Origin of the sequence: Enterovibrio calviensis DSM 14347, from assembly GCF_000621165.1 — a bacterium.
Taxonomy (GTDB): domain Bacteria; phylum Pseudomonadota; class Gammaproteobacteria; order Enterobacterales; family Vibrionaceae; genus Enterovibrio; species Enterovibrio calviensis.
This window is the reverse complement of record NZ_JHZA01000010.1, coordinates 57,672-115,342: the sequence shown is the minus strand read 5'-3', so window position 1 is coordinate 115,342 and position 57,671 is coordinate 57,672. Positions and strand designations below refer to the sequence as shown.

Annotated in this window: 45 protein-coding genes and 1 tRNA gene (2 of these 46 cut by a window edge); 22 read left to right on the top strand and 24 right to left on the bottom strand. The window is 48.0% G+C overall.

From position 1 onward, the window contains the following. From Q365_RS0110335 to Q365_RS0110315, 5 genes are all read right to left on the bottom strand, one after another. On the bottom strand, positions 1 to 1,419 hold the 5' portion of the coding sequence (locus tag Q365_RS0110335; RefSeq protein WP_281173699.1) for a propionyl-CoA synthetase. 513 nt of this gene lie to the left of the window's left edge; 1,419 of the gene's 1,932 nt are visible here — the first part of the coding sequence; the start codon lies at positions 1,417 to 1,419; the stop codon falls past the left edge of the window. Positions 1,420 to 1,542: 123 nt separating this feature from the next. Beyond that, entirely contained in the window at positions 1,543 to 2,994 is a 1,452-nt protein-coding gene (locus Q365_RS0110330) for a bifunctional 2-methylcitrate dehydratase/aconitate hydratase (protein WP_028023274.1), read from the bottom strand. Positions 2,995 to 3,018: 24 nt separating this feature from the next. Next, positions 3,019 to 4,155 carry a bifunctional 2-methylcitrate synthase/citrate synthase gene (gene prpC, locus Q365_RS0110325; protein ID WP_028023273.1) on the bottom strand — a complete coding sequence of 379 codons (1,137 nt, stop codon included), beginning with the start codon at positions 4,153 to 4,155 and terminating at the stop codon, positions 3,019 to 3,021. Between the two features lie 88 nt (positions 4,156 to 4,243). Next, positions 4,244 to 5,116, bottom strand: coding sequence for a methylisocitrate lyase (gene prpB, locus Q365_RS0110320; RefSeq protein ID WP_028023272.1), 873 nt, complete (start codon positions 5,114 to 5,116; stop codon positions 4,244 to 4,246). Beyond that, positions 5,113 to 5,781, bottom strand: coding sequence for a GntR family transcriptional regulator (locus Q365_RS0110315; protein WP_028023271.1), 669 nt, complete (start codon positions 5,779 to 5,781; stop codon positions 5,113 to 5,115). The genes prpB and Q365_RS0110315 overlap by 4 nt, the downstream gene beginning before the upstream one ends. Before the next feature lie 402 nt (positions 5,782 to 6,183). Here Q365_RS0110315 and Q365_RS0110310 point away from each other — a divergent pair, with 402 nt between their 5' ends. The 4 genes from Q365_RS0110310 (at position 6,184) to Q365_RS0110295 (ending at position 12,168) form a co-directional block, all read left to right on the top strand. After that, positions 6,184 to 9,354 carry a chitinase C-terminal domain-containing protein gene (locus Q365_RS0110310; RefSeq protein ID WP_035024786.1) on the top strand — a complete coding sequence of 1,057 codons (3,171 nt, stop codon included), beginning with the start codon at positions 6,184 to 6,186 and terminating at the stop codon, positions 9,352 to 9,354. 297 nt (positions 9,355 to 9,651) lie between these two features. Beyond that, positions 9,652 to 11,481, top strand: a complete 1,830-nt coding sequence (locus Q365_RS0110305; RefSeq protein WP_035024783.1) for an ABC transporter ATP-binding protein — start codon at positions 9,652 to 9,654, stop codon at positions 11,479 to 11,481. A gap of 128 nt (positions 11,482 to 11,609) precedes the next feature. Further along, a complete protein-coding gene (locus tag Q365_RS0110300) occupies positions 11,610 to 11,861 on the top strand; it encodes a hypothetical protein (protein ID WP_028023268.1) in 252 nt (83 codons plus the stop codon). A gap of 49 nt (positions 11,862 to 11,910) precedes the next feature. Beyond that, a complete protein-coding gene (locus tag Q365_RS0110295) occupies positions 11,911 to 12,168 on the top strand; it encodes a hypothetical protein (protein WP_028023267.1) in 258 nt (85 codons plus the stop codon). 157 nt (positions 12,169 to 12,325) lie between these two features. Here Q365_RS0110295 and Q365_RS0110290 read toward each other — a convergent pair whose 3' ends face one another. After that, a complete protein-coding gene (locus Q365_RS0110290; RefSeq protein WP_028023266.1) occupies positions 12,326 to 12,754 on the bottom strand; it encodes a MarR family winged helix-turn-helix transcriptional regulator in 429 nt (142 codons plus the stop codon). Positions 12,755 to 12,767: 13 nt separating this feature from the next. Further along, on the bottom strand, positions 12,768 to 13,391 hold the full coding sequence (locus Q365_RS0110285) for a cytochrome b/b6 domain-containing protein (RefSeq protein ID WP_028023265.1): 624 nt from the start codon (positions 13,389 to 13,391) through the stop codon (positions 12,768 to 12,770). Positions 13,392 to 13,525: 134 nt separating this feature from the next. Between Q365_RS0110285 and Q365_RS0110280 the strand changes: the two genes are divergently transcribed. Next, positions 13,526 to 13,957, top strand: coding sequence for a c-type cytochrome (locus Q365_RS0110280; protein WP_028023264.1), 432 nt, complete (start codon positions 13,526 to 13,528; stop codon positions 13,955 to 13,957). Positions 13,958 to 14,110: 153 nt separating this feature from the next. Here the strand turns inward: Q365_RS0110280 and Q365_RS0110270 are convergent, their stop codons facing one another. The 6 genes from Q365_RS0110270 to Q365_RS0110245 all read right to left on the bottom strand — a co-directional run bounded on the left by Q365_RS0110270 (position 14,111) and on the right by Q365_RS0110245 (position 20,857). Then, positions 14,111 to 15,085, bottom strand: coding sequence for an ABC transporter permease (locus Q365_RS0110270; RefSeq protein ID WP_028023263.1), 975 nt, complete (start codon positions 15,083 to 15,085; stop codon positions 14,111 to 14,113). Then, positions 15,072 to 16,205 (bottom strand): ABC transporter permease, encoded by a 1,134-nt coding sequence (locus tag Q365_RS0110265; protein WP_028023262.1) that lies wholly within the window; start codon positions 16,203 to 16,205, stop codon positions 15,072 to 15,074. Before Q365_RS0110265 ends, Q365_RS0110270 begins: the two co-directional genes overlap by 14 nt. Next, positions 16,202 to 17,746, bottom strand: coding sequence for an ABC transporter ATP-binding protein (locus Q365_RS0110260; RefSeq protein WP_028023261.1), 1,545 nt, complete (start codon positions 17,744 to 17,746; stop codon positions 16,202 to 16,204). The genes Q365_RS0110265 and Q365_RS0110260 overlap by 4 nt, the downstream gene beginning before the upstream one ends. A 202-nt stretch (positions 17,747 to 17,948) precedes the next feature. After that, positions 17,949 to 18,947 (bottom strand): BMP family lipoprotein, encoded by a 999-nt coding sequence (locus tag Q365_RS0110255; protein WP_028023260.1) that lies wholly within the window; start codon positions 18,945 to 18,947, stop codon positions 17,949 to 17,951. Positions 18,948 to 19,114: 167 nt separating this feature from the next. Continuing rightward, entirely contained in the window at positions 19,115 to 20,200 is a 1,086-nt protein-coding gene (locus Q365_RS0110250) for an endonuclease/exonuclease/phosphatase family protein (RefSeq protein ID WP_028023259.1), read from the bottom strand. A 144-nt stretch (positions 20,201 to 20,344) separates the two neighbouring features. Continuing rightward, complete coding sequence (locus Q365_RS0110245; protein WP_028023258.1) at positions 20,345 to 20,857, bottom strand: hypothetical protein; 513 nt, start codon at positions 20,855 to 20,857, stop codon at positions 20,345 to 20,347. A gap of 258 nt (positions 20,858 to 21,115) precedes the next feature. Here Q365_RS0110245 and mobB point away from each other — a divergent pair, with 258 nt between their 5' ends. The 3 genes from mobB to fabV all read left to right on the top strand — a co-directional run bounded on the left by mobB (position 21,116) and on the right by fabV (position 23,524). After that, positions 21,116 to 21,706 (top strand): molybdopterin-guanine dinucleotide biosynthesis protein B, encoded by a 591-nt coding sequence (gene mobB / locus Q365_RS0110240; RefSeq protein WP_028023257.1) that lies wholly within the window; start codon positions 21,116 to 21,118, stop codon positions 21,704 to 21,706. Between the two features lie 166 nt (positions 21,707 to 21,872). After that, positions 21,873 to 22,328, top strand: a complete 456-nt coding sequence (locus Q365_RS0110235; protein ID WP_028023256.1) for a methylglyoxal synthase — start codon at positions 21,873 to 21,875, stop codon at positions 22,326 to 22,328. Positions 22,329 to 22,330: 2 nt separating this feature from the next. Continuing rightward, a complete protein-coding gene (gene fabV / locus Q365_RS0110230) occupies positions 22,331 to 23,524 on the top strand; it encodes an enoyl-ACP reductase FabV (protein WP_028023255.1) in 1,194 nt (397 codons plus the stop codon). Positions 23,525 to 23,614: 90 nt separating this feature from the next. Here fabV and Q365_RS0110225 read toward each other — a convergent pair whose 3' ends face one another. Continuing rightward, on the bottom strand, positions 23,615 to 23,911 hold the full coding sequence (locus Q365_RS0110225) for a helix-turn-helix domain-containing protein (RefSeq protein ID WP_028023254.1): 297 nt from the start codon (positions 23,909 to 23,911) through the stop codon (positions 23,615 to 23,617). A gap of 284 nt (positions 23,912 to 24,195) precedes the next feature. On the opposite strand from Q365_RS0110225, the gene Q365_RS0110220 reads away from it, so the two are divergent. Next, positions 24,196 to 25,491, top strand: coding sequence for a permease (locus tag Q365_RS0110220; protein ID WP_028023253.1), 1,296 nt, complete (start codon positions 24,196 to 24,198; stop codon positions 25,489 to 25,491). A 100-nt stretch (positions 25,492 to 25,591) separates the two neighbouring features. Here the strand turns inward: Q365_RS0110220 and Q365_RS0110215 are convergent, their stop codons facing one another. Further along, positions 25,592 to 31,687 carry a cadherin domain-containing protein gene (locus Q365_RS0110215; protein ID WP_028023252.1) on the bottom strand — a complete coding sequence of 2,032 codons (6,096 nt, stop codon included), beginning with the start codon at positions 31,685 to 31,687 and terminating at the stop codon, positions 25,592 to 25,594. A gap of 286 nt (positions 31,688 to 31,973) precedes the next feature. Between Q365_RS0110215 and Q365_RS0110210 the strand changes: the two genes are divergently transcribed. From Q365_RS0110210 to Q365_RS0110190, 4 genes are all read left to right on the top strand, one after another. Beyond that, complete coding sequence (locus tag Q365_RS0110210; RefSeq protein WP_028023251.1) at positions 31,974 to 33,458, top strand: carbon starvation CstA family protein; 1,485 nt, start codon at positions 31,974 to 31,976, stop codon at positions 33,456 to 33,458. A 228-nt stretch (positions 33,459 to 33,686) separates the two neighbouring features. Continuing rightward, positions 33,687 to 35,372 (top strand): sensor histidine kinase, encoded by a 1,686-nt coding sequence (locus Q365_RS0110200; protein ID WP_028023250.1) that lies wholly within the window; start codon positions 33,687 to 33,689, stop codon positions 35,370 to 35,372. 5 nt (positions 35,373 to 35,377) lie between these two features. Beyond that, positions 35,378 to 36,106 (top strand): two-component system response regulator BtsR, encoded by a 729-nt coding sequence (btsR, locus tag Q365_RS0110195; protein WP_028023249.1) that lies wholly within the window; start codon positions 35,378 to 35,380, stop codon positions 36,104 to 36,106. 257 nt (positions 36,107 to 36,363) lie between these two features. Beyond that, the gene (locus Q365_RS0110190; RefSeq protein WP_245621538.1) at positions 36,364 to 37,299 is read left to right on the top strand and encodes a DMT family transporter; all 936 of its coding nucleotides are present in this window, start codon (positions 36,364 to 36,366) and stop codon (positions 37,297 to 37,299) included. 59 nt (positions 37,300 to 37,358) lie between these two features. Here the strand turns inward: Q365_RS0110190 and kch are convergent, their stop codons facing one another. From kch to uxuA, 7 genes are all read right to left on the bottom strand, one after another. Then, positions 37,359 to 38,597 (bottom strand): voltage-gated potassium channel protein, encoded by a 1,239-nt coding sequence (kch, locus tag Q365_RS0110185; protein ID WP_028023247.1) that lies wholly within the window; start codon positions 38,595 to 38,597, stop codon positions 37,359 to 37,361. Positions 38,598 to 38,889: 292 nt separating this feature from the next. Continuing rightward, positions 38,890 to 39,654, bottom strand: coding sequence for an FCD domain-containing protein (locus tag Q365_RS0110180; protein WP_028023246.1), 765 nt, complete (start codon positions 39,652 to 39,654; stop codon positions 38,890 to 38,892). Positions 39,655 to 39,880: 226 nt separating this feature from the next. Continuing rightward, positions 39,881 to 40,396, bottom strand: a complete 516-nt coding sequence (locus tag Q365_RS0110175; RefSeq protein ID WP_028023245.1) for a YgjV family protein — start codon at positions 40,394 to 40,396, stop codon at positions 39,881 to 39,883. 169 nt (positions 40,397 to 40,565) lie between these two features. Beyond that, on the bottom strand, positions 40,566 to 42,392 hold the full coding sequence (gene uidA, locus Q365_RS0110170) for a beta-glucuronidase (protein ID WP_028023244.1): 1,827 nt from the start codon (positions 42,390 to 42,392) through the stop codon (positions 40,566 to 40,568). Between the two features lie 142 nt (positions 42,393 to 42,534). Then, positions 42,535 to 43,836 (bottom strand): OprD family outer membrane porin, encoded by a 1,302-nt coding sequence (locus tag Q365_RS0110165; protein ID WP_028023243.1) that lies wholly within the window; start codon positions 43,834 to 43,836, stop codon positions 42,535 to 42,537. 73 nt (positions 43,837 to 43,909) lie between these two features. Further along, complete coding sequence (locus Q365_RS25615; RefSeq protein WP_051563781.1) at positions 43,910 to 45,283, bottom strand: glycoside-pentoside-hexuronide (GPH):cation symporter; 1,374 nt, start codon at positions 45,281 to 45,283, stop codon at positions 43,910 to 43,912. A gap of 78 nt (positions 45,284 to 45,361) precedes the next feature. Continuing rightward, the gene (uxuA, locus tag Q365_RS0110155; protein WP_028023242.1) at positions 45,362 to 46,546 is read right to left on the bottom strand and encodes a mannonate dehydratase; all 1,185 of its coding nucleotides are present in this window, start codon (positions 46,544 to 46,546) and stop codon (positions 45,362 to 45,364) included. A gap of 686 nt (positions 46,547 to 47,232) precedes the next feature. On the opposite strand from uxuA, the gene Q365_RS0110150 reads away from it, so the two are divergent. From Q365_RS0110150 to Q365_RS0110125, 6 genes are all read left to right on the top strand, one after another. Beyond that, on the top strand, positions 47,233 to 48,696 hold the full coding sequence (locus Q365_RS0110150; protein WP_028023241.1) for a fructuronate reductase: 1,464 nt from the start codon (positions 47,233 to 47,235) through the stop codon (positions 48,694 to 48,696). Positions 48,697 to 48,708: 12 nt separating this feature from the next. Then, complete coding sequence (gene uxaC, locus Q365_RS0110145; RefSeq protein ID WP_028023240.1) at positions 48,709 to 50,121, top strand: glucuronate isomerase; 1,413 nt, start codon at positions 48,709 to 48,711, stop codon at positions 50,119 to 50,121. Positions 50,122 to 50,124: 3 nt separating this feature from the next. Next, positions 50,125 to 51,087 (top strand): sugar kinase, encoded by a 963-nt coding sequence (locus tag Q365_RS0110140; protein ID WP_028023239.1) that lies wholly within the window; start codon positions 50,125 to 50,127, stop codon positions 51,085 to 51,087. A 9-nt stretch (positions 51,088 to 51,096) separates the two neighbouring features. Beyond that, a complete protein-coding gene (locus Q365_RS0110135; RefSeq protein WP_028023238.1) occupies positions 51,097 to 51,723 on the top strand; it encodes a bifunctional 4-hydroxy-2-oxoglutarate aldolase/2-dehydro-3-deoxy-phosphogluconate aldolase in 627 nt (208 codons plus the stop codon). 68 nt (positions 51,724 to 51,791) lie between these two features. Beyond that, a complete protein-coding gene (locus Q365_RS0110130) occupies positions 51,792 to 52,310 on the top strand; it encodes a YgjV family protein (protein ID WP_028023237.1) in 519 nt (172 codons plus the stop codon). Between the two features lie 66 nt (positions 52,311 to 52,376). Then, the gene (locus Q365_RS0110125) at positions 52,377 to 52,736 is read left to right on the top strand and encodes a hypothetical protein (RefSeq protein WP_028023236.1); all 360 of its coding nucleotides are present in this window, start codon (positions 52,377 to 52,379) and stop codon (positions 52,734 to 52,736) included. Positions 52,737 to 52,815: 79 nt separating this feature from the next. Here Q365_RS0110125 and Q365_RS0110120 read toward each other — a convergent pair. After that, positions 52,816 to 52,906, bottom strand: a tRNA-Ser gene (locus Q365_RS0110120). Between the two features lie 367 nt (positions 52,907 to 53,273). Between Q365_RS0110120 and Q365_RS0110110 the strand changes: the two genes are divergently transcribed. From Q365_RS0110110 to Q365_RS0110100, 3 genes are all read left to right on the top strand, one after another. After that, positions 53,274 to 54,911, top strand: coding sequence for an acetolactate synthase large subunit (locus Q365_RS0110110; RefSeq protein WP_028023235.1), 1,638 nt, complete (start codon positions 53,274 to 53,276; stop codon positions 54,909 to 54,911). An 18-nt stretch (positions 54,912 to 54,929) separates the two neighbouring features. Further along, complete coding sequence (locus tag Q365_RS0110105; RefSeq protein ID WP_028023234.1) at positions 54,930 to 56,321, top strand: aldehyde dehydrogenase family protein; 1,392 nt, start codon at positions 54,930 to 54,932, stop codon at positions 56,319 to 56,321. A gap of 407 nt (positions 56,322 to 56,728) precedes the next feature. After that, on the top strand, positions 56,729 to 57,088 hold the full coding sequence (locus Q365_RS0110100; protein WP_028023233.1) for a hypothetical protein: 360 nt from the start codon (positions 56,729 to 56,731) through the stop codon (positions 57,086 to 57,088). Between the two features lie 151 nt (positions 57,089 to 57,239). Here Q365_RS0110100 and Q365_RS0110095 read toward each other — a convergent pair whose 3' ends face one another. Then, positions 57,240 to 57,671, bottom strand: partial view of a hypothetical protein gene (locus tag Q365_RS0110095; RefSeq protein WP_028023232.1) — the 3' portion only. 33 nt of this gene lie beyond the right edge of the window; the window shows 432 of its 465 coding nt (coding positions 34–465); the start codon falls outside the window, past its right edge; it ends in the stop codon at positions 57,240 to 57,242.

Genomic DNA, 57,671 nt, shown 5'->3' with positions numbered 1-57,671 from the left:
CGTGGACAAGCAACTCGGCGGTAAGGGCCGTTGAATGGCAATATAGCCTTGTTGGTTCGCGACAACAGATTCGCCAAGTTCATTGAGGATCTTCACGTTGAACCCCGGCGTTGGCATGGTCGAGGAACCGGGCTTGGTGATAAACTCCTCAAGCCCCAACGGATTGCACGATATCGCCCACCCCGTTTCTGTTTGCCACCAGTGATCAATCACGGGTCGGCCTGTGTGCAATTCAACCCATTCCAATGTTGGCGGGTCTAAACGCTCACCTGCCATAAAAATACTGCGCAGTGATGCCATCGGATAATCGGCAATCAGTTTGCCTTCAGGGTCTTCTTTTTTGATGGCCCGAAACGCTGTAGGTGCTGAAAACAAGACCGAAACATTGTACTCATCACATACCCGCCAAAAAGCGCCCGGATCTGGCGTTCTAACTGGCTTTCCCTCGAACATGATCGTGGTACAGCCGTGAATCAGCGGGGCATAAACAATGTAGGAATGCCCGACCACCCAACCCACATCAGACGCCGCCCAATACACTTCCCCCGGCTCAACGTTGTACACGGTCGACATGCTGTATTTCATCGCTACAGCGTGCCCTCCATTGTCACGCACCACACCTTTTGGTTTTCCCGTCGTGCCTGACGTATAGAGAATGTACAAAGGATCGGTCGATTGAACGGGAACACAATCATGAGGCGCTGCACGCTCAAACAGTGTCGCCCAATCTGCATCGCGTTCATGATCAAGCGCGGCGGGTTGCTCAGGCCTTTGGTAAACAACAACCGTGTCTGGCTTCCAACGGCTGTCCATCACCGCTTGGTCAACCATAGGCTTGTAAGGGATCACCTTGCACACTTCAATGCCGCATGATGCAGTTAGTAGAACTTTGGGTTCAGCATCTTCAAGCCTGACGGCCAACTCATTGGGGGCAAATCCGCCAAAAACCACGGAATGAATCGCGCCCAACCTCGCGCAAGCCAGCATCGAAATCGCGGCTTGTGGGATCATGGGCATGTAAATCACGACACGATCGCCTTTAGTGACCCCAAGCTCCGCGAGCATGCCTGCGCATTTCGCCACTTGATCACGAAGCACGGAATAACTGTATTGCACTTTCTTGCCCGTTACAGGGGAGTCATAAATCAGCGCGGTTTGATCACCTCGCCCATTTTCCACGTGATAATCCAGTGCGAGATAAGACGTATTGAGTTCACCATCAGGAAACCAGCGTTCTATCCCATTCGCATCATTTTCGAGTGCTTTAGTTGGCGGTGTAAGCCACTGAATGTTCGTTGATTGTTGAAGCCAGAAAGCTTCAGGGTCGTTAACGGATTCTTGATAGGCGTTTTGATAGGCTGACATAGTCATGCTCCTTGCCTCTTGCTGAGGTTTGCTCTTGCTGAGGTTTGCCTTTATGCCCGCGCCATGAAATGCAAAGTGCATTCGGTGAGGGAAAAAGCTTGGCAGCAAGCGGACGTCATTGCTCGCTGCCAAGTAACTGCCGTTTCTCAAGCCTTATACTGACTTGTCGTTGAAACACTAATTAATGGTAAACATCTCCATGAAGCTGTTCACCGGCGTCTTCATTAACGTGTCTTGGTCTAAACACAGTGCGTAAATTCTTTCGGCCTGTGCTGCAGGGAAGCGTGTTAGCAGGTTGCGTTTGAACTTCTGTTCAAGCACTGGAATGCCTTCTTCGCGGCGGCGGCGATGCCCAATCGGATACTCCACTTCCACCTTTTCTGTCGATGTTCCATCATTGAAGAATATCTGAATAGCATTGGCAATTGAGCGCTTGTCGGCATCCAAATAGTCCTCGCTGTAGCGCTTATCTTCAACAATCGTCATCTTGTCGCGCAGCACATCAATGCGACTGTCACCGCGATGAAAGCTATCTTCATAGTGCTCTGCCACCAAGTCACCGTAGATAAGAGGCACGGCAATCATGTATTGCAGGCAATGATCGCGATCAGCGGGGTTCGCCAAATCACCGACTTTCGAAATGATACGAATGGCTGATTCATGAGTAGTCACTTCGATACGCTCAATCTCATCGAGACGGTTTGCCACTTCTGGATGCAGCGTCACGGCGCATTCAACCGCCGTTTGCGAATGAAACTCAGCAGGGAATGAAATCTTGAACAACACATTTTCCATCACGTATGTATCGAACGCTTGGTTCACGCGAAATGACTCACCTTTAAACAGAACGTCATAGAAGCCCCATTTTTCTGCGGTCAGCACCGATGGTTGCCCCATCTCACCCTTCATGGTGATCATCGCCAATCTCACGGCGCGAGAGGTTGCGTCACCCGCTGCCCAAGATTTGCGAGAGCCCGCATTAGGTGCATGACGGTAGGTACGCAGCGCGCAGCCATCGACCCATGCTTGTGAGAGCGCATCAATCACTTGGTCGCGACTACCACCTAACATGCGCGTAACCACGCCTGTTGATGCAACGCGAACCAGTAGAACGTGGTCCAAGCCGACTCGGTTATAGCTGTTCTCCAACGCCAATACGCCTTGGATTTCGTGCGCTTTGATCATCGCCGTCAGAACATCTTCCATGGTCAACGCCGATTTCCCTTCTGACACGGCAACACGGCTTAAGTAATCGGCGGTCGCCAGAATACCGCCGAGGTTATCAGACGGATGCCCCCACTCTGCGGCCAGCCAAGTGTCGTTAAAATCGAGCCAGCGAATCATACAGCCAATGTTGAAGGCGGCAGTGATCGGGTCAAGTTCGTGAGAAGTGCCCGGCACACGTGCACCGTTTCTGACCGTCGTTCCCGGTACAAGCGGCCCCATATGTTTGGTGCACTCAGGGAAACGCAGCGCCAATAACCCACAGCCTAAGGTGTCCATCAAGCAGTTACGTGCCGTGTTGTAGGCTTCTGCCGAGGTGATCTCTTTATCACACACATAGTCAGCAATGTTTTGAAGTAGCGCATCAGGCTCTGGACGTTGGTTTACATCGACATTCATTGACATGTTTCGGTTCCTTCCCTTAATCAGTTATTGGCGTTTTTCGATGGGTAGCCAGTCTTGATGCTCTGGCCCAACGTAATCAGCACTCGGTCTTATAATTCGGTTATTTTCGCGTTGTTCGAATACATGTGCACACCAACCAGTGACGCGACTCATTACGAAAATAGGGGTAAACAATTTGGTAGGAATTCCCATGAAGTGGTACGCCGATGCATGGAAGAAATCGGCATTAGGGAACAAGTCTTTCTCGCGTTTCATGACCTGCTCGACGCGCTCAGATACGTCATACAGCATGGCATCTGGCGCTGAAGCAGATAGCTGTTTTGACCACGCTTTGATCAGCGCATTACGCGGATCAGATTCGCGATAAATGGCATGTCCAAAGCCCATGACTTTTTCTTTGTTTGCCAGCATCCCCATGAGCTTGGTTTCGGCTTCATCCGGAGATGCCCAATGTTCGATCATGTCCATTGCCGCTTCGTTCGCACCACCGTGCAAAGGGCCGCGCAAGGTGCCAATGGCCGCCGTTACACAAGAATGGATGTCAGATAAGGTTGATGCACAAACGCGTGCGGCAAATGTTGAGGCATTAAATTCGTGTTCTGCATAAAGCACGAGCGAACAATGCATAACACGAGTATGTAACTCGGTCGGCGTGTCGTCAGATAGCATATCGAGGAAGTAGCCAGCGATAGTGTCTTGGTCACTGATTGCGGTATCAATGCGAACACCATGATGGGAGAAGCGATACCAGTAACAGATGATGGCGGGTAGATGCGCCAGAATCGTATCGGATTTATCGGATTGCTCTGAGAAGTCGAGTTCCGTATCCAGATTACCCAGCATCGAGCAGCCTGTTCGCATCACATCCATGGGGTGCGCATCAGCTGGTATATTCTCAAGCACAGTTCGCAGCGCTTCCGGCAACCCTCTTTTTGCAACCAACGTTCTTTTGTAGTCACTCAAGGCTTTGGCATTCGGTAAGTGCCCTTTTAACAGGAGATACGCGACTTCTTCAAACTCCGCATGATGGGCAAGATCGGTAATGTCATAACCTCGGTAGGTTAAACCCGTACCTGTCTTTCCGACCGTACACAGCGCCGTGCTGCCCGCACTTTGACCACGTAAACCTTCTCCGCCCAACGGCTTGTTCTTGTCCGGCATGTCCTGCTCCTTGTCATTGACTAGTTCATTGTTTTTATTGCTTTCCTTTCGTTTTCAGATCTTTCACATTGCCTGACGATGGTCAGGACTATTCTTTATCGGCAAACAGCTTATCGAGTTGCTGTTCGTAGTTGTGATAGCCGAGGTAGCGATATAGCTCCTCTCGGGTTTGCATGGTGTCGACCACGTTGCGTTGATGGCCGTCTTTTTTCACTTGTTGGTAAACGTTCAATGCCGCCTGATTCATGGCACGGAATGCCGAAAGAGGATAAAGCACAAGATCGACCCCGACTTCATCCAACTCACTCACAGAAAACAGCGGGGTTTGACCAAACTCCGTAATGTTTGCCAACACAGGAACATTCAGGGATTGGGTGAAAATTCGGTACTGATCGAGGGTATTAATGGCTTCTGGGAAAATCATGTCAGCCCCCGCTTCGACACAAGCGTGCGCTCGCTCTAACGCGGAATCGATGCCTTCAACCGCCAACGCATCGGTTCGCGCCATGATCACGAAATTGGGATCCGTTCTAGCATCGACCGCGGCTTTCACTCGGTCGACCATTTCAGATTGGCTAACAATGGCTTTGTTTGGACGGTGACCACAGCGTTTTTGTGACACTTGGTCTTCGATATGCACTGCCGCCACACCCGCTCGCTCCATTTCTCGAACCGTTCGCGCAATGCTGAATGCCCCACCGAAACCGGTATCAATATCCACCAGTAGCGGAAGGCTCGAAGCATCTGTGATACGACGAGCATCTTCTACAACATCATTGAGTGTGGTGATCCCCAAATCGGGTAAACCAAACGAGGCATTCGCCACACCGCCACCAGAAAGGTAAATGGCCTGATGTCCCGTTTGCTCCGCTAGCATGGCGGTGTACGCATTGATCGTACCCATGACTTGTAATGGTCTGCTATTTGCAACGGCTTCGCGGAACATTTTCCCTGCGCTCATGAGGCTTTCTCCCTGTCTGAATTAAGTTGCTTCGCGGCCAATTCCCCACTGCGGCGAATGTGTCTTCGCATCAACATTTCCGCCAGCTCTGCATCTCGCTCTTCTAATGCGTTGAGTATCTGAATATGTTCGTCTAGTGCACGCTCTGGGCGAGATTGAGTCCGTGTTGATTGAGTGCGATACATACGAACCAAGTGGTAAAGTTCGTCGCATAACAAACTGATTAATTTGTCGTTTCTACTGGCTTGAATGATCCGATAGTGAAAATCGAAATCACCTTGCTGATGAAAGTAAGTTGCGCCATCAACATCATCGATATGCTGCTGATGACGGTGTAATAAGGATTTAAGCGCTTCAATCTCTGAAGCGGTGATATTCATGCAGGCCTGTCGTATTGCCATGCCTTCCAATGCTTCTCGCACGGCGTAAATCTCGGAAAGCTGAGCGGCGCTGATTGCCACCACCCTTGCACCAACATGCGGTACGCGCTCGACCAACCCCATGGATTCCAATCGCATCATGGCTTCCCGTAACGGGCCGCGGCTTACACCTAGCTCTCGCGATAACTCAGGCTCAGAGATCTTGCTACCCGAAGCAAATTTGCCACTGACGATGGCCTCTATTAGCCATTCGGTCATCCCTTCTGATTTGGTGACATCTTTCATTGTGCAATTCCTTGCCTGTCGACAATGTGTTTAAGCACCCACTCGCATAAAACACCACATTGTCGACAACATTTATTGTTTGGTTAATTATTAGCCGCAAATGATGAGTTTATCAAGCAAGATTGTCGACAATCGTTATTAGACATTGGTCTACCCAAAAACATTATTGAGCAAATATTCAACGCACAAAATTCATGCATTTGATGAATGTGTGTCAGTTGAAATTGTGAATCAGTACTAGAAGCGAACAGCTTTTTTTTCCAGTTACGGACTAGAGATCTAAAACTCACAAAAACCACCGTGTCTCATAAATGCAACTGTCCTACTTTATTTATTACGCGATTTAAGTTGCGTTAATTACAAATAAATCAATAAGTAGTTTCAATTTTCGAGGTAATTCCAATGGATGTGTCACGCAAGAGCAAAGGCTTCACGATGTCGGCAGTCGCCGTCGCGTGTATGTTTGCTTTCAACGCGCAAGCAGCAACCGATTGTTCAAATATTGAAGAATGGAAAGATAGTGCGGCCTACGGTGGCGGTTCTACTGTCCAGCAAGATAACACTGTATATAAGGCTAACTGGTGGACAATGGGTAACAACCCAAAAACGTCTTCCGGTCAGTACCAAGAGTGGAAAGTCATTGATCAGTGCGATACGGGCGGACCTGTCGATCCACCGAAAAATCAACTTCCTACCGCGTCAATCGACGCTCCAAGTGCTAGTGACAAAATCACGACCGGCGACAGCGTCACGCTGCGCGCTTCTGCAGCAGATGCTGACGGTACGGTCACCAGCGTAGAGTTCTTCGTTGATGGCGCATCTGTCGGCACCGACAGCACAGCTCCTTACTCTATGGCTTGGACCGCTGCGGAAGGTCTTCACACCATTACGGTTAAAGCAACCGACGATAAAGGTGCAGTAACTGAATCAACGGCACTTAGCGTTACCGTTGAAGCGGGCACCGTTGAACCAGGTAACAACCCACCAACAGTTTCAGTCCTACCTTCTGCAACAACCGTTGACCAAGGTGCGGTTGTTACCCTGACTGCGGATGCCGCCGATACCGATGGCTCTGTGGCGAAAGTCGATTTCTATGCTGCGGGTCAGTTGATTGGCTCTAAAGCAGCAGCACCGTTTACGTTTGATTGGACAGCGAACAAAGTTGGCAATGTCTCTGTTTACGCGAAAGCGACTGATAACAAAGGCGCATCAACCGATTCTGCTTTGATCACGGTTAACGTAACTGGCGCGCCTACCGTGTCTAACTGTCGCCCTGAAGGTTTGTACCAAACTCCTGGCGTGAACGTACCTTACTGTACAATTTACGATTCAGAAGGCCGTGAAGACATGGGTGCTGACCACCCTCGTCGTATCATCGGTTACTTCACAAGCTGGCGTTCGGGCGATGACCCACAAGCCGCTTACCTTGTGAATGACATTCCTTGGGAAGAACTAACGCACATTAACTATGCATTCGTGAGCATTGGCTCTGACGGTAAAGTTAACGTCGGTGATGTGAACGACCCAAGCAATGCCGCTGTGGGTAAGGAATGGGCTGATGTTGAAATCGATCCAGCACTAGGCTTTAAAGGCCACTTCGGTGCACTTGCTACCTACAAGAAAAAACACGATGTTAAAACACTGATTTCTATCGGTGGTTGGGCTGAAACTGGTGGTCACTTCGGCAACGATGGCAACCGTGTTGCAGATGGTGGCTTCTACACCATGACAACCAATGCCGATGGTTCTATCAACCATGCTGGCATCCAGAAGTTTGCAGATTCTGCTGTTGAAATGATGCGTCAATATCAATTCGACGGTCTGGATATCGACTATGAGTACCCAACCTCAATGGCAGGTGCAGGTAACCCATACGACAAAGACTTCATGGAACCACGTCGTGCTTACCTATGGGCATCATATCAAGAGCTAATGCGCGTACTGCGTGAGAAAGTCGACATTGCGTCTGAGCAAGACAGCCAGCACTACATGCTGACTATCGCAGCGCCATCTTCTGGCTACCTGCTACGCGGCATGGAAACCTTTGATGTCACTAAGTACCTCGATTACGTCAACATCATGACGTATGACTTGCACGGTGCTTGGAATGATCACGTTGGTCACAACGCGGCTCTATTTGATACAGGTAAAGACTCAGAGTTGGCAGCATGGAACGTCTATGGCACTAGCCAATATGGCGGCATGGGCTACCTGAACACTGACTGGGCATACCACTACTTCCGCGGTTCAATGCCTGCTGGTCGTATCAACATTGGTGTTCCTTACTACACCCGTGGTTGGCAAGGTGTCACAGGCGGTGAGAACGGTCTGTGGGGCAAAGCGGCGCTTCCAAACCAAGCTGAGTGTCAACCTGGCACGGGCGAAGGTGAGAAGAACAACTGTGGTAACGGCGCAATTGGTATCGACAACATGTGGCACGATACTGATCCGAAAGGCTACGAAATGGGCGCAGGTTCTAACCCAATGTGGCACGCTAAGAACCTTGAGAACGGTGTATTCGGTTCTTATGCGTCAGCGTACAAACTTGATCCTGTAAACGATCCGCAAGACAAGCTAGTTGGTAAATACGAGCGTAACTACGATGCTGTCGCAGTTGCACCATGGTTGTGGAATGCTGAGAAAGGCGTGTTCCTGTCTACTGAAGACGAAGCGTCTGTCAGCGTGAAATCTGACTACGTTATCGACAAAGGTATCGGCGGTATCATGTTCTGGGAACTGGCAGGTGACTACGCATGTTACCAACTAGATGCGAGCGGCAACCGTACTGACGTTGTCGATGCAACCGAGAACGCGTGTAAGACGGGTAATGGTGAATACCACATGGGTAACACCATGACGAAAGCCATCTACGACAAGTTTGCAGCAGCAACACCGTATGGTAACAAACTGTCTGACACACCTATGCCGTTAGAAGCTGTGGACATCACTGTTTCGGTCGGTGGCTTCAAAGTGGGTGATCAGAACTACCCTATCAACCCTAAAATCACCTTCACCAACAACACTGGTACTGATCTGCCGGGCGGAACGGAATTCCAATTCGATATTCCAACCTCTGCACCGGACAATGCAAAAGATCAATCTGGTGGCGGTCTGAAAGTGATTGCTTCGGGTCATACCAAAGCAAACAACATTGGTGGTCTTGAAGGTAACATGCACCGTGCAGCATTCTCGTTGCCAGCATGGAAAGCACTACCAGCCGGCGCGAGCTACGAATTGGATATGGTTTACTACCTCCCAATCTCTGGTCCAGCTAACTACACCGTGAACGTTAACGGTGTCGACTATGCCTTCGCGTTTGAATACAGCGATCTGCCTCTGGCTGACCTGTCAGGCTCTACTGGCCCAACAGATCCAGGCAACCCGAACCCAGGCACTTGTGATACGACGGGTCTAAGCGTTTACCCTGACTTTCCACAAACTGACTGGCAGGGTAATCCAAGCCATGCCAATGCTGGCGACCAAGTTGTTAATGACGGCAAAGTGTACCAAGCCAACTGGTGGACAGCGTCTGTTCCAGGAAGCGACGGTAGCTGGGCTAAGGTGTGTGGTTAATCACCACATAACCATATGACCAACACATAAACCTTAAAGCCGGCTGAATCAGCCGGCTTTCTTTTTGATGCCTAAACCCCTTTAGCACTCGCCACACCCTGAACAAGAACGTCTTATCCCGCTGTCTCATATGACTTTCGCACCCCGAATTCGGTCACCACTTAAGCGAGTTGAATCTTAAACTGAACGAAAATTCATACAATTTGAGTGCTATTCCTGAGCGCACAGTCGTATCATAGGGTGTCTTTTGACGATAACTCCCTATCGCCAATTCCTTTTTCGTATATCGAAGGTTCCATGATCTACAAACTCTTTGAGCGATTTACACGCGCATTTCCGCCTGAACAACCTCAGCAGCCGCCGAAAGGCTTACTCGCTTTTTGCCGCCATTACACCAAAGGTTTTGAGAAGCCCTTGGTTGCCATGTCATTTCTTACTGCGCTGATTGCCATTGCAGAAGTTTCTCTCTTTGGTTTTATGGGACAACTGGTCGACTGGCTTACCCATCAAGACAAATCGACGTTCTTGGCCCAAGAAGGCGATACCTTGGTCGGTATGGGCATTCTGGTATTAATTGTCATGCCATTGCTCGTCTCGCTGCACTCTTTGGTGTTGCATCAAACCCTGCTGGGCAACTATCCGATGTCCATTCGCTGGTCGGCGCATCGCTACTTACTCAAACAAAGTATCGGTTTCTACCAAAACGATTTTGCGGGTCGCATAGCCACCAAGGTTATGCAAACCGCCCTATCGATTCGCGAAACTGTCATGAAACTGCTCGATGTCGCGGTATACATCGGGGTCTACTTCACCACCATGCTGGTGATGGTTGGTCAAGCTGATATGCGTTTGGTGGTGCCTTTGCTTATCTGGCTCTTGGCATACATTGGTATTCAAATGTACTTCGTCCCTCGACTAAAAGCCGTTTCTACTGAACAGGCTGATGCCCGCTCTCTGATGACAGGCCGTATTGTCGACAGCTACACCAACATCGCGACGGTAAAGCTCTTCTCTCACACCGAACGCGAAACTGAGTATGCAGAAGAAGGAATGGATACCTTTCTCGACACGGTTTACCGTCAAATGCGTCTCGCAACAGGCTTTAACATCGCGGTCGAAATTATCAACTATGCATTGGTGTTTGCCATTAGTGCGATATCCATTTGGTTGTGGTTGGATTCCGCAATCACCATTGGCGCGATTGCCATTGCTGTGAGTCTGGCGTTACGCATCAATGGCATGTCGAAATGGATCATGTGGGAAATTGGCTCTCTGTTCGAAAACATCGGTACTGTTGTCGATGGTATGGAAACCTTGTCTAAGCCCGTTGATGTGTCAGATGCTCCCAACGCCCCAACCCTTGCTGTACCGAAAGGCGAAATAGCGTTTCAAAACGTTAGCTTCCATTATGGGGAAGACAAAGGCGTGATTGAAAAGCTCAACCTAAACATTAAGCCTGGCGAAAAAGTGGGGCTTGTTGGGCGTTCCGGCGCAGGTAAATCTACGCTGGTAAATCTGTTGATGCGTTTTCACGATGTGGAAGGCGGTGAAATTCTTATCGACGGCCAAAACGTTTCCGCCGTCACCCAAGACTCTCTCCGCGCAAACATCGGTATGGTGACGCAAGATACGTCGTTGCTGCACCGCTCTATCCGTGACAACATCTTGTATGGCAACCCCGATGCTGGCGAAGCCGCGATGTTAGAAGCGAGTAAGAAAGCGCATGCCCATGACTTTATTGAGCAGCTAAACGACACGCATGGCAATCACGGCTACGATTCTCAAGTGGGTGAGCGCGGAGTGAAACTGTCCGGCGGCCAACGCCAACGCGTCGCAATTTCTCGTGTTCTACTCAAAGATGCGCCAATTTTGATTTTGGATGAAGCGACATCAGCATTGGATTCAGAGGTCGAAGCCGCAATTCAAGAAAGCTTGTATGAATTGATGCAAGGAAAAACGGTGATTGCGATTGCGCACCGCTTATCAACGATTGCTGCAATGGATCGCTTAATCGTGCTGGATAACGGCGAAATAGCAGAACAAGGCACACACCAAGAATTGATTGCTAGCGGCGGCATTTATGCCCAGTTATGGCAGCATCAAACCGGTGGATTTATTGGCGATTAATCGCCGATTTCCGTCCCGAGAAAACAGGCGCATCACGCGCCTGTTTTGTTATCTGCACACTCCAATTTCGCATTTATAAGACACCTCTCCTACCCTTATCTGTGAGCAAACTATTAAAGGAAGGACTCATGTCATTGACCAAATTCGCTGCAAAATCTTCGTTTATTGCCCTACTCGCATTCGGCCTAACCGCATGCACAGACTACGACCCTATTCCCGTCAGCCAATGCAGTAAAGTGGTCAGCCATGCTCAGAAAGTACTTGGAGCGATGGCACCTTCAGCGGGCGAATTAATGGGACAGTGCAAATCCGCCACTGACAGTGAGCGAGGGTGTGTGATCGCAGCAACCAAAAAAGGCCAACTTGCTCAATGCCTCTAAAGGCTCAACATGCCGTATAATGGCCCCGTTATTTTAGCGGGAGCCATTTATGCAACGTTCCACCCTCGTCGGTTTGAAAGTCGGCCTAATCGCCCTTCTCATCTTTGTCGCCATGATAGGTATGAGTACCAACTCGCCAGCAACCGAATGGCTAAAAGAAGCCTTTCACGGTATTAGCTTTGCGTTTGCATTTGGTTTGGGCGCACCTGAAGCCTTAGCTTATGTGCTCGGCGGCGTTGTGTTTGTGGCGATTTTCTGTGCCGGATATTTTGTCGGCAAAAAGGCATCTAGTAAGCTCGATGGATAACGGCGCAAGGTGACAACCTTGTGTTGAGATACTGCATCAGAACAAAATCTAAAGACAAAATTCAAATACAAAAGACAAAGAGAAGAGGCCATTTGGCCCCTTCTCTTTTTTCTGTCTTTGCTTCTAACCCTAGATCTATGTGTTCATCAGAACATACTTAAATCTTGTCGACCAATTTTTGTAGCAGACGAATCATTTCCTTACGCTCATCGACGCTCAAGACTTCGAGGGTCTTTTGATTAATAGCGGCTGGGATCGGCAACAATTCATGCTGTATCTCCCTACCCTTGTCAGTGAGATAAATGCGAAATGAGCGGCGGCTATTTGGGTCAGCCTGACGTTCCACTAATCCAAGCGCTTCCAGTTTGTCCAATGTTCTTGTTGTCGTGGAGTTTTCAACTTTGGATTTAGCGGCAATATCACGTTGAGTGACGCCTTCTTCTTCCCACAAGCACATCAGGGTGGGCCACAATGCCACGGTCAAACCGTGCTTCTTCAATTCATTATCAAAGGTTTTTGACGCGTCATTTGCAACAACATTGACTAACCAGCCAAAACTGCGCTGCCTATCGAATTCCTTCTTCATTTATTACTCACATTCATGCTAACGCAACTATTCCCATGGTAACTGATGTTGCCAACACTAACATCAACAATGCACGCCATTGGGAAACAAAAATGACGGCTTGTGATGCACTTAGGTGTTTTTGTCTGCCCGTCACCATTGCCCAAGTAAGCGGCTTCGAACGAAATTTATAAACGAGAATGGCGCCCACATGCACAAAAACCAACGCAGGTAATAGATGAGCAAGTTGAACATGCACCACTTCTAGCCAATAGAAAACCGTGTCTGTTAGCACGAGATCCGCATAAGGCAATGCATCAAAAAAACCTGTCAGTGCTAGACCAGAAATGCATTGTAGGAACAGCGCGAAAACTAAGCTAATCACCATCCATCCCCCAGCCGGATTATGGCCAGGCTTGATCTTCTCTCGTCCCTTTAAGTAGTTCACAACATGCTTTGGCGAACGCACAAACTGTTTGAAGCGGCTGGTTTCGCTGCCCACAAACCCCCAAATCATACGCCAAATGATGAGTGTCGTGATTGCCAAACCCAACTGGACATGAGGGCCATTTCCAGAAAAACCCGACAACGTTAACGCGACAAACAACAACGCTTGAGCCCAGTGATATAGGCGAGTTGATAGATCCCAAACTTTCATTTCATTGCTCTCAATAAGGTTGACTCACTTCAATGAACGGGAATTTACACCGCAACAGTTGCTATTGCAACTATTGCGGTGTAAATTCACTCCTCAAATATATGACCCCTTAATACCGATATGAGAGTGACCCGATGAAACGATTGATCGTCAGCCTAACTTGCTTTGTTCCAATGCTGGTCAATGGACAAGATTACTCAGCACAAATAGAGACAAGACAGCAAGCATTCGTAGAAATAGGAATACTGGCAGAGAAAGCGGAGCAGCTGATTGATGGTGACAATACTGACTGGCCAGCGCTGGAGTCTGTCAGTGCTGAACTAAATTCTCACAGCCAATCGTTGTTTACTTTGTTTCCTTCTGGCAGCCAAGCAACAAGTAAGGCGCAAGAAGCAGTATGGGCAAAACCCGAGAAATTCAATCAGCTGCTCATTGAAATGGATGCAGGTTTTCAAGCGCTTTATCAATCGACAAAAGAGCAAAACGCCAATGGCGCTGAAAGCGGTATAGAAGAAGCACAAAGTACATGTAGAGGCTGTCACCGCACCTACCGTGCGCGTTGGTAACTTGTTTTTATTTGATTGGCATGGCGAACGCCAGTCTTGCTAAATGAAGAGATAAATATAGGGATGATCATGAATGGATGCAGAAGAAATGAACAAGCCAGACGACTCAAGGCGCCAGATTAACAGCACCTTGAGTCCCAACGAGAAAGAACGTTAACGCTCTTTCTCGTAAGGTTTCCCGATGGCTTTTGGCGCAACAGCTTTACCGATAAAGCCAGCCAGTAGCACCACGGTCAACACGTATGGCAGAGCTGAGAACACTTGAGTCGGTAATACGCCAATAAACGGAATATCGACACCCTGCATACGCGTTTCCAATGCGGACAAAAAGCCAAACAACAAGCAAGCAAGAAGTGCATTCCTTGGTTGCCATTTGCCAAAGATGACCGCTGCCAACGCAATATAGCCTTGCCCCGCCGTCATTTCTTTACCAAACGCCGCATTCTGTGCCGTTGATAAATACGCACCTGCTAAACCACAGAGTAAACCAGCAATGAGCACGGCACGATAGCGAAGCCAAACCACGGATATTCCTGCGGTATCAATGGCATTTGGCTCTTCGCCAACCGCTCGCAAGCGTAAACCAAAGCGGCTTCTAAACAATACCCACCACGTGACGATAACGGCAACAAACGCCAAGTACACCAGCACATTGTGCCCAGACACTACATCGCGATAGAAAGGCCCCAACACGGGGACGGCATCACCTAACCATTCAGCACCCGGCAGTTGGGTTGGCAAAAAGCGTTGCTCACTGCTTAGAGACGGAGTTTGCCCGCCGCGCTCGAACCAAGCGTGGCCTAGTGTAATGGTCATCCCCGAGGCGAAGAAATTCACCGCAAGACCAGAAATGATCTGGTCGCCTTTTTGAGTGATCGATGCATAGCCATGAACAAGCGCCAGCAACATTGAGCCCAAAATAGCCGCCGTTAGGCCCAACCAAGGGTTACCCGTCACATAAGAAACCGCCGCCGCAACAAACGCAGAGAACAACATTTTGCCTTCAAGGCCAATGTCTACCACGCCCGCGCGCTCAGAAAATATCCCCGCCATTGCCGCGAAGATAAGCGGCACAGCTAAACGCAATGTGGAATCGGCAGAAGAGAGTATCCAGTTAAACATTTCCATTGGCTGTCTCCTCTCTGTTTGACGCACGACGCACGAAGAAACCTTCAACCGGTTTACGAATCAACCTATCCAATGCCCCAGTGAAGAAAATCACTAGCCCTTGGATCACCATGATCAATTCAGGGTTCAGACTCGGCATTTCAAACTGCAACTCGGTGCCACCTTGGTATAGCGCACCAAACAACAATGCCGCGACAATGATCCCTGCGGGGTGATTGCGCCCCATCAGTGCGACAGCAATCCCGATAAAACCAAAGCCGCCCGTGAAGTTCAAAATCAGTCGATTCTGTGCGCCAAAGACTTCATTCACCGCCATCAAACCCGCGAGTGCACCCGAGATCGTCATGGCAATAATGATGATCTTCTTGGCATCAATCCCCGCGTATTCCGCCGCTTGGGCATTTTGTCCAACAACACGAATCGCATAGCCGAGGCGTGTTCTAAACAACAGAACCCAAACGAGATAAGCCACGATAAGGGCAAGAAGAATCGAAGGATTGAGCAGCGAAAATGGCAGTTCAAATCCCCAGCTTGCCGCCAGTTCATATAGCTTTGGAAAAACCGCTTCAGGATTAAAGTAGCGAGAGTCCGTTGAGTTGCCGCCATACTTCGCAATGTGCTCCACCAGCGCGTAACCCATTACCGAAAAGGCAATAAAGTTAAACATGATGGTGGTAACCACAATGTGCGAGCCACGTTTTGCTTGAAGGTAACCCGGTATTGCGCCCCACAGCGCACCAAACGCCGCCGCGACGATAATCGCTAACGGAGCCATCAACCATACGGATAGCACATCATCCAGCACCAGCATCAATATGCCGATGCCCAAGCCAGCAATATAGGCTTGGCCTTCACCACCGATGTTAAACAAGCCCGCATGAAAAGCGATGGCGACTGCCAACCCAGTGAACACAAAGTTGGTAGCGTAATACAGGGTATTGCTCAAACCGCCGTATTCTAAGTTGGTCGCGCCTTGGATCATCACGCTGAACGCTGCGGTTGGGCTTTCACCCACCAGCAAAACCACGAGGCTTGAAATCACCAGTGCCACAGAAAGCTGCAGCGCCGGCACCAAAAATACTTTTACCCACGAAGGGGCACTGTGCTGAGTGTTACTCATGCTGCACCCTCCTCTTGCGCGGCGTTCGCCATCAAAATACCGAGTTGACGTTCATTGGTTTCTTTTGCAATCACGTCGCCTGTAATTTCACCGTCAGCCAACACAATAATGCGATCAGACAATGACATGATTTCTTCAAGTTCTGTCGACACCAATAATATCGCCGCGCCCGCGTCGCGAGCCGCAATCAGGTTACGGTGAATGAACTCTATCGCGCCAATATCAACGCCACGTGTCGGCTGTCCAACGAGAAGCACATCGGGTTCACGAAGCATTTCACGCGCAATGATCAGTTTCTGTTGGTTGCCACCAGAAAAGTTGGCCGACTTAAGATGAGGGTCTGCAGGGCGCACATCGTATTTTTCCATCATGTAGCGCGTTGCTGCCTCAATGGCGGCTGGGTTCAACAAGCCTTTGCCATAAGCAATATCATGCTGAAAGCCTAAGATGGCACTTTCTGAGGCGGGCATGGCTTTCACAAGCCCTTGGCGAATGCGATCTTCCGGAATATGACCCACGCTGATTTGACGCATCATGCCAGCGTTTCGTTTTATTGAAGGGCCAAAGTGTGTCTCGCCTTTGCGTGTTTTGAAGGTCATCTCTCCTTCCTGTGGCGTCGTGACGCCAGACAACACCGCCAGCAGTTCAGATTGACCATTGCCCGACACGCCAGCCACACCCAGAATTTCGCCAGCTCGCAGACTGAAATTGAGGTTCTTTAGGCGTTTAACGCCACGGTCGTCTTTCCAAGAAACGTTATCCACACGAAGCCTTTCTTCGCCCGGTGTCGCCTCTTCTTTTTCAACTCGCAACAGCACTTTTCGACCCACCATCAGCTCTGCCAGTTCATCCACACTGGTATCTGCTGTATTGCGATGCGCAACCATGGCACCTTGACGCATCACTGACACTGAGTCCGTGATCGCCATGATCTCTTTAAGCTTGTGAGTGATCAAAATGATGGTCACACCCTGCGCCTTGAGGGTGTTGAGGATGTCAAAAAATTGCTCGATTTCTTGCGGAGTCAGAACGCCTGTAGGTTCATCCAGAATCAGAATGCGTGCGCCACGATACAGCGCTTTGAGAATCTCCACCCGCTGCTGAATACCAACAGCTAATTCGCCAACAATGGCGTCAGGGCTCACGGACAGACCATAATCACTTTCAATTTTTTCTAATGCTTTACGTACATTGCTCGAAGCAACATTCAGCAAGCTGTGCCCTTCGGCACCGAGCATCACGTTTTCAAGCACTGAAAAGGTTTCAACCAACATAAAGTGTTGATGCACCATACCAATGCCATGAGAAATGGCGGCTTGAGAATCTTTGATCTTAACGAGAGAACCATCGACTTCGATAGTGCCCGAATCAGCTTGATAAAAGCCGTAAAGGATAGACATCAGGGTCGACTTACCTGCCCCATTCTCGCCGACAATGCCGTGAATGGTGCCGGGCATTACTTTGAGATCGATGTCTTTGTTCGCGTGTACCGCACCAAAACGTTTATTGATGTCACGCAGTTCTATTGCGGGGTTTGCCATGCCTGCTCCTTGGCAAGTAATACCCATCAGAACATGTATTCAGTCATTCTCGCTGGTTAGAATCATCACTGGCTTGGTCAGCGATTCAATCAGAAGAACAGCAGCTTACTTAACCCGATTGGTATAAGAAGGTACAACGAAGGCTAACGAAACAAAACGCCCCCTGATGCTTTACACAATCAGAGGGCGATATTGTCGCTAATTAGTATTCGCAAGAATCAGAGCTGAAGTAATCGTGAACCACGATTTTTCCAGCAATGATGTCATCACGGATCTGTTTAACGCGAGCTTCCATTTCAGGCGTCACGAGATCTTTGTTGTACTCATCCAGTGCCCAGTCAACACCGCCTTCTTTTAGGCCAAGCGCTTGTAGGCCCGGTGTGAATTGACCACTTTTCGCATCATTGAATGCATCTTGAACCGCCACATCGACACGCTTAACCATTGAGGTCAGCATTACGCCTGGGTGCAGGTAGTTTTGGTTTGAATCAACACCCACTGCGAATTTGCCTTCATCAACCGCGGCTTGATAAACGCCAACACCCGTACCACCAGCTGCCGCATAAACCACATCGACACCTTTATCGAACTGCGATTTAGCCAACTCTGCACCCTTGGTTGGGTTGTTCCACGCAGCAGGGGTCGAGCCTGTCATGTTCTGAATCACGTCGGCATCTGCAGCTTGAAACTTCGCGCCTTGCTCATAGCCACACGCAAATTTGCGGATCAAAGGAATGTCCATACCGCCAACGAAACCGACTTTGTCGCTCTCACTTTTCATGACGGCCAATGCGCCCACCAAGAACGAGCCTTCGTGTTCTTTAAACACAACAGAACGCACGTTAGGCAGATCAACCACGGCATCAATAATAACGAACTGGGTTTTCGGGAATTGCTTCGCGACTTTTTCTACGATAGGTGCTTGCTGGAAGCCAACCGCAACAATTGGGCTGAAACCACGTTGCGCCATACGAAGCATGGCTTGTTCGCGCTGTGCTTCATTGGTGATTTCAAACTCACCGTAGCTAATACCTGTGTCTTCTTTAAATGCTTCTGCACCTGTGTATGCGGCTTGGTTGAATGATTTATCAAACTTACCACCCATATCAAAGATCACAGAAGGCTTAAACGCGTCGGCTGACGCCGATGCTGACATCAGACCAAGGGTAATTGCTGCTGCCAGTGAGGTGATCGTTTTCATCCTTGCTACTCCATTCATTGAAGAAATCCATAGTTTCGAATCAACGTTAACATTTAACTCACAACACACGGAACCTTAACCGCCATCAAAACGATGAAATCTTGAACACTTTCACACACCCCACTCGTTTTTGGGACGCCGTGCGAATACCAAAAGGACAACTCTCGTTAATTTATGCCGATGTCAGCCCAAACTAATCGGTGATCAGAGGATGATGAAGCACGAAGCTTTCTCGCATCGTTTGCGAGAAGCGAAAACGTCGGTTCATGAGGGGCTGGCCAAAACACACCATTAGCATGAAGGCGTAAGTCGCTGGAAGGCAACACATAGTCAAGACGCAAACCTCGCTGATGTGTGGCGCAGTCTTTATGACGCATCTGCCCTCGAACGAAGTGCGATGGGCCGTTGCTGATTGGCGCTGGCATAGATTGGACTCGGGGATCAGCCAGTAATTGGGTAATGACTTTTCTGTCGCCATCTCCGTTATACGGGTCGGCGTTGAGATCCCCCATCACCACAAACGATGAATCTGGTGTTAAGCCGCCTGCCACGCCCTTGTCATCCGTTAGATACGGTTGATTGCGCAAGATGTCGTGCAGCAAACGAAGTTCATCTGCGTTGCGCTTAAGGTTTCGTTTTTCTGGGCCATCAAAGACGGGAGGTGTGGGATGACACGCCACTACATGAATGGTTTTATCGCCCACCATGACAGGAGCAACCACATGGTTTTTCGACGACAAGCGCAGCCTTGCTTGTACCTCTTGGTCAAAATGATCCAAAGGCATTCGGTGTTGCGGCATATCTTTCCAAAGGAACTGCTGCCAGCTACGAACGTTATCGATATCTAATGGGTACTTGCTGAGTAACACAAAGCCGTACTGACCATGATGTCGGCCGAACCCTTGCGCACGTTCAGGGCTCTCTGTGATGTCTTCTCCCTCAAACAGTGCTAACCCTGTGTTAGTAGGAGGCAGATACTGAAACGAGTACGAAATCGGAGGTTGCCCATGTTGCGACACGCTGAGGAAATGCGACTGGAAATACGCCAACATCCCATCATCCCCGCCTTCGCCAAGGTGGTCGAATTCACATAGCAAGAGAACGTCGGGTTGGTAATGTTGAATGGTAGCGGCAATACGGCTAAATCGTGGGCTACTCGCGTCTCTCAGCGAGGTAAACATCTGATCGGGCTTATCTGCCGACATCGCCACATTAAATGTTGCAAATCGAAGGAGGGATTGAGGCGTTACCATGTCGTCTAGATCCAAAATTTACGTCAATGCAAAGATTAGAATGAAGGGTAACGCACTCTCACGGCTAGCGAACAGAACTAAGTGTTACTCAGACTCGATATTACTGACATCTATGTATTACTAAAATCTATGTATTACTGACATCTAGGAACAGCTTTGTTGACTGTGCTGGCGATCCAATACCATAGAAAGCGCATGTCGAATCTGCTTGGCATCCGCTTCGGCACGATGCGGCGCAGGGCCTAGCGATTCCAATGCACTCAAGAAATCTTTTCTGTCGATGCCATCATGACGATGAAGCCAGTGACCGACTTCCGTCAACGTAAACGTAGGACGCATATGGGCGGCTTTGTAGAGCCTGCCCAACCAGAACAAATCCCATTGGCTGTCACACAGCACATCATCGAAATAACACAGGGTGTCATTCAAATGTGCACACACATCAAAAACGGACAAGCCATTCACTTTCAGATAGTCACGGCTAATGCCATGAATTTCAAACTCCGCGTAATCATCCCAATACTGCCATGCTTCGGGCGAAGAGTCTGGGTTGATAAGTAAGCTAACACTGGCCCCATCGGGCAAGCTGTAGCCAACTTCTATCGGGTATGAAGCATCGGTTAAACCTGATGCTTCAAAATCCAAGGTAACCCACATATTATCGCTCCATGATAATTTAGTGTCGTCTAATGATATTTGAGAGTACTGTCGGGTCTGCCAACGCAAGGGACATCCATCATTTGCCCTAAACCGTAAGACCATAACAGACCGAATTCACTCTCCCCTAGAATTTAGCTGTAATATGCAACGACAACGCTAACTGTAGTTTGTCTACGTCACTGTGCACGCAAAAATGCCGTGCTCGTCACAATTAATTTGGTCTTTATCACTTTTTGGAAAACAGGCGTTAACAAGATGCAACACTCCTCCTCCACACCAGTTATCGGTTTCGCAGGATTTAGCGGTTCAGGAAAAACCACACTATTAGAAGGTGTTATCCCACATCTGAAGGCATCTGGATTACGTGTTGGGCTGTTAAAACACAGCCATCATGACATTGAGCCCGACTCACCTCGTAAAGACAGCTATCGACTTCGTTATGCTGGCAGTGATCAATTACTTCTCGCGACCTCAAAACGTCACATGCTTTTTTTCGAGTATCACGATGAGCCTGATCGTGAGCCTTCACTGCATGAGTGCTTGATTCAATTAGATCATTCTCGTCTCGATGTCGTTCTGGTTGAAGGGTTTCGCGATGAGGTGTTAACAAAAATTGAGGTGTATAGACCTTCATATGGCAAGCCCAAACTGCATACTGGCGACGCCAATGTCATCGCCGTCGCAAGTGATGAGCCATTAGCTTCTCTTGCACAAAGTAATGTTCATGCTCTGGATCTTAACAACCCAGAAGATATTGCCTTGTTTATCAGACACTGGTTAACCGACGCCTCTGTCGAAGAGAAGTATCTGCCCTATCTCGTCAATAAAAGAGAAAAAAACGGATAACACAGTCAGATAAAGAACCCAGTGAGAAAAGTCACAATCACACCGAAATGCGGCTCTACATCCAGTATTTAACGATCAATGTCTGGAAATAACGATTATCGTGTCGCTCAATTCCGGCAAAGTCACCAAAATGACTCATCATCCCCACAATGGAAAGCAGTACCACATGAAGTCAACCAATCGTACAGTCAGCAAAGTTAAACAAATTGCTCTAGTTGCACATGATCACTGCAAAACCGATCTTCTGCGCTGGGTGAAAGAAAACAAAGACGCTCTTTCTCAACATCAACTCTTCGCAACTGGAACAACCGGAACGATTCTAACGCGTGAAACAGGCCTTGAGATCACATCTCTGATGAGCGGTCCGATGGGCGGCGACCAACAGTTAGGTGCGATGATCTGTGAAAAGAAAATCGATGTGCTGGTTTTCTTCTGGGACCCTCTCAGCTCTGTTCCTCATGACCCTGACGTAAAAGCCCTGCTGCGTATCGCTGCAGTATGGAACATTCCTGTGGCTATCAACCGTGCAACCGCTCGCTACCTCATCACTTCACCGCTGATGAACGACGAAGTACAAGTTGAGATCCCAGACTACAACTCTTACTTAGAAGAACGCCTGTAACTATGATTATCCAGCCTCAAATTCAGGGTGTCGTTGCCCGCAGCTGCCACCCTATTGGATGCAAAGCAGCCATTGATGAACAAATTCGCCACGCGCAACTGCAGCAAACCACTCCTGGTCTACCTAAGAATGTACTGGTGCTTGGTGCGTCATCTGGATTTGGGCTGGCTTCTCGCATTGCACTTACTTTTGGCCCAGCGAACGCTTCAACGATTGGCGTGTCATTTGAGCGCGGCATTTCTGATAAAGGAATAGGCAGTGCAGGTTGGTACAACAACATTTATGTGAAAGACGCGGCTGAAAAAGCAGGCTTGATCACCTCTAACATCGTAGGTGACGCCTTCTCAGAACAAACGCGCCAAACCGTGGCTGACGCCATTCGTACACAATGCGGCGGGAAAGTCGATCTGGTGGTGTATTCCCTTGCCACGGGCGTACGACCCAACCCTGAAACTGGCGAATTTTGGCGTTCATCCATCAAACCAGTGGGTGAATCCGTTGAAGGCTATTCCATCAATTTTGAAAGCAACAGCCTTAACCAAGTGACCCTTTCCGCTGCCAGTGATCAAGAAATCAACGACACAGTGAAAGTCATGGGCGGCGAGGACTGGCTAAGCTGGATGCAGTTCCTGCAAGACAACGCATTACTTGCCGAAGGTTGTCGTACCGTCGCTTACTCGTATATTGGGCCTGAGCACACCCATGCGATTTACCACAAAGGTACGCTGGGCCTAGCCAAAACCCATTTGCATCAAACCCGTCATGATATTGATGCGTTGCTATCTGGCATTCATGGCAAAGCCGACATTGCGGTTTGCAAAGCCCTTGTTACCAAAGCAAGCGTGTTCATTCCGGGCCTAACCCCTTATTTGCTCGCGCTTTACCGTGTAATGAAAGCCAAAGGCTTGCAAGAGGGTTGCATCGAGCAGATGGATCGCTTGTTCTATCAAAAATGGAACGACGATAACAACAGAGACAACGAAGGCCTGATCCGAATAGACGATTGGGAACTTCAACAAGATGTTCAAGACGAAGTGAGTGCGATTTTGGCGGAAATGACGCCAGAGAATTTTGAACAAATGGCCGACTATAAAGGCGTACTCAACGACTTTTTAAAACTGAACGGCTTTGGCTACTCTGATGTCGATTACCAAGCACCTGTCGACATCGAGCAGTTAAAAACACTTGTTCCATAGCCAAACACTCCGTCATCTAAAAAGCCGCTAGATATCAAATAGCGGCTTTTTATTTGGCGCACAAATTATTTGGCACGCAAAGCATACAAATTACGCTTCAGCTTTTGGGTATTCCAACGCCTCTCGGATTCGATCTTCATTGAGGGCAACCCAATCGCGATTCACTGCTCCCCAGTCGTGGACTTGATAGCCCCCGTTTTTCGTCGCGCCGACAAACTGCACATCCATATCGAGTTCTTCCAATGCATCAATGGTGTCTTGCGCTGTGCGTCTTGGCATACCGGTTTCTTTGATGATCGCGGGGACAGTGTTCACACCTTGATCGATAAGAAACGCGACTAACAAGCGACGATAAAAGCTGGTTTTTGTTTTGCTTGGTTTACTCAAAAAGACACCCTCCTAGGCAGTAACCTAGAGTGTAAACCTTCACCTCAGCGGATAAACCGATTTCGACACATTACCCCCAATAGTGTGTGGTGTTTCACGCTACGCCAAACCCACTTTGCTAAAACAGAGTGTCGCACACCTCAATGCTGACGCTTCCGCTGCCTTTACATCGCGTTTACCCCATTAAGCATGGCGGTCGCTCAGCGATATCTGTTTTGATACACGCTATCTCGCCTTCGTCCACTACCCTTTGCTCCAACTTCCCAACAGACGAGAAAGCTGTGATGGATGGCGAGAATTCCAACGTTGCTTTTCATTTCATTGATGTGTTTTTCAACATGGTGTGGCAAATCTATTGGCCGCTGGCATTTGGTTTAATGCTTTCTTCTTTTATTCGAAACTGGCTTCCTGTCGATACCGTGGCCAACCACTTGGGAAAAACCAGCGTTAAAAGCCTGTCATTCACCACCCTACTGGGCGTTGTCTCTTCATCTTGCTCTTACGCTGCTGCTTCCATGTCCCACACGTTACTGATGAAAAGAGCCACTATTGCTAATGCGATGGCTTTTTTAGTATCGAGCACAAACCTGATTGTGGAGATGTTTATCGTCTTGGTTGCTTTATTGGGTTGGACCTTTTTTTGGGGCGAAATCATCGGCGGGTTGATTTTGATTATGGCCGTTTCGCTCCTGTTCGAACGTTTCTTTCCCAAAGACGTGGAAAAGGAGCTGAGACAAAAGCTCGCCGATGAACAAAAACCCGACAAAATGAAGGAGGAAATGAGTGACTGCGGCATGGACATGTCCGCCATGAAGCACGATGAGCACGCCCACCATGAACACATGACAATGCCTGAAGATGCCCATGACCAAGACATCGATTGTGGGATGGATATGTCCCACAGGCAGCATGAGGGTCATCAACACATGGACATGACGTCAAAGCCGCATTCAATGAATAACACACCGCAAATGTCTTCCCGCATGACCAAAATCAGCAAAGCTGCAGGTTTCTTTCACATGGATCTTGCCATGATAGGCAAAGAAATATTGATTGGCGTCGTGGTCTCTTCGTTCCTGATTGCCATTGTGCCAATCGACGGCTGGCGCGCGTTATTTATCAGCAGCAGCGTCGACATACCCGCTTGGTTACACTCTTTCCTTGATGTCATTATTGGTATTTTTGTCGCGATGATCGCCTACGTATGCTCTGTAGGAAACCTGCTGCTTGCTGCCGCGCTATGGCATGGCGGTATTTCTTTTGGCGGTGTGATTGGGTTTATTCTTGCGGATGTGCTGACTATTCCCATGATGCGGGTTTATCAAAAATACTATGGCTCTCGCCCGACAAAATGGATGGTAGGGTTATTGTTTGTAGGGATTTTATTTACTGGGCTTTGTATCGACGCCATTTTCACGGGGTTCGGTGTTGCAGTCTCTAGTGAAACCCTCAGACCTCTGATTCAAGATGGCGTAGGTATTAACTTCACCACCATCATGAACCTTATCTTTATTCCTTTATCTATTTGGTATTACCAAGTAGGAAAAAAAGCCAACGCAGGTATGGGAATGAGCATGTAACTCAACCGACAATAAATTACTGTCTCTGATGATAATTCACTGTCTTATATACCCAAACAACCTGAAGATGCTCGATTTCAGGTTGTTTGGTTATCTTCCACTAAGACACATACAAATGTTGTTGCGCCAGCATGGATTCAATCAGCAAGTTACTCACCTCTCCGTCCGTTCTGCCTGCGGTGTCGACGGAGTATGCTGTCGCCATGTCTGCCACGCTGAGATTATCGAAGATGATCTGTTGATCAACGTTGCCATCGCCTTCACTAGACACATTGATCAGCACATTCCCCGACCCATCGTCCACCATGGACAAATAGCTTTCAAGCGAGGTTTCGCTCTCATCTTGGAGTAAATCCCCCAGGTCGATAGCGTCGGCCATTAAATCAAAATCAGTGATATGGTCGACCGTCACCCCAGACTGTCCTTCTATGTCTGCATGGAGAAATTTAAAGATATCGGTGCCGGCACCGCCAGTCATCGTATCATCCCCTTGCCCACCAACGATCAAGTCATTACCCAAACCGCCATCCAAGGTATCGTCTCCGCCACCGCCATAAATGGTCTCATCGGCTGACGTGCCAGTGAAGCTCTCATCAACATCTAAGCCAGCAAACGAAATGATTGGGTCATCTATCAAACTTACCGTCACGGTGGACGTCACTGATTCATTGGCGTTCGACAAGGTATACGTAAACACTTCCGATTCGTTCAAGCCGTCTGTGGCCGAGGTGAGCAAAAATTGATATTCGCCGCTGCGGTGAACGCCGAAATCTTCGGTATACATTGAAAATACACCATGGTCGGTTTCTATGGTGATCAATCCGTCTCCATCTGGCGTGTACGTTGACCCATTCCATTGCACCGAGTCTAATGTGGCGTCACCCGTCACGCCCGTGTCGTTATCCAACACATTGCCAACGCGATAGTGAAGCTCGTTACCATACTCAGAGCCGTAAGCCAGCCCAGACTCATAAACCGATACCACATCCGCCACGGCGGTCATTGAGGCATCATGGGTAATCGTCAATACCGCCGTGTCCGTGTCGCCATCATCGTCACCCAAGGTATAGGTAAACAATTCGTTGGCAAACGATCCCCCACCTGAAGCAGAGGATTGGAAACTGTAGCTACCATCAGGGCTGATGATTAAGGTCCCCAATGCCGCATTGATTGTCGTTGGGCCGTTGACGAAGAACGTAGTTCCGTCGTAAAGCACCGAGGTCACTTTCGCGTCTGAACTCGCGGAATCTTGACCGCCCGAATCGGAAATAACATTGCCGTAAATCAGCCCCAATTCACCAACACTATCTGTATCGTCGTTAGCCACTGTATTTTGGTCGGTGACATCGAGCGTCACTAGCGTCCAACCGCCATCACCTAAGCGATAATAGAAGCTGTCTTGTTGCGTTTCGGCCGCACTATGGTCAAGCAGCGGTGCTTGATAAGTAAATGAACCGTCAGCATTTACTGTCACCGTGCCACCTAACAAGGTCGTAAAGATGGTTTCACCCGTCACCGTCGTTGCACTGGTTCCATTAGCATCTTTGGCGATCTCGATAGATGCATTAGTATCACCCGTATCATTGGCCAAAAGACCAGATGAAGCATCGACAGTTAACGTATTTTCCTCTGTGGCCGTGTAGCTGTCTGATAGCGCAACGTAATCATCAGTCAGCGTGATCCCATACGTTTTTAACGACACATTGCCTGATGAATCCACTGCGCGCACGGTCACCGTGGGATTCGGGTCGGTTTCAAAATCCAATTTGGTGTTGTCTCTCACCGTCACCTGTCCGTTCGACGAATTGATTTGAAATGCACCGTTGTAATCGTCGGTTAGGCTGTAGGACACAGAGTCTTGGTTGGTTGAAAAGGAAATGGGATAGTTATACGAAGAATCTTGAAAATGAAGGCCGCTCGACACGTTGGATGTTTGACCACCATAGGTGACGGTTGCCCATACATTTGTCCCATTGGAAATTGACTGGTTGTAGTTGGAATGATGTGCGTAGACGGTACCGCCGTTTGCTGAAACCGTTGATATCGCACTTCCGCCCAAATAGAACGTGACGGTTGCCCCAGCGGGAATACCGTTAGCATGTATCCCCGTGACATGGCTACCACCGTGCCCGTGCCAGCGTACTTCCGTGTTATCAATCCAATTGCCAATTCCCTCAGCATCAGCATACGCGGTTAACCCAACATACGTGCCATTAGCCGCACTTTCATTCACCGTATTGTCGCCACCGTTCGTATCAGTAACGCCCCCAATGCCCGACCCATCGGTTTCTGATGTGACGTCGATGGTAAATTGCTGCACCACTGAACTGCCATCGGTGGAACTCGCCGTCACTTCAATCGTTACCTGAGGGTCAGTGGACGCATTGAGCAGACTATGGTTCGCAACATACACCTGCCCCGTCGAGGAATTAATACTGAATGCGCCGCCATGACTATCGCTTAAACTATAGGTGACAGTGTCACCGTCGCCGTCCGTTGCCTGCGCCCTGATCGAGGTATATTCATTGCTGGAATCACTCACGAGATTCTGCATGGTATCGACATCGGAAATTGCGCCCACACCACCGTCTATAACATCAATATCAAAGTCTCTGGTGCTTGTACTTCCATCGCTGGACGTTGCTAGCACACTGATTGTTTGCGTCGTGCCCGTCAGTGAACTTAAGTCGGCCGCCACGGTGACAATCCCCGTTGAACTATCAACAGTAAACAGCCCACCAGCATCATCCGTTAACGTGTAAACAACGTTATCGCCGTCCGCATCCGTCGCTAATAAATCAATTCCAACCGTTGCACCAATAATGGCCTCGTCGGAAATGCGATCCGCGTTCGTGTCTGTGTCGCTAATCACGCCCAATTGGGAATCCGAATCCCCCTCTGTCGCATTGGCATTGAGCACATCAATCACGTAAGACTGGCTGCTTGTGCTGCCATCGGTCGATGTGGCTTGAACCACAATGGTGTGTTGTTGTGCGGTCTCGTAATCTAAATTACCCGCAACAAGCACCACACCCGTGTTTGGATCGATCGTGAACAGGCCACCAGAATCGTTTGTGAGTGAATAGCTGACCGTGTCAGAGGTATCACTGTCAGAAGCACTCAGGGTCAAACCCACTGTGTCGCCCAGACTCGCATTTTCCGATATTGTGCTGTTCGCTGCATCGACATCTGAAATCGCAGAGACTGAAAACTCACTCGTGTCATCGGTCAAATTGATCGTGAGTGTTTCCGTTGATGTGCTGCCATCACTGGACGTGGCTAGCACGGTAATGGTGTGTTCAGTGGCGGTTTCGTAGTCCAAGGCGCCTGCAACGGTGACTTCGCCTGTCGTGGCGTTAACAGCGAACAATCCGCCCGCGCTATCCGTGAGCGAGTAAGTCACCGTATCTGAACCATCACCATCAACGGAATTAAACGTGACACCCACCGAATCCCCGACAGAAGCACTCTCTGACACAGAATCCGCAGCCGCGTTGGTATCCGTGACTGCCGAAGCCGTAAATTCTGATTTATCGTCGTTGAGAGATATTGTGTAGCTTTGGTTAGACGTGGAGCCATCTGTAGATGTTCCCACCACGGTGATCGTATGTTGTGTTGCGGTTTCGTAGTTTAACGCGCCAGCCACGGTGACCACGCCCGTCGTCGCATCGATCTTAAACAAGCCTCCCGAGTCATCACTCAACGAATAGCTCACGGTATCACTGCCATCGGCATCCGACGCGCTAATCGTTAAACCAACCACATCATCAATGGCCGCATGCTCGGAAATCGTACTCGCTGAAGTATCCGTGTCGGTAAGGCCAGTAAGAGCAAACTCACCATTGTTATCAGTTAAGGCAATGGTCAAGGTATGCGTCGTGAAACTGCCATCGGTCGACATCGCTTGCACAGTGACACTATGCTCTGTCGCTGTTTCATAATCTAACGCCCCTGCAACAGTTAGCTTGCCGGTATTCGCATCAATGGCGAACAATCCGCCCGCGCTGTCAGTCAGGCTAAACGTTATGCTGTCGGTGCCATCACCATCCACCGAGTTAAAGGTCACGCCAACGGAATCGCCAACCGACGCACTTTCCGACACGGTATTCGCTGCGGTATCTGTGTCTGTTATCGCGGTGGCGGTGAATTCCGAATTGTCGTCGCTCAGCGTGACGGTGTAGGTCTGATTGGATGTTGAGCCATCGGTTGATGTCGCAACAACCGTGATGTTGTGCTGGGTGGCCGTTTCATAATCCAACGCGCTCGCCACCGTGACCACGCCGGTGGTGGGGTCAATCGCAAACAAGCCTCCTGCGTTATCACTTAGCGTGTAACTGACGGTATCGCTGCCATCACTGTCGGTTGCGCTCAGGGTTAACCCGACCGTTGAGCCCACAGCGACACTTTCTGAAATGACGCTGTTGCTGGTATCTGTGTCGCTGATCGACGTGACCGAAAATTCGCTCTTATCATCTCCCAAGTTGATAGTGAGGGTCTGCGTGGACGTGCTGCCATCCGTTGATGTCGCGAGCACCGTAATCGTGTGACTGGTCGCCGTTTCGTAATCCAACGCACCTGCCACGGTTACTTCTCCCGTGGTGGGATCGACCGCGAACAATCCGCCCGCATTATTGGTCAACGAATAGGTTATGCTGTCCGTGCCATCACCATCCACCGAGTTAAACGTCACGCCAACGGAATCGCCAACCGACGCGCTTTCCGACACGGTATTCGCTGCGGTATCTGTGTCTGTTATCGCGGTAGCGGTGAACTCGGAATTATCATCAGTCAGATCAATCGTGAAACTTTGGCTGGACGTCGTCCCGTCTGTCGATGTCGCGACAACAGTGATCGTGTGTTGTGTTGCGGTTTCATAATCTAAAGCGCTGGCGACCGTCACTTCACCGGTTACAGGATCGACAGTGAACAACCCACCAGCATCATCAGAAAGCGCATAGCTAATGGTATCGGAGCCATCATCATCACTAGCAGATAGCGTGATTCCTACGGAAGCGCCTATGCCTGAGCTTTCAGAAAGCACATTGGCGGCGGCATTGGTGTCTGACACTGAGGAAATACTGAACTCGGTATTATCATCGGTTAACGCAATCACGAAAGTTTGTGTTGCGGTACTACCATCCACCGACGTCGCGATGACTTCAATCGTTTGGGATGTCGCTGATTCGTAATCTAGCAATGAGCTATCGGCAACGAACACTTCGCCCGTCACGCTATCAATTGAAAATGCCCCATTGGCATCATCGACTAATGCATAACTAATGGTGTCGCCATCTTCATCAACGCCTGACACAAACAAGCCTGTCGAACTGCCATTCACTGCACTTTCGGAAAGACTTCCTTGATTGCCATCAAGCGCTCCAACCCCAGACAATGCATTATCCGTATCGCCATCTGACGCCAAATTGTCTGCAATATTAATGGTGAAAGTTTGGGTTTTGACTTGGTTGTCTTCGGAGGTTGCAGCAACTTCAATGGTGTATTGACTCGCCGTTTCATAATCTAAATTGCCTGCCACAGTGACGACCCCAGTCGCAGGGTCAATGGCAAACAAACCGCCACCGTCGTTCAGCAAGGTATACACGACATCACCATGGGCGTCTGCGAACTCTTTGGCGACGGTAATGCCAACCTCATCGCCTATTTGAGCATTTTCACTAACCAGATTCTCGCTCACATCCACGTCAAGCAAGTCGGACAAGGGGAACACTTGAGTCAGCAGCCCAAGCTGCACCGAAGAGAGTTGACCGGCCGCGCCTTCAGTATCAAAGCCTGCCATATCAGATAGCCACATACCGCGATGAAAGCTGCCATCAATCACGGAAAGGGGAACGCGTGTTTCATCGCCGTGTTGCGATTCATTGCCATCCGCGCCCTCGTTTGAATTGGTCGCAGAAGAAGATCTGGCTAACCCAATGACAGACGCAATACCTGCATTCGGTGCGGTCTGAGCGAGGATAGCATCCAGTTCGTCGTTAGAACGGGCAACAAGAAAAGGTTTTGGACCGGATTCTTCGATAATAAACACAGTCGCTTTACTGCCGAGTCCGGGATAGCCGTTGCTGTCTGGAGCGGCAAGTAAACTCGCTTCATGAAAAGCGATGACAACATCCCCAACGGATGCGGAATCATTACTATTAACAACACGTAACGCGCCATCTGAGGAAACTGCGATCATACTTCTCTTCCCTGTTAACACAATTTGACGTCGGCAATTTAATCCATCGCACTGTCAATAATTCAAACGAATCCATCAATAAATGTAGTACATTCATTTCACTATTGAGAAATCACTCAATTGAGAGAGTCACTGTGAGGCCTGACACCGCGCCTACCGAAAACCGCTCACAGAACCCATCAACCACTCAGCACGTCATATCGCCACTCAACCAAACATCAAATGCCCCCTTGCAGGCCGAGGCGTATGGTTGGCAGCGTGAATTAATTCAATAAGGATGATTGCAATGATTTGGTTTCTCACCTGTGTCGCCGCGTTACTGGGTGGCTACTTCATTTATGGTGCGTTTGTTGAAAAAGTATTTGGTATCAACGAGCAACGTAAAACCCCTGCCTACACAAAAACAGACGGTGTCGACTTTGTCCCTATGTCCACGCCGAAAGTGTATCTTGTTCAATTGCTGAACATTGCCGGTGTTGGCCCTATCTTTGGCCCTATCATGGGCGCACTGTATGGCCCTGCTGCCATGTTGTGGATTGTGGTTGGGTGTGTCTTCGCGGGTGCGGTTCACGATTATTTCTCAGGCATGCTTTCTGTGCGTAATGACGGTGCTTCTGTACCGACCATCACAGGCCGCTACTTGGGCAATGGCGCAAAACATTTTATGAACATCTTTGCCATTGTCTTGTTGCTGCTTGTTGGTGTGGTATTCGTATCAGCGCCTGCAGGAATGATCACCAACCTGATTAACGACCAAACCAGTCTGACCGTAAGCATGACCTCCATGGTCGTGATCATTTTCGCTTACTACATCATCGCGACGATTGTGCCAGTCGATAAAATCATTGGTCGTTTCTACCCGTTCTTTGGCGCATTGTTGATTTTCATGTCAGTCGGCTTGATCACTGCGATTGGTGTCTCCGACGAGCACACCATCATGGGTGGTTTTGAAGTCAAAGACATGTTCAGCAACTTGAACCCTAATGACATGCCGTTATGGCCTGCGTTGTTCATCACCATCGCATGTGGCGCTATCTCTGGTTTCCACGCGACGCAATCTCCGCTGATGGCGCGTTGCATGGAAAATGAAAAGAATGGCCGTTTCGTGTTCTACGGCGCGATGATCGGTGAAGGTATCATTGCCCTGATTTGGTGTGCGATTGCGCTATCATTCTTCGGTTCACTGGAATCACTGCAAGACGCTGTCGCTAACGGCGGCCCAGGTAACGTGGTCTACGGTGCATCATTTGGTTTGCTCGGCGTGTTTGGTGGCATTATTGCTTTCTTGGGTGTGGTGATTCTGCCGATTACCTCAGGCGATACTGCGTTCCGCTCTAGCCGCTTGATCCTTGCTGAATACTTCAACATGGAACAGAAAACCCTGCGTAACCGTCTGCTCATGGCGCTGCCTCTGTTTGTTATTGGCGGCATACTCACGCAAGTGGATTTCGGCATTATTTGGCGCTACTTCGGCTTTGCAAACCAAACCACAGCAGTGATGATGCTTTGGACCGCATCCGCGTACTTGCTGCGCCATAACAAGCTGCATTGGATTGCCACTGTTCCAGCAATGTTCATGACCACAGTGTGTGTGACCTTTATCTTAAATAACGCATCACTGGGCTTTGGCTTGCCAATGAACATTTCCACCGTCGCAGGCATTCTGTTCACCCTGTTCGTGACAGGTTATGTGATTAAGAAATCCAAAGGCAAAGGTGATACTGACTTTGCTGATGAAGAGAAACCTGAGGTTGTCACGAAAACCGCTTAACCTCCGAGTCGTCTAGTCATCTATTCGTCTAGTCTCCTGGTGACTCACCTAGTCACCAGGAGACTAGCCACTTAACCGCTCGGAGCAAGACCAAGAGCCTGAATTGTCAGGCTCTTTTTGTTTCAGCTTGTATACCCAAATCACCTGAAATTGTTCAATTTCAGCAACTTCAGGTTGTTTGGGCATAGGGCAGCAGTACAATAGCAAAAACAATCATTAAGGCTCGCCATGGAACTGGTTATTTCGTTGCTGCAGCAAATGTGTGTCTATCTGGTTCTTGCCTACACACTCAGCAAAACCCCCATCATTTTGCCCTTGCTGAATATCTCCTCTCGGCTAAGCCATCGCCTTATTTGCTACGTGCTCTTTTCTGGCTTCTGCATTCTTGGCACCTACTTTGGGCTGCACATTGATGATGCTATTGCTAACACACGCGCTATTGGTGCCGTGATGGGTGGCTTGTTTGGCGGCCCTGTCGTGGGCTTTTTTGTTGGGCTTACTGGCGGGATTCATCGTTACACCTTGGGCGGGTTTACCGACATCGCCTGTGCCATTTCAACCACAGCCGAAGGCCTGATCGGCGGTTTGCTGCATGTCTATTTGGTAAAACGTCACCGCGCTAGCCTATTGTTCAACCCTTTCGTGGTGTTCGGCATTACCTTTGTTGCCGAAATCGTTCAAATGGCGATTTTGTTGCTCGTCGCGAAGCCCTTTGATCAGGCGTACGCACTGGTTTCAGCCATTGCAGCCCCGATGATCATCGCAAACTCACTCGGCGCTGCGTTGTTTGTGAGCATTCTGCAAGATCGCAAAACCATATTCGAAAAATACTCCGCAACGTTTTCTCGGCGTGCACTGACCATTGCGAAACGCTGTGTGGGTATATTGCACAGCGGCTTTCATCAAGAAAGTGCCAATAAGATTGCCCGCATCATTTACGAAGAAACCCAAGTTGGCGCGGTGGCTATCACCGACAAAGACAAGATCCTCGCGTTTGTCGGGCTTGGTGATGATCACCATTTACCGGAAACGAAAATTTCATCGCAAAGCACGCTCGACGCCATGCGCCAAGACACCATTATCTATCTCGATGGCACAGAACATCCTTATCAGTGCTCACTATCATCAGAGTGCAAACTTGGCTCAGCCTTGATTATTCCCTTGCGCTCAGGCGATGACGTGGTCGGCACCATCAAGCTTTACGAACGAAAGCATAAGCTGTTTTCCACCATTAATATGTCGATGGCGGAAGGTATTGCTCAACTGTTGTCGAGCCAAATCCTATTCAGTGGCTACTTGCAGCAAAAGTCGTTGTTAACGCAGGCGGAAATTAAGCTGTTGCAAGCACAGGTGAATCCCCATTTCTTATTCAATGCCCTTAACACCATCAGTGCCGTGGTACGCCGTGATCCGAACAAAGCGAGGGAGCTCATCCAAAACCTCTCGCAGTTTTTCCGTAGCAACCTCAAGCAGAACATCAATACCATTTCGTTAAGAGAAGAACTGGCACACGTGAACGCGTACCTCAGCATAGAAAAGGCGCGTTTCACGGATAGACTCAACGTCGATATCGCCATTGACGAGGCATTGCTGGATGTTCAAATCCCAAGCTTCACGCTGCAACCGCTAGTAGAAAATGCCATAAAGCATGGGATATCTACCCTGCTAGATGGCGGTGATGTGCGCATTTACAGCCAACCATCACCACTTGGTGTCGCGATTTCGGTTGAAGACAATGCAGGCTGTTACGAAACGCCGGATAGTAACCATCAGGGACTGGGGCTAGACATAGTGACAAAACGGCTCGAAAACCAATTTGGACGTGACTCACAGCTAAAAATAGAGTGCGAACGCAACCAATTTACCCGAATGACGTTTATCATTCCCGCCGCCAAAATGAATATAGGTGCATAGGTAGGATGTTAACGGCGCTCGTTATTGATGATGAACAATTTGCCCGCGAAGAACTGATTGAACAGCTTAGCGAATCCCACAACATCACGGTTGTCGGCGAAGCACCGAACGCCATCGTTGGGTTAAAGAAAATCAACGAATTGCGCCCCGATGTGGTGTTCGTTGATATTCAAATGCCGCAGGTGACGGGGTTAGATCTTCTTTCTATGCTCGACCCTGACACCATGCCTTATGTGGTGTTCGTGACCGCTTACGATCAATACGCCATTCAGGCGTTTGAAGACAACGCGTTTGATTACCTGCTAAAGCCTGTTGAACCTCAACGTTTGGTGAAAACCCTACAAAAGCTGGAGCGTGATGCGCAAAAAGGAACGCTATCACAGAACGTGGCGACGATTGCCAGCGAGCATTTGGCACAAGTGCCTTGTATGGGCCATAACCGTATTGTGCTGATCCCCACCTCACGTGTAGAAAGCGTGTATACAGACCTCAGCGGCGTGCATGTTCGCTCCGCCGACCAAACGGCGACGACCCAACTGACCTTAAAAACGTTGGAGGAGAAAACGCCACTGCTGCGGTGTCATCGCCAATACTTAGTGAATGTTCAACATATTCGTGAAATCACTCTGTTAGACAACGGGTTGGCGGAAGTCATCACCACCAGCAACTTCACCATTCCCATTAGCCGTCGCTATCTGAAAGCGTTAAAAGAAGTGATAGGGCTAAAGGCATAATAAGTACCGATTTTGGCTGATGCCGCATCTTATGGCGTAGGCAAAACACGGTTTTTATCACGCCGTTTTATCGACTCTTTTGATCAACCCACTGCTAACAAACCGTTGTCACAGATACGTGGCAACACACTCCACCGCCTTGGACTATCGTCCTAGTTACCGTGTTCTCTCATTCGTTCTCATGGGCGTTAGCCTATTCCCTGCAAGCGCAGCCCGACATAGCCAGCAAGTCGGCTTACACCTTTCAGCAGAGGTGAGTGATTAACACACTAATGATAAAACAGTGGGTAACGATGAATGGTATTTCAGCGGCTTTGAGTCGCATTCAAGGTGAAACTAAAGGCCGTTTATTCACCTTAATGGGTGTGATGATTCTTAGCTTCGATAGCTTGCTTGTGCGCTTGATTGACAGCGACGAGTGGACGTTGATTTTCTGGCGAGGCTTGCTGCCAGCGACCATGTTCTTTCTAGCACAATGGAAAATTGACCCGCAGATTATCAAAGAACATTTCTTTCATCCTAAAACCAGCACACTGCTGACTGCCGCCCTTCTTTCAGCATCTACCATCTGTTTTGTCTTTTCACTAGACCATACAGAAGTCACTAGCACCTTAGTGATTGCCAATACCGCCCCTTTGATCACGGCTGTCATGGGTTTCTTCTTTCTTGGTGAGAAACTCAACCGTTCTACCGTCATCGCGATCATCATTTCTGTTGGAGGCATCTGGTTGGTGTTTGGTTATCAGCCGAAGCTTGAGGAAAGAGAAGGCGATTTGTTAGCGCTGGTCACCGCCATATCAATGTCTGTTTATTTGATCATGCTGCGTAAAACCCAAGCTCGCTACGCCACTGCATTTTTGATTTATTCCGGCATCTTCACAGCCATTATCGCCCTCATTGCAGGGGCAAAGCCGTTTTCCTTACCGCTAATCAAAGACCTCTATATAGTGTTGCTATGTGGCGTGGTGTTACCGTGTTCATTTTTGCTGATAAACGTTGGCCCACGGTATCTTCCTGCCGCTGAAGCCAGTTTGATCCTGCTGCTCGAAGTCTTGTTCGGCCCACTGTTGGTCTGGCTGATTTTGGGGGAAATGCCGACACCTGCGGTCGCTCTGGGGGCTGGGATCATCGTTGTAACCTTGGCTGGTCATACGATTTGGAGTCAGCGTAAACAGACTTCACCGGTTCAATAATTATGTCTCCCGACCAAGCACCTGACAGCAGACTGAAGGATTAAAGGCACAACAAAAAACTATTCGTTCTTTGCTTCTGTGCCCGCTTCAATGTCATCTTTCACCAGCCCCTGACCGGAGCGCAGTAGCATGTTCAGCAGTTTGTCATTGTCGATGGTTTCGCCAGACAAAATGCTCGCCAATATTTCACTGCCAAACAATTGTGGGGAAAGAAGCACATCCGGTTTCACCTGCTTTACCTTGTTCATGTTTTTCGCATCATTCACTGCAACTACGGTATGAATATCTGGGTTCAACTCTTTGACTGATAAGACAATAAATGCATTAGTGGCATCGTCATCCGTCAAGGCCAGAATGGCACGACTTTGTTCAATCCCTGCGGTTTTTAGCAACGCATCATCGGTACAATCACCAGAGAGCATGTCGAGTTTCATCCCCATTTTTTGCTCAATCAACGGAAACTTATCTTCCTCTTCTGACGTCAGAACGGTGACATCCAATCCGCGCTGCTTCAACTGCACAATGGTGCTTGTCGCCAGCACCGACACGCCGCACACAATATAGTGATTTTTCCGGTTCATTTTCTTGGGCGCTCCTTTAACTAATTTGTTTAACCCACCCCAAATAAGTGGCCCGAATACCGTGGTTAGCGAGGTGGCAAAAACGGTGATCCCAGCAATGATGACCGAGACAGTGAACAGCCTTGCGCTTTCGGTGATGGGGGTAATGTCGCCATACCCCACCGTGGTCATGGTGACCATGGAAAAGTAGAACGCCGTCATCAAATCATGAATTTTCGGGGTAAACCCGCCGCCGAAATACAGTGCGCCATACGTGGAATAAAACAGCAATGCAATGAAACTAATGAATGCAGCAATGCCGCCCGCAGTGGCACTGGAATGGTTGAAGTCTTTGCTTGTCACCATCAAGAGCGTAATCGCACCCAAGCTCCAATAGAAATGCTTCGAAAGAGAGGGGAAGAAATGCCACTCAAACGCCAGTAAAATCAGCAGTAAGATAATACTGACCGCCCAAGCAATACGGGCTCGAAATAATAGCCCCAAGGCATTGAGCATGAGAAATATGCCCAACAGAAACCACGGCCCATTGGCGACATCAGCCCAATCGATGCCGGTAAATGTTTTGATATTGAACACGGCTAGCACGTCGGTTGACTGCCCCCACACCGACAGGAAAATAAACGCACCATTGGTGAAAACCATCCCCGCGACCAGATAGTGCCGAATAGTCATCCACGCTGACGTTAGATGTCGAAAAACCTGCCGAATGATGCCCAAATCGCACCCTCAATATGCTGATAACTCAGGCAGTATAGTCAGCGATATGCGCATTAACGTGCTTCATTCCTTAGGCAATGAGCAACTAATGGAAAACACCTCGAAGCGCCGAAAATGGTAGATCGGCCGATCACCGACGAAGGGAGAGAATAAAAGTGGGAAGAGGAAGAGAAACTGAAACAAGCCAACATAAATTCAGTGGCGAACGGTCAGAAACCAAAAAGCCGCGGAACATCTTATGATGATTCCGCGGCTTTTTTATCATTCAAACACCATCTCTAAATCGCTAGTTCTATTGGTCGCAACCCATGATCACAACAGGGTTAGAACTAAACAGATAGCCATCAAAGTTAGGATCATCAATATCAGACAGCTCGATCAGTCGCTGTTTTACATTCTCTAGGTGCTGCCACATCGCGCTTTTAGCGGCGATGGGATCTTTTCTCTGCATTGCTGCGAGGATGCGAGCATGGTCATCTAACCATTCCCCGCGGTAATCTTGGGTCGAAATACGTGAGTGCAGTTTTTTCCACATAGGGCTTTGTTCACGTCTATCCCATGACTGTTTCAGCATATCTACAAGCACTGAGTTTTGCGTTGCTGCGGCTATCGACATGTGGAAGTCTTCATCTCCACTGTATCCGGTCGTACCGCTAGACAATTCGCGGCGCTCTAATTCGAGTGCAGAGCGCATCTTTACAATGTCGCCTGGCGTGACTTGAGTCGCCGCAAACTCCGCAATATTACTTTCCAGCAATTGACGAGCTTGCAGCATTTCAAACGGGCCAGCTTCATCGCTAACGTCATTATCACGCGAGGTCGACACACTAGGTATATTCAGGATATATACGCCAGAGCCTTTTTTAACTTCAACTAAGTTCTCTAGCTCCAGCATGATGATGGCCTCACGCACAACAGTACGGCTAACATCGAGACGTTCTGCAATATCACGCTCAGGGGGTAACCTATCGCCAACCTGATAGGTACCGTCACTCAGTTCATTTCTTAGTATGAGCCCTATCTCTTGATAAGGTCTTTTGGGTTCAAAGGATTTCATAACGATGCTATTTCTTTATCCGCTAGCTTTCCTTCCCCATCATAGCGACCAATGGAAATTGGTCAACCTAAATAACAGCAAGTAAATAACACACTGTTTTTAAATGGATTTACATCTCAACAATCACTACCTCATCGCCGTTCACTTTCAACCAATTCATTCAACGCATCCATCGAATCATCAACGTTGGACATTTTAAGCACTAACAGAAGAGGCTATCCTGCCCTTAGCTAGGTGATGATGTTAGACGCTCAGATTTAATCATTCGATAGATGGTCATCACTCCCAAAAACAACAGCATGGATTCGATGGCAATACCTCCGATTGAACCGATGATTACCGCATTTGAAATGCCGAAAAAACACGAAAAGATCAATACGAGGCGCATTTTAATTCCCTTGAGGGTAACAATTGCCATGGTATTAATAACTGCGCCAATGACGGGAAGTAAATCAACGGACTTTGACATGACTGAAATGCCCACAATTGAATAAATGGCTGCGAATATCAACGCCACCCACAAAGAGCTGTAACGGATAGAAACCAGATTTCTAACAACCCCGACAATGAGCGTACATGCAGTGACCACTGAATTTAACATGAGGTAGTGTGACGCCAACAACGCATAACCGAAGGTCATCCAAGCCTTCAACTTAATGTCATTGGTTTGCACCATCCCAATAATCGCAGTCAATAGCGCGAAGTAACCGAGAATTTGAGGTAATGAAAAAATTTCGTTCACGTTAGATTTCCAAATAAAAAAAAGGGAGGTTAAACGCAGATACCATTTAGCCAGTTGATATTTTTCTCGAACCCAAAAAGCGACAGACGAGAAGCAGGAGGCGAAGTTGTTCGACGTTCCATACAAAAAGAGCGGCCATATGACCGCTCTTTGTATTCGTATCGCTTAATTATTTTTGGTTGAAGTCTTTCACTGCACCCCAACGTGCACGCAAGTGGTGTGCGGCCATCTTAGGTTGACGGTCACGCGTAAATGCCCCCTTCTTATTGCCGTTAACACGAATAATGCCTTGGCCAGTGTTGAAGTCATGCATGTTCCAGCAGTGTTCACCCACAACAGCGTCACAGCTATCGAATGCCGCAAAATTCTGGTCCAAGTACTCGTTGTAGTACTCTTCGGTGAACATAGTTGATGGTAGTGCGTGGAAGCCAGAAACGGTATCAGCACCAAATTCAGTGATAATGATTGGTTTGCCTTCGGTCGCCCAACCTGCAAGTTCTTTTGCGAATTGGTCACCTGCATTTGGCAGGTCTGCACCGTTAGTGACATACCAACCGTAGTAACGGTTTAGACAGACTACATCAGCAAACTGAGACGCTTTACAGTTGCCATAAGCTGCTAGCATGAAGTTAACCATTGTCATTGGGCGGTCTTGCGCATCTAGGCCATCACGAGCAAACGCAAAGATTTCTTTGAAGTAAGCTTCAGACGACTCTTGAGAAGAATCTGGTTCATTTGATAGAGACCACATCACAACACAAGGGTGGTTCTTATCACGTGCGATTAGCTTAGTGATCGCGTCTTTGTGGTTCACCATGCCTTCGGTTTGAACATCTTCACGGTCAAAGTGTTTAACTGGAACGTCAATCGTACCACCAGCACCAGCTTGAGATACGTCAGTCATGTTCCACGCACCTACGTGTGAAACTTCATCAATGATCACCAAACCGCGGCGGTCAGCAAGTTGCATGAACTCTTCTGGGTAAGGGTAATGTGAGGTACGCAGTGAGTTAGCGTGGATCCAATCTAAACATTCAAGATCACGCAGGTTCATAATGTCGCTGTGACCGCGGCCGATGGTATGTGCATCGATGTGGTGACCAAAACCTTTGAAGTAAAAAGGTTCGTTGTTAATTAGGAACTTAGTTCCTTCAACTTTCACCGTGCGAACACCAACAGGTAGTGTGTAGATGTCGACAAGCTCTTCACCCTCAACAATCGTCGCGACTAGGTCGTACAAGTAACCTTTGCGTGGTTGCCAAAGAATTACGTTATCAATAGTCAGCGACCCTTGATGACCGTTAGCGGAAGCAACAACTTCACCTTCTGCATTAAGCAGTGATACGCGGATTTCCTGACCAGCATTCAGTGCTGATTCAATCGTATATTCAACCTTACCCGTTGTGCCTTCGAAATCTGTCACAACAGTAATGTCATTCACACGCGTTTTAGGTACCGCCACTAGGCGTACTGAAGAATGGATACCGGCGTAGTTAAAGAAGTCGAATGCAGGTGTACATTCTTTAACGCCATTGTCATGCGTTTTCACAGAGCCGACAGGGATTGTGACTTTAGACAGTTCGTTGTTAACGACAACAACAACGGTGTTTTTCTGTCCAAACTTAGCGACGTCGTTTAAGTTGCCCGCGAAAGGTGTAAAACCACCTTCGTGTGACACAAGCTCAACGCCGTTCACGAAAACTGTAGCGCGGTGTGTTGCTGAGCCAAATCGAATCAATGTATCCAATGCTTGAAATTCTGAAGGAATATAAAAGTCTGTTTGGTACCAAACATCACCACAGAAATCTCGTTTAGCCGCTTCGGTGAAAACGTCGTTGTATGAGCTTGGAACAACCATTTCAATGGTATCAGTCAAACCATCTTTCCAGTTCTCATTGCGACCAACACCTTGGGTGTCAAATTTAAACTTCCAAATACCATCAAGTGAAATTACACGGCGTTTTTCGTTATCTAGTGGGTACATGAATACAGACATTTTTATTCCTTTGATTTAATAATTTTTAATTAAAATAGCTTATTTTAAATTTTGGTCAGTGACCGAAATCACCTTTATTAATAAAACAATTAATTGAATTAATTAATGATTAAAAAGCATTCAAACAAGTGTCAGATTGAAACTACTGAAAGAAATTGAAATCATATTGCGCAGCAAACTTAATATCGTAGTAATCAAGTTGACCTGCTTTTTCGCCCGTTTGATCTTCTTCGGCCTTGTTAAGAACTAGTGACGATTTCAAACCTTTTAGTTGACCAGACGTAAATTTATGGGAAATTGTCACATTCGCTCCAATACCATCTACAACAGTTGTTTCGTATGAATCTAAATCACCATCTGTCTTAACGATAAATAATCCAGTCGACCAATTTTCGTTAAAGTTGTAACCGCCTCCAACTTGCCAAGATGTCGTATTATGTCCATTACGTGCGATAGACATGTCGAACGGAAATACAATATCGGTATCGATTGAAGAACCAGTAACTTTGTCACCAACTTGACCAAAACTTGCCACACCAAAAACCTGGCCTTTAGCAACGGTTACTTGCGTCGATGCAACATAGGTACTTTCTACATCATTTAATTGGTTTTCTTTTGTGTAACCGATGGTTTGACCATAGAAAATACGACCGTCGAATTTCACATATAATTTGCTATCTGTAACAAATGCATAATCTAAGTTGGTTTGTAATTGATAAGCGTCGTCTTCTTGGTAACGAGCACCAAATGATGCGGCGTACATCGGTGCGTCATACACGACACCTGCATGGTAACGTGGTGTATGTTTCCCGTTGATTGCGTCATCTTTCCAGGCAGTATCAAAGCCGCCAGCCGTTTTTGTTGTAACAGCGCCATAAAAATCCAGCGTATCGGTTGCTTCGTAATGAACTAACCCGCCCTCTTTCATTGATGGCATGGTGCGAACGGATGAGTATTCCAACAATGGCACGACATGATCCATCGAACCATACGCGTAATCCGTTCCCCAACGGCCTAACTTAATTTCTAGTCCGTCGACGGGCTTAAGGTTGACCGAACCTCCCAATAAACTGAATGATTCATCGTTTGCGTCTAGGTAAGCACGTGACGTGGCGTCGTCTGCGACATTCATCAGTTTGTGGATAGAGTATGAGTAAGCTTCCACATCAAACCAGCTACTGAGGTTAGATGTTTCATAGTCAACCATGACACCTTGAACCCAAGCTTCTACGTTTCCGTACTTACAATCTTGAGCATCAGGATCACTGCCACAAGCACTTGGGCGATCTGCCATACGTAATTCATTGCGTAAACGAACACGTAAATCTTGCTCTAGTTCATCAGAAGTGGCTCCTGATTGACTTTCTGATGCCATCGCTCCACCAGATAGCGCCAATGCAATAGCAGATACTAAAAGCCCTACATTGAATTTCTTGCTCTTCATAAAATACCTTTCTGTTTCACGTTATGGTTTTGAATATTTATAAGTAACAACTTCATTTGAGTTACGTTTTTTATTATTTTGCGTCAGCACCAAGCTTCATCATTGCTTGGTTGTGTAAAACCATTTGTTCACGTTTTTCAGGAGTGATATTCCACATAAATTTGAAGATTAAGAACATTGCAACGGATGCGATGGCAGGTAGTAGGAAGATCATCGCGTGCAAGCCGTTTTGTGTTTCCATGGTCTGAGTGGCAAGCGACGGGTCATAGCCAATAACGCCAATACCCACACCAGCTAGAGCACCCGCTAACGCGCCAGCAACTTTACGAGACAGGGAGTAAGACGCGTAAATAACACCAGCTTCACGCTTACCACACTTATATTGGTTGTATTCGATACAGTCAGAAACCAGACACCACATAATCGCAACAGTAAACATACTGAACAGTTTTTCTGATGTGTAGAAAGCGAGATATTGCATTGGGGTTTCAACGTAGAAGTAACCCACCACGCATAGCAACACTGTCATCACGGAGCACATCATAATGATGTTACGCACACCAAAACGAGCAGTTAATTTCGGCGTAACAAGCAGAATTACAATCATTGCGCCAAGGTCGATAATGCCCGTGTACGCTAAGATTTCGAGTGCATTGTCCATGTTGCTCTTAATCCAAAAGATAAGAGTCGCACCGACACCGTAAAGCGCAGTTAGGCAGCAAAGTCCGGCTAGACTCACAGCAATTAAAGGACGATTCGAAGCAAGAGATTTAATTTGCTGAGTGAATGGCGTCATAGGCGCTGGTTCTGGTTTGATGTTTTCTTTAGTATTGAAAACAGCAATCATGTGGCAGGTAATACCAAATAAACCAAGTACCGCCATCGCAAATAAATAGCCTTTACCGATATCATCAGCAAACAGAGTCAGCATGATAGGAACCACAAACTTAACCATGGTTGAACCAACAATCGCACCTAGCGTTCTGAATGTTGATAAGCTGGCTTGTTCCGCTGCATCTTGCGTCATTGAACTGGCTAGAGAACCATAACTGATGTTACAGATCGTATAACACATACCCCATGTAATATATGTTAGATAAACCCACGCTAATTTTTGCCCATCAGATAATGAGTCTGGAACAATAAACATTAGTATTGCTGAAGCCGCTAAAGTAAACGACCCCCACTTGATAAATGGTCTAAATTTATCCGCTGAAGGATTATTTAATTTAGCGTACCTCAGCTCTGCGATTGTCCCCATCATTGGGTCGTTGATTCCGTCCCAAATCCTAGCTAATAGAAACAAGGTACCTACTGCTGCGGCAGATATACCAATAACATCAACATAAAACGCGAGTAAGAATGTGGATGACATGGCAAATGACATATTGTTACCTATGTCACCAAACATGTACCCCACTTTATTTCGTAGAGTTAACATTTTCATTTTTATTATTCCATGTTATTGAATTTGGCTGGGTGACTAAGACATTTAGCCACCCTAATCATTAATTTTTATTACTTTTCATTTATTAAAAAAGGCGCGTTTAATCCCTAGTTCTAAGCCGCGGACTTCTGCGAGTCCTTTTAGTCGACCGATACAGGAATAGCCTGGGTTGGTTTTTTTCTTCAGGTCATCAATCATTTGATGTCCATGATCCGGTCTCATTGGAATGGAGCGCATATCACCTTTGGCAATACGTTTTTCTTCCTGAGTAATAAGTGCTTTAACAACCTCATACATATCGACGTCACCTTCTAGGTGAGCCGCTTCATGAAAACTGGATTGGTTTTCTTCACGTTGTGTTGAACGCAGGTGGGTGAAGTAAATACGGTCGCCATGTTTATTGATCATATTCACTAAATCATTATCGCCGCGAACACCGTAAGAACCGGTACACATGGTGATGCCGTTCATCATGCTTGGCACGGCTTCGGTCAACCAGTCGATATCCTCAATGGTTGATACAATTCGCGGTAGGCCCAAAATCGGACGCGGTGGATCGTCTGGGTGTACTGCCAGTTTTAGTCCATATTGCTCACAAACCGGCACTAACTCTCGTAAGAAAGCAGCCATATTTTCACGCAAAATGTCTTTGGTAATGTCTTTGTAGCGATCAAGTTGGGATTGGAAATCTTCTAGCGTGTAGCCTTCTTCCGCCCCTGGCAATCCGGCGATGATATTAGAAGTAAGCTTGTTTAAATCCGCTTCAGACATTGCGTTAAAGTAATGGTGAGCTTGTGCGATCTCTTCTTCGCTATATTCTTTTTCTGCACCAGGGCGTTTCAATATAAAGAGTTCAAAAGAGGCAAAAGCGATGTGGTCAAAGCGGAGAGCTTTAGAACCGTCACTCATTTCGAACTCAAGATCGGTTCGTGTCCAATCTAATACGGGCATGAAGTTGTAGCACACAGTGTCTATGCCACACTCCGCTAGATTGATAATGCTTTGCTTGTAATTCTCAATCCATTCGTTGTAGTTACCGGAGCGGGTTTTAATTTCTTCATGCACCGGGATGCTTTCAACAACAGACCAAGTCATGCCCATGCTTTCGATGGTTTCTTTGCGTTTCAGTATTTCCTCCACCGGCCAGACCTGACCGTTAGGGATATGATGAAGCGCCGTAACAATGCCCGTCGCGCCCGCTTGTTTGATATCAGATAAGCCTACTGGGTCGGAGTCCCCATACCATCGCCACGTTTGTTCCATAAAATCCTCTATTTCTTTATTTTTCGTTTTAGGAGCGTTTGTTTGTTGAAATCGACAACATGGGAATGTTTTTAATCAATCAATCGACTCGAGGCAATTGTGAATGATCAATTGGTTGACCAAACCTGCAATAAAATTTAATTTTGGTTTGCCAACATTCATTTTGTGATGAATATCTGAGATTAAGAGAGGTTTTTCAATTACATCGACGTGAAAATGAAGGTATTTGAAGTAGGGAAACGGCGAGTGAATGGATGAGAGCTCTAGATTCTTAGCGGTAGTAGGCTTTATTGCCACAGCCAGCCCCAAACCGTTTACGCATCAGATAATTAACGGTAAATAGCTTTTAAATAACAAGTTTTTCACATTGCTTGTCTTGTTTTCTCGGTTCAGGGTGAATCAACACCGAACACGAACTCCCAGTTGTTAACCACTCAAATTGCCAACCAACCTAAATTGATTGACCAAAATCACAGTTATACGCGGATTATTGGTCAACCAATACAATTGTGATCATTCTCACTATCAGTCTCAACCCCCTGTTTTATACTGCGATTCAATCAAAAATCATGCTGCCACACTGATGTACCTCGCTCCTTTTCATTGGTTTACCAATAGAGCTACCACATCAACATGGCGTCGCAGAATCACTAACAATCCTCCGATCGGTTATATAGGACACCATCATGAAAACCGTTTATAACTCAATGCTCAAAGACTTTGTGCAGCTACCCGACTACGACCGATCTGTACTGAAGAGCCGTATTGTTCACCTTGGGTTTGGCGCGTTTCATCGTGCTCACCAAGCGTTAATTACCAATGAAATGCTAAACAGAACAGGTTGTGACTGGGGCATTTGTGAAATCAATTTGTTTGGCGGTGAAGACTTAATCCAATCGCTTCGCGCACAAGACCACCTTTATACCGTGGCGGAAAAAGGCGCTGAATCAACGACGGTGAAATTAATTGGTTCAGTGACGGAGTCACTGCACCCTAGCCTAGATGGCATTCAAGCGGTTCTAGATAAGATGGCCGAGCCTCAAGTCGCTATCGTCTCTATGACCATCACAGAGAAGGGCTACTGCGCGGACCCTGCGACAGGGACACTCGACAAGAACAACCCACTGGTCGTCGCTGACCTTGCAAACCCAACTGAGCCAAAATCGGCACTAGGTTACATTGTTCAAGCGCTCAAACTGCGCCGTGATCGCGGCCTGTCTCCATTCACTGTTATGTCTTGCGATAACGTGCAAGAGAACGGACACGTCGCAAAGGCGGCCATTCTTGAATTCGCTCAATTGCTTGACCCTGAACTCGCAGCTTGGATTGAAACTCACGTAACGTTCCCATGCACCATGGTTGACCGCATCGTTCCAGCCGCGACAGAAGAAACACTGGCTGAAATCGCTGAGTTGCTTGGATGCGAAGACCCGTGTGCCATTGCGTGTGAACCATTCCGTCAGTGGGTAATTGAAGACAACTTTGTTGCTGGTCGACCAAATTGGAACATGGCGGGCGCACAGTTCGTCGCCGACGTTGTGCCATATGAAGAAATGAAACTGCGTATGCTTAATGGTAGTCACTCATTCCTAGCCTACTTGGGCTACCTCGGTGGTTATGCGCATATCTCCGACACCATGACGGATGAGGCATACCGCAGCGCAGCATTCAACATGATGATGCAAGCACAAGCCCCCTCTTTGTCGATGCCAGAAGGTACGGATTTAGAAGGCTACGCGACTCTGCTTATCGACCGCTTTACTAACCCAAGCTTGAAGCACAAAACCTGGCAGATTGCGATGGATGGCAGTCAGAAAATCCCACAACGTATGGGTGGCAGTTTGCAGTTCCATCTTTCAGAGGGCACTTCATTCTCATGGCTAGCCACCGCGATTGCCGGTTGGATGCGCTATGTCTCTGGCGTGGATGAGCAAGGTAACGAAATTGACGTTCGCGACCCAATGGCTGAAAGCTTGCGCGCGATCTGTGACCAACATGGTAACAAGCCTTCCGTCGTCCCTGCTTTGCTTGGCGTTGACGCCATATTCCCCGCAGAGCTTGGACAAAACCCATACGTGGTCGACGCGGTGAGCACTGCTTACCAATCTCTGATTGATCATGGCGCTCGCGCTACCGTCGCAGCATTGTAAGAGGCATCGGTGATGAAAAATTTCCTGTGTGATGACTTTTTACTCTCAAACGAAACCGCACGTCGCTTGTATCATGAGCACGCGAGTCACCAGCCAATTTACGATTTCCACTGCCACCTAAATCCAGCGGAAGTTGCAAAAGACCGTCAGTTTGAAAACATCAGTAAAATCTGGCTTGAAGGCGATCATTACAAGTGGCGTGGTATGCGCTCTGCGGGTATCGATGAGCGTTTAATCACTGGTGATGCGAGTGATAAAGACAAATTTATGGCGTGGGCGAAAACCGTCCCTCAAACCGTCGGTAACCCGCTCTATCACTGGACTCATTTGGAACTGCGCCGTCCATTTGGCATCAGCGGTACGCTGTTTGGCCCAAACACTGCCGATCAAATCTGGCATCACTGCAATGAGTTGTTAGCAACCCCAGAGTTCTCTGCTCGCGGCATCATGAAACAGATGAACGTAGTAATGGCAGGTACAACCGACGACCCGATTGATTCCTTAGAACACCACAAAGCGATTGCTGCGGATACAGCATTTGACGCTCAAGTGTTGCCGAGTTGGCGTCCAGATAAAGCGTTCAAAATTGAATTAGAGGTGTTTGCGGATTACATGCAAGCACTGGGTCAAGCTGCCGATGTAAACATTCAGCGTTTCGATGATTTACTGACAGCGCTAGATAAGCGTTTGGCGCATTTTGATGCACATGGCTGTCGCGCCGCCGATCACGGTATTGAGGTGGTTCGTTACGCCCCAATACCAAGTGATGCAGATTTAGATTCACTGTTGGCGCGTCGTTTGAGCGGGGAAACACTCACCGAGCTGGAATGCGCACAGTTTTCAACGGCGGTTCAAGTCTGGCTGGGCAAGCGTTACGCGAAAATGGGCTGGGTGATGCAGCTTCATATCGGCGCACAACGTAACAACAACACGCGCATGTTCCAGCGTTTAGGTGCAGATGCGGGCTTTGACTCCATTGGCGATAAAACCTTCGCGTTTGAGTTGGCACACCTGCTGGACGACATCGATAAGAGCAACGAATTGCCACGCACGATTCTTTACTGCCTTAATCCTCGTGACAACGAAATGATGGCGACCATGATTGGTAACTTCCAAGGTGGCGGCATCGCCGGCAAGGTGCAATTTGGTTCCGGTTGGTGGTTCAACGACCAGAAAGACGGTATGCAACGTCAAATGGAACAGCTGTCTTCTCTTGGCCTTCTTAGCCAGTTTGTTGGCATGCTGACAGACTCACGCAGTTTCTTGTCATACACACGCCACGAGTACTTCCGTCGTATTTTGTGCGACATGGTGGGTCGCTGGGTCGAAAACGGCGAAGCACCAAAAGACATGTCATTGCTTGGCCCTATGATTGAAAACATCTGTTTTGGCAATGCAAAGCGCTATTTCGAAGAGAGGGCTTAACCAATGAAACACATCGCCATTATTGGTGAATGTATGATTGAACTGAACGGAAAACCGTTCGGTTCAATGCATCAAACCTTCGGCGGCGACACGCTTAATGCGGCTGTGTATTTACGCCGAGGTAGCGAAGCCAATGCAAACCCAGATGACATCAAAGTCTCTTATGTCACGGCGTTAGGCACAGATCCCATCAGCCAAGGCATGCTGACACGCTGGCAACAAGAGGGTATCTCTACTGAATTGGTGCTTCAAGACAACACGCGTACGCCCGGCCTTTACCTTATCCAGCTGGACGACCAAGGTGAGCGCACGTTCTTGTACTGGCGTAACCAGTCTGCAGCGCGTTACTTACTTCAACACCCATCGTTTGACGCGATAAAGCGCGCGCTGGTCGACGTTGATATGGTGTTTTTAAGTGGCATTACGCTGGCAATTTTACCTAGCGAAGATCGCGTTGCATTGCTGAATTTGTTGGGCGAACTCAAAGCCCAAGGTGTCGAGATTGCTTTCGATAGCAACTTCCGCCCTGCGTTATGGCCACAAGACGACAACCATACCGTCAAAGACAACTATCAATCGATGTACGCATTAACCGATGTTGCATTAGTGACGTTTGATGATGAACAGCTCCTTTGGGGAGATGTATCGCCAGAACAGACCATCGAACGTCTTACCGCGCTTGGCGTCAGCAAATGTATCGTCAAATTGGGTGCAGAGGGCTGCCTCATTCAAGATTCCGGTGCGGCTTCGGCTCCACGAGCCGTACCAACTCATCCCGTCGCAGAAGTTGTTGATACAACTTCTGCAGGCGACTCATTTAATGGTGGGTTTCTTTCTGCCTACCTAGCAGATACCGACCTTATTTCGGCGTGCCAGCGCGGCAACGCCATGGCGGGTGTCGTCATTCAACATCGTGGCGCCATCATCGCGAAAGAACTCACTCAATTAGCTATCAAGCCCATTTAAGGATTACCAATGCCTAGCATTAAAGAACAACTGAAAGCCCTGAAAGTTATCCCTGTTATCGCTATCGACAACGCTGAAGACATTATTCCTTTGGGCAAAGTGTTAGCAGAAAATGGCTTACCTGCTGCCGAAATCACCTTCCGTTCAGACGCCGCTGTCGAAGCCATTCGTCTGCTTCGCGCTTCACAACCAGACATGCTGATTGGCGCGGGTACTGTGTTGAACCGTGAACAAGCCATCGCGGCAAAAGAAGCGGGAGCCACCTTCATTGTGTCCCCTGGCTTTAACCCAAACACCGTTAAAGCTTGCCAAGAAATCGGCATCGATATCCTCCCTGGCGTGAACAACCCAAGCACCGTGGAAGCGGCATTAGAAATGGGCCTCACTTTACTTAAGTTCTTCCCTGCGGAAGCCTCAGGCGGTATCAACATGGTGAAATCGCTGCTTGCGCCTTACACCAACGTAGAACTGATGCCTACCGGCGGCATTAACCCAGCCAACGTGAATGACTACCTCGCTATTCCTCGCGTCGTAGCCTGCGGCGGTACGTGGATGGTTGATAAAAAGCTGATTGAAGAAGGCAACTGGGATGAGCTGGCTCGCCTAACCCGCGAAGCAGCGGCATTGGTGAACTGAACCTATTCGGCGCATTAAACGGCCCTAGATATCAGGGCCGTTTTTTTGCGGAAAAATGGAGAAACAACATGGAAATGTGGTTCACGCAGTTGGTTGGTGGCGTCGCCTGTCTGGTGGGTATCTCTGCATTTTGGCAAAAAGACGACTTACGCTTTCGCTATCAGATGATGGCATTTTGCCTCGTCATGAGCGTTCACTTTGCGCTCATGGGCGCAGTGGTCGCGGCAACGGGTGTCGCCATTAACGGAGTACGCAGCTTTGCTTCTGCCAAAACCCGCTCTCGCATCGTCATGTGGTTTTTCATTGCTTTAATGTGGGCGATGACCGTCAGCAACATTTCCCACTTTTTTGAATTGATGGCAGTGGTTGGGTCAACCGTGGCGACGTGGGCGCTGTTCACCTTGAATGGCATCGTTTTGCGCTCACTCATCTTGTTCAACTCTTCATGTTGGCTAGCGCACAACCTGTGGCTAGGTTCCATTGGTGGAACCATTGTCGAATCCGCCTTTATCATCACCAATATCTTGACGATTTATCGGTTGTATTCGTCGCAACAAAACACTCAAAGCCCCAGCCAAGTTTCCTAATCACGCGTCATCACTTTCCCTTAATCATCAGGCTGCGCTGAATCGCCGTCTGTTTAGGAGCAACAAATGGAACAAATCAAACCATTGAGTTGGAATGACCAATCAATCCCTCACAAGTTTTGGGTAGAGCAACAGGAAGATGGTTGCAAAATCTGTTTGGAAGTCATTAAAGACGTCGAACCAGAATTGCTTTCTTTGATTGTACCCGATGTGGACATGGAGGCCGTAATCGCCGCGTGGCAAGGACAAGCAACCAATATTACGCCTGCTTTTGATGACGGCATTCTATTCACGCAAACCCGTGCGCTACTTAACTTGCCTCAGGGCTGCTTGCTTTGGGCTGTTACCCACATAAAACGCGTAGATGACTTAAAAATGTCGGCAGATAAGCTCTTTTTTGTGCCCTTGCGAACCATGGGTCAGTAAGGAAATGAAATAGCTTTAAGATCGCTAGAATGCAAAAAGGCCGCTGCATCTTTCGTAAGAGCAGCGGCCTTTTCTAATTTGGCGGAGAAATAGGGATTTGAACCCTAGGAGGGCTATAAACCCTCGCCGGTTTTCAAGACCGGTGCTTTAAACCACTCAGCCATCTCTCCGTTGTTGCGGCGCATATTAATGGCCTAAGGGAACACTGTAAAGCCCTTTTCTTGAATGCGGCGTTCAAGTGCGCCTTTTTTAAACAAAACCGTTCTTTTTCCACCACTTTGGCGTGATTTCATACTTCTGGCGAATCAAATACGACGTTGCTCGACTCATTAGCCGTTTAGCTTATTGACCCCTTTCTCAACTATGTGACTACACTGATAAAAAAGCCTTGCGCCATTGATAGGTTAATCAATTCCGTTTCCTGTAAGACCCTGATCTTAACAGTCTCGAATTGAATCGCTGTTTTTGAAGCCGCTATCTGGCTTCAAACGCGCGTCAGGCTATAACGCTAACGAAATTAGATACGAGAGAAATGTCATGAAAACATCCGATCTGTTTGTCAAAGCGCTTGAAAATGAAGGTGTCGAGTATATCTACGGTATTCCCGGTGAAGAGAATCTTGATTTTCTTAACTCACTGAAAGATTCAAACATCAAACTCGTCCTCACTCGACATGAGCAAGGCGCTGGGTTTATGGCGGCAACCTATGGGCGCTTAACCGGCAAACCGGGTGTTTGTTTATCCACGCTTGGGCCTGGTGCGACAAACTTTGTGACATGTGCGGCCTATGCACAACTTGGCGCGATGCCAATGGTGATGCTCGGCGGGCAAAAGCCAATCAGAAAAAGTAAACAAGGCCGTTTTCAAATCGTCGATGTTGTGAATCTTATGAAGCCTATCACCAAGTATTCCGAACAGGTTGTTGATGGCAATAACGTGCCTGCCATGGTGCGAGAAGCATTCCGTCTGTGTGCAGAAGAACGCCCGGGCGCTGGATATTTAGAATTACCGGAAGACATTGCCGATGAGAAATCTGGCGCGTCTGTCTTTGATGTGGTGCATCACCGTCGCCCTGATGCCAATGAACTCTGCCTTGATCAAGCCGCAGAGATGATCAAAGAAGCCAAAATGCCGTTATTGCTGATTGGTGCAGGGGCAAACCGTAAACGCGCAAGCCAAGCATTACAGAAGTTTATTGATGATACCGGAATTTATTTCTTCAATACCCAAATGGGTAAAGGAGTCATCGATGAGCGCCATGAACGCTTCATTGGCACTGCTGCCCTTTCCAGCCATGACTTCCTTCACTGCGCTATTGAAAAAGCCGACCTCATCATTAACGTCGGTCACGACGTCATCGAGAAGCCGCCATTCTTTATGGAAAAAGGCGGCACCAAAGTCATTCATGTGAACTTCTTCGCTGCTCGTACTGATGAAGTTTACTTCCCGCAGCTCAATGTGGTTGGGGACATTTCTTCTTCGGTGAATCGATTAACTGAAAAAGTCGGCAAAATAGAACAGGACATGAGTTACTTTGGTCGCGTTAAAGAAAACGTCGACGAACGTACAACCAAGTATTTTGAAGATCGCCGTTTCCCAATGCTGCCGCAGCGCCTCGTTAAAATCCTACGTGACCAATTGGATGATGAAGACATTGTCACTCTGGATAACGGTGTTTATAAAATTTGGTTCGCTCGTAACTACCAATGCCACTCAAACAACACGTTATTGCTCGATAACGCGCTCGCCACTATGGGTGCGGGTTTGCCTTCCGCCATGGTCGCGAAACAACTCTACCCTGACAAAAAGGTCGTTTCCGTGAACGGTGATGGCGGTTTCATGATGAACTCGCAAGAAATCGAAACAGCCGTTCGTATGGGTCTCGACATGGTGGTAATCATCCTGAATGACAGCGCTTACGGCATGATCAAGTGGAAACAAGAAGGCATGGAGTTTGACAATTATGGGCTCGATTTTGGTAACCCAGACTTTGTGAAATACGCCAATAGCTTTGGCGCGATTGGGCATCGTCCTGATAGCCATGACGAGTTTCAGTCAATCCTTAAGCACGCGTTAGACAGTAAAGGCGTGCATGTCATTGACCTGCCTGTCGACTATTCACTTAATCACTCAATACTGAATGTGTTGATCAAAGAAAGTCGCTCAATCAAGTAAGAACGGAGAAATACTGACATGGCTGAACTTAATGTTTATCGCCCCTTTGATGGGGGGTTAATCCGTTCCATTCCGATGCAAACCGAGAGCGATGTTGAAACCGCGATTGCGCGCGCGCACGCGTTATTTGAAGATCGAACCGCATGGCTCGCGCCACACGAACGCATAGCCATTCTTGAACGCGTGGTGGAAATCATGTCGTCGCAGGTTGAATCCCTCACTCGCTTAGCAGCCGAAGAAGGCGGAAAGCCGTATGGAGATTCAAAAGTGGAAGTGCTTCGCGCCATCAATGGTGTGAAACTGGCAGTGGAACATATTCCGCAAATCAAAGGTGAACAAATCCCGATGGGCCAAACGGCGGCATCGGTCAATCGACTCGCGTTTACGATTCGTGAGCCGATTGGTGTTGTGTCTTCGATTAGCGCGTTCAATCACCCACTCAACCTGATTGTTCACCAAGTTATTCCTGCCCTTGCGGTGGGTTGTCCAGTTATCGTTAAACCCGCACTGACCACCCCGCTTTCTTGCTTGCGTCTAGTAGAAATACTGCACGAAGCGGGCTTACCGAAAGACTGGTGTCAGGCCATCGTGTGTGAAAATGAAGCGGCAACGAAGCTAGTTTCAGACTCGCGCATTAACTTCCTCTCTTTCATTGGTTCTTCAAAAGTCGGTTGGTCACTTCGCTCACAACTCGCCCCCGGCACGCGATGTGCGCTGGAACATGGTGGCGCAGCCCCGGTGATTGTTGATAGCAGTGCCAACATTGAAGAAGTCGTGCCAAGCCTTGCCAAAGGCGGGTTTTATCATGCGGGACAAGTCTGTGTATCGGTTCAGCGCGTTTATGCGCATCAATCTTTTTGTCGGGAGCTGGCGATAAGAATTGCCGCTGCGGGCGAACAGATGATCGTCGGTGACCCGCTCAATCCAAACACAGAAATTGGCCCTCTTATTCTCCCTAGAGAAGTTGACCGTGTTGATGATTGGGTGAACGAAGCCATTGAAGCGGGTGCAGAGCTGCTAAGCGGCGGTAAGCGAATTTCAGATACGTGCTACGCCCCAACTGTTTTGCTAAACCCGCCTGAGAACGTGCGCGTATCGCAAATGGAGATCTTTGGCCCCGTCATTTGTGTCTACTCCTACGGCGACAAGCAAGATGCGGTTAAGCGGGCAAATTCGTTGCCATTCGCATTCCAAGCGGCGGTGTTTACCAATGACTTAGAAGATGCGCTAAATCTCACCCAACAGTTGAACGCCACAGCTGTCATGGTCAATGACCACACCGCATTTCGCGTAGATTGGATGCCTTTCGGCGGCAGAGATTCGTCTGGCGTTGGTCTCGGCGGCATTCAATACTCAATGCACGAAATGACTCGCGACAAGATGCTGGTATTCAAAAGCCCAAGCCTTTGATGCTTGATCTATCTTTATGAATCAAAAGAAAATAAAAAGCCTCAGCATTTCGACTGGGGCTTTTTTGACATTGCCCCAGTGATATTGGCTCAGTGACATTGGCTCGGTGCTATTGGCTCAGAGACATTAGCACAGCGAATGGGGTGAGGAGATAGCAGCGGAATGGCGTTGTTTCATCTCTTACGAGAAAGCAGCGCTAAGTTGCTAAGCGAACCCAGCGATGCTCTGCAGAACCGCTCATCATGACGAAATCATCTATCGACATTTTCTTGCGCGATTAACGTGGATAAAAAATGACCACTCATATAGAATCCTCGCTCCTTGGGTAATATGACTTACCTACACTTTCAGACAGTGCATCAGGAGACCGTTTCTGTCTGCGTTTACACAAGCACAGGCAATACTTCATGCACATTCTCAAACTTAGCGGCACGCTCGCAGTTGCTACGCTTTGCATCCAACTCGTCAACATGATGAGTGTCCGCTACCTTGATACTTCCAACCTATTGATATCGGCAGCGAAGATTTGTCTTGTCGCCATTCCGTTCATGTATATCGGCAGTGTCGGTTTCTCTGTTTATTACGGCAGCGGCGCACAAAAACTTCCCTACGTTTCTCTCGTACTCATGGCGGCGGGATTCTCTACCTTATTCGGTATTGTACTGACCTTATTTTTCCAAAAGGTCATACCCACTCCCCAACAGCTACTCGGCTGTGTACTCCTACTGGCAGGAATTGGTGTCACTGTGCTTGGGAAAAGTGCGTGATTTTCACAAAAGCAAAAGCACATCAAAGTCGTAGTGCTTTTTGGGGAAATTCAGTGTTCGGTAGTGTGTAAGAACCTGTTTCGGATAAATTGAATTTTTGAGAGGTCTATCCGATACAAGGAAAGACCCAGAGTCAAATATTAACCTATCTTTAGATGGTTTTCTTAGCCAACCATTGGGGATTGAAATACAGAAACATCGCCAATAACAATAAGATAAAGTGTGGGAACGCAACGCCAAAGTTGACGAAATTGTCCACAAAACTGCCTTTGCTTTTCGTTTCTGTCCAAGAGCGATCAATCTTAAAAATTTCGCAAGAAGTCGGCATATTCAACTCTCTTTCAGAAATACGGTATGGAGAATCCACACAATACTCAATTGCCTTCATCCTTGGATAGTAACTAACTTGATATTCCTTAAACTTTGCATCCATTAAATAAAAGCACAATGAACTAACTATACACATCAATAATATAGATTTATTTCCCTGCTGGAAAGCATAGCCAATAATCGTAATTCCAACAGTAATAGACCAACCTTTAATCATCATTAAATAACCATCATATTGACCTATTATATCTAT

Coding starts and splice junctions, on each gene's coding strand:
- Q365_RS0110330 (WP_028023274.1), bottom strand. CDS start 2,994: ATGTCAATGAATGTCGATGTAAACCAACGTCCAGAGCCTGATGCGCTA.
- prpC (WP_028023273.1), bottom strand. CDS start 4,155: ATGCCGGACAAGAACAAGCCGTTGGGCGGAGAAGGTTTACGTGGTCAA.
- prpB (WP_028023272.1), bottom strand. CDS start 5,116: ATGAGCGCAGGGAAAATGTTCCGCGAAGCCGTTGCAAATAGCAGACCA.
- Q365_RS0110315 (WP_028023271.1), bottom strand. CDS start 5,781: ATGAAAGATGTCACCAAATCAGAAGGGATGACCGAATGGCTAATAGAG.
- Q365_RS0110310 (WP_035024786.1), top strand. CDS start 6,184: ATGGATGTGTCACGCAAGAGCAAAGGCTTCACGATGTCGGCAGTCGCC.
- Q365_RS0110305 (WP_035024783.1), top strand. CDS start 9,652: ATGATCTACAAACTCTTTGAGCGATTTACACGCGCATTTCCGCCTGAA.
- Q365_RS0110300 (WP_028023268.1), top strand. CDS start 11,610: ATGTCATTGACCAAATTCGCTGCAAAATCTTCGTTTATTGCCCTACTC.
- Q365_RS0110295 (WP_028023267.1), top strand. CDS start 11,911: ATGCAACGTTCCACCCTCGTCGGTTTGAAAGTCGGCCTAATCGCCCTT.
- Q365_RS0110290 (WP_028023266.1), bottom strand. CDS start 12,754: ATGAAGAAGGAATTCGATAGGCAGCGCAGTTTTGGCTGGTTAGTCAAT.
- Q365_RS0110285 (WP_028023265.1), bottom strand. CDS start 13,391: ATGAAAGTTTGGGATCTATCAACTCGCCTATATCACTGGGCTCAAGCG.
- Q365_RS0110280 (WP_028023264.1), top strand. CDS start 13,526: ATGAAACGATTGATCGTCAGCCTAACTTGCTTTGTTCCAATGCTGGTC.
- Q365_RS0110270 (WP_028023263.1), bottom strand. CDS start 15,085: ATGGAAATGTTTAACTGGATACTCTCTTCTGCCGATTCCACATTGCGT.
- Q365_RS0110265 (WP_028023262.1), bottom strand. CDS start 16,205: ATGAGTAACACTCAGCACAGTGCCCCTTCGTGGGTAAAAGTATTTTTG.
- Q365_RS0110260 (WP_028023261.1), bottom strand. CDS start 17,746: ATGGCAAACCCCGCAATAGAACTGCGTGACATCAATAAACGTTTTGGT.
- Q365_RS0110255 (WP_028023260.1), bottom strand. CDS start 18,947: ATGAAAACGATCACCTCACTGGCAGCAGCAATTACCCTTGGTCTGATG.
- Q365_RS0110250 (WP_028023259.1), bottom strand. CDS start 20,200: ATGGTAACGCCTCAATCCCTCCTTCGATTTGCAACATTTAATGTGGCG.
- Q365_RS0110245 (WP_028023258.1), bottom strand. CDS start 20,857: ATGTGGGTTACCTTGGATTTTGAAGCATCAGGTTTAACCGATGCTTCA.
- mobB (WP_028023257.1), top strand. CDS start 21,116: ATGCAACACTCCTCCTCCACACCAGTTATCGGTTTCGCAGGATTTAGC.
- Q365_RS0110235 (WP_028023256.1), top strand. CDS start 21,873: ATGAAGTCAACCAATCGTACAGTCAGCAAAGTTAAACAAATTGCTCTA.
- fabV (WP_028023255.1), top strand. CDS start 22,331: ATGATTATCCAGCCTCAAATTCAGGGTGTCGTTGCCCGCAGCTGCCAC.
- Q365_RS0110220 (WP_028023253.1), top strand. CDS start 24,196: ATGGATGGCGAGAATTCCAACGTTGCTTTTCATTTCATTGATGTGTTT.
- Q365_RS0110215 (WP_028023252.1), bottom strand. CDS start 31,687: ATGATCGCAGTTTCCTCAGATGGCGCGTTACGTGTTGTTAATAGTAAT.
- Q365_RS0110210 (WP_028023251.1), top strand. CDS start 31,974: ATGATTTGGTTTCTCACCTGTGTCGCCGCGTTACTGGGTGGCTACTTC.
- Q365_RS0110200 (WP_028023250.1), top strand. CDS start 33,687: ATGGAACTGGTTATTTCGTTGCTGCAGCAAATGTGTGTCTATCTGGTT.
- btsR (WP_028023249.1), top strand. CDS start 35,378: ATGTTAACGGCGCTCGTTATTGATGATGAACAATTTGCCCGCGAAGAA.
- Q365_RS0110180 (WP_028023246.1), bottom strand. CDS start 39,654: ATGAAATCCTTTGAACCCAAAAGACCTTATCAAGAGATAGGGCTCATA.
- uidA (WP_028023244.1), bottom strand. CDS start 42,392: ATGTCTGTATTCATGTACCCACTAGATAACGAAAAACGCCGTGTAATT.
- Q365_RS0110165 (WP_028023243.1), bottom strand. CDS start 43,836: ATGAAGAGCAAGAAATTCAATGTAGGGCTTTTAGTATCTGCTATTGCA.
- Q365_RS25615 (WP_051563781.1), bottom strand. CDS start 45,283: ATGAAAATGTTAACTCTACGAAATAAAGTGGGGTACATGTTTGGTGAC.
- uxuA (WP_028023242.1), bottom strand. CDS start 46,546: ATGGAACAAACGTGGCGATGGTATGGGGACTCCGACCCAGTAGGCTTA.
- Q365_RS0110150 (WP_028023241.1), top strand. CDS start 47,233: ATGAAAACCGTTTATAACTCAATGCTCAAAGACTTTGTGCAGCTACCC.
- uxaC (WP_028023240.1), top strand. CDS start 48,709: ATGAAAAATTTCCTGTGTGATGACTTTTTACTCTCAAACGAAACCGCA.
- Q365_RS0110140 (WP_028023239.1), top strand. CDS start 50,125: ATGAAACACATCGCCATTATTGGTGAATGTATGATTGAACTGAACGGA.
- Q365_RS0110135 (WP_028023238.1), top strand. CDS start 51,097: ATGCCTAGCATTAAAGAACAACTGAAAGCCCTGAAAGTTATCCCTGTT.
- Q365_RS0110130 (WP_028023237.1), top strand. CDS start 51,792: ATGGAAATGTGGTTCACGCAGTTGGTTGGTGGCGTCGCCTGTCTGGTG.
- Q365_RS0110125 (WP_028023236.1), top strand. CDS start 52,377: ATGGAACAAATCAAACCATTGAGTTGGAATGACCAATCAATCCCTCAC.
- Q365_RS0110110 (WP_028023235.1), top strand. CDS start 53,274: ATGAAAACATCCGATCTGTTTGTCAAAGCGCTTGAAAATGAAGGTGTC.
- Q365_RS0110105 (WP_028023234.1), top strand. CDS start 54,930: ATGGCTGAACTTAATGTTTATCGCCCCTTTGATGGGGGGTTAATCCGT.
- Q365_RS0110100 (WP_028023233.1), top strand. CDS start 56,729: ATGCACATTCTCAAACTTAGCGGCACGCTCGCAGTTGCTACGCTTTGC.